Origin of the sequence: Flavobacterium sp. RHBU_24 (assembly GCF_046613695.1) — a bacterium.
Classification (GTDB): Bacteria; Bacteroidota; Bacteroidia; order Flavobacteriales; family Flavobacteriaceae; genus Flavobacterium.
The window spans coordinates 460472-518142 of the sequence record NZ_JBKJHD010000001.1; the positions used below are offsets into that span (position 1 = coordinate 460472).

Annotated in this window: 50 protein-coding genes (2 of these 50 running past the window's edge); 27 read left to right on the top strand and 23 right to left on the bottom strand. The window is 43.0% G+C overall.

Annotation, left to right across the window (positions count from 1 at the left end):
* Positions 1 to 3536, bottom strand: the 5' portion of a protein-coding gene (locus ACLI09_RS02130; RefSeq protein ID WP_411417932.1) for a two-component regulator propeller domain-containing protein. The gene continues 607 nt to the left of window position 1, outside the view; the window shows 3536 of its 4143 coding nt (coding positions 1–3536); its start codon is at positions 3534 to 3536; the stop codon falls past the left edge of the window.
* 355 nt (positions 3537 to 3891) lie between these two features.
* Between ACLI09_RS02130 and ACLI09_RS02135 the strand changes: the two genes are divergently transcribed.
* The 13 genes from ACLI09_RS02135 (at position 3892) to ACLI09_RS02195 (ending at position 19303) form a co-directional block, all read left to right on the top strand.
* Positions 3892 to 4281, top strand: a complete 390-nt coding sequence (locus tag ACLI09_RS02135; RefSeq protein ID WP_411417933.1) for a hypothetical protein — start codon at positions 3892 to 3894, stop codon at positions 4279 to 4281.
* 104 nt (positions 4282 to 4385) lie between these two features.
* Positions 4386 to 6041 carry a peptidase domain-containing ABC transporter gene (locus ACLI09_RS02140; protein ID WP_411417934.1) on the top strand — a complete coding sequence of 552 codons (1656 nt, stop codon included), beginning with the start codon at positions 4386 to 4388 and terminating at the stop codon, positions 6039 to 6041.
* Positions 6042 to 6045: 4 nt separating this feature from the next.
* Positions 6046 to 7398 carry an HlyD family secretion protein gene (locus ACLI09_RS02145; RefSeq protein WP_411417935.1) on the top strand — a complete coding sequence of 451 codons (1353 nt, stop codon included), beginning with the start codon at positions 6046 to 6048 and terminating at the stop codon, positions 7396 to 7398.
* Positions 7370 to 8806, top strand: a complete 1437-nt coding sequence (locus tag ACLI09_RS02150) for a TolC family protein (protein WP_411417936.1) — start codon at positions 7370 to 7372, stop codon at positions 8804 to 8806. Before ACLI09_RS02145 ends, ACLI09_RS02150 begins: the two co-directional genes overlap by 29 nt.
* Before the next feature lie 208 nt (positions 8807 to 9014).
* Positions 9015 to 9884 (top strand): DUF808 domain-containing protein, encoded by an 870-nt coding sequence (locus ACLI09_RS02155; protein ID WP_411417937.1) that lies wholly within the window; start codon positions 9015 to 9017, stop codon positions 9882 to 9884.
* 108 nt (positions 9885 to 9992) lie between these two features.
* A complete protein-coding gene (gene rsgA / locus ACLI09_RS02160; protein WP_411417938.1) occupies positions 9993 to 10961 on the top strand; it encodes a ribosome small subunit-dependent GTPase A in 969 nt (322 codons plus the stop codon).
* Positions 10961 to 11413, top strand: a complete 453-nt coding sequence (dtd, locus tag ACLI09_RS02165) for a D-aminoacyl-tRNA deacylase (RefSeq protein ID WP_411417939.1) — start codon at positions 10961 to 10963, stop codon at positions 11411 to 11413. Before rsgA ends, dtd begins: the two co-directional genes overlap by 1 nt.
* Positions 11414 to 11464: 51 nt before the next feature.
* Positions 11465 to 13357 (top strand): DUF3857 domain-containing protein, encoded by a 1893-nt coding sequence (locus ACLI09_RS02170; protein WP_411417940.1) that lies wholly within the window; start codon positions 11465 to 11467, stop codon positions 13355 to 13357.
* 24 nt (positions 13358 to 13381) lie between these two features.
* Entirely contained in the window at positions 13382 to 15337 is a 1956-nt protein-coding gene (locus tag ACLI09_RS02175; RefSeq protein WP_411417941.1) for a DUF3857 domain-containing protein, read from the top strand.
* Between the two features lie 20 nt (positions 15338 to 15357).
* On the top strand, positions 15358 to 17364 hold the full coding sequence (locus ACLI09_RS02180; RefSeq protein ID WP_411417942.1) for a DUF3857 domain-containing protein: 2007 nt from the start codon (positions 15358 to 15360) through the stop codon (positions 17362 to 17364).
* A gap of 95 nt (positions 17365 to 17459) precedes the next feature.
* Positions 17460 to 17786, top strand: a complete 327-nt coding sequence (locus tag ACLI09_RS02185) for a nucleotide pyrophosphohydrolase (protein ID WP_411417943.1) — start codon at positions 17460 to 17462, stop codon at positions 17784 to 17786.
* A complete protein-coding gene (locus ACLI09_RS02190; protein WP_411417944.1) occupies positions 17786 to 17980 on the top strand; it encodes a hypothetical protein in 195 nt (64 codons plus the stop codon). Before ACLI09_RS02185 ends, ACLI09_RS02190 begins: the two co-directional genes overlap by 1 nt.
* A 12-nt stretch (positions 17981 to 17992) precedes the next feature.
* Complete coding sequence (locus ACLI09_RS02195) at positions 17993 to 19303, top strand: 3-phosphoshikimate 1-carboxyvinyltransferase (RefSeq protein WP_411417945.1); 1311 nt, start codon at positions 17993 to 17995, stop codon at positions 19301 to 19303.
* Between the two features lie 53 nt (positions 19304 to 19356).
* Here ACLI09_RS02195 and ACLI09_RS02200 read toward each other — a convergent pair whose 3' ends face one another.
* Positions 19357 to 19950 (bottom strand): hypothetical protein, encoded by a 594-nt coding sequence (locus tag ACLI09_RS02200; RefSeq protein ID WP_411417946.1) that lies wholly within the window; start codon positions 19948 to 19950, stop codon positions 19357 to 19359.
* 110 nt (positions 19951 to 20060) lie between these two features.
* Positions 20061 to 20228 (bottom strand): hypothetical protein, encoded by a 168-nt coding sequence (locus ACLI09_RS02205; RefSeq protein ID WP_411417947.1) that lies wholly within the window; start codon positions 20226 to 20228, stop codon positions 20061 to 20063.
* Positions 20229 to 20520: 292 nt separating this feature from the next.
* Between ACLI09_RS02205 and queA the strand changes: the two genes are divergently transcribed.
* Positions 20521 to 21570, top strand: a complete 1050-nt coding sequence (queA, locus tag ACLI09_RS02210) for a tRNA preQ1(34) S-adenosylmethionine ribosyltransferase-isomerase QueA (protein ID WP_411417948.1) — start codon at positions 20521 to 20523, stop codon at positions 21568 to 21570.
* Positions 21571 to 21641: 71 nt separating this feature from the next.
* Here queA and ACLI09_RS02215 read toward each other — a convergent pair whose 3' ends face one another.
* A complete protein-coding gene (locus tag ACLI09_RS02215) occupies positions 21642 to 25037 on the bottom strand; it encodes a T9SS type B sorting domain-containing protein (RefSeq protein ID WP_411417949.1) in 3396 nt (1131 codons plus the stop codon).
* Between the two features lie 175 nt (positions 25038 to 25212).
* Between ACLI09_RS02215 and kynU the strand changes: the two genes are divergently transcribed.
* The 4 genes from kynU (at position 25213) to ACLI09_RS02235 (ending at position 31439) form a co-directional block, all read left to right on the top strand.
* Positions 25213 to 26496, top strand: a complete 1284-nt coding sequence (kynU, locus tag ACLI09_RS02220; protein WP_411417950.1) for a kynureninase — start codon at positions 25213 to 25215, stop codon at positions 26494 to 26496.
* Positions 26497 to 26600: 104 nt separating this feature from the next.
* A complete protein-coding gene (locus ACLI09_RS02225) occupies positions 26601 to 29627 on the top strand; it encodes a BspA family leucine-rich repeat surface protein (protein ID WP_411417951.1) in 3027 nt (1008 codons plus the stop codon).
* Between the two features lie 60 nt (positions 29628 to 29687).
* A complete protein-coding gene (locus ACLI09_RS02230) occupies positions 29688 to 30518 on the top strand; it encodes a zinc-dependent peptidase (protein ID WP_411417952.1) in 831 nt (276 codons plus the stop codon).
* A gap of 81 nt (positions 30519 to 30599) precedes the next feature.
* Positions 30600 to 31439 carry a zinc-dependent peptidase gene (locus ACLI09_RS02235; protein ID WP_411417953.1) on the top strand — a complete coding sequence of 280 codons (840 nt, stop codon included), beginning with the start codon at positions 30600 to 30602 and terminating at the stop codon, positions 31437 to 31439.
* 176 nt (positions 31440 to 31615) lie between these two features.
* Here the strand turns inward: ACLI09_RS02235 and ACLI09_RS02240 are convergent, their stop codons facing one another.
* From ACLI09_RS02240 to ACLI09_RS02270, 7 genes are all read right to left on the bottom strand, one after another.
* On the bottom strand, positions 31616 to 32128 hold the full coding sequence (locus ACLI09_RS02240; RefSeq protein ID WP_411417954.1) for a DinB family protein: 513 nt from the start codon (positions 32126 to 32128) through the stop codon (positions 31616 to 31618).
* A 90-nt stretch (positions 32129 to 32218) separates the two neighbouring features.
* A complete protein-coding gene (locus tag ACLI09_RS02245; protein ID WP_411417955.1) occupies positions 32219 to 32677 on the bottom strand; it encodes a VOC family protein in 459 nt (152 codons plus the stop codon).
* A gap of 144 nt (positions 32678 to 32821) precedes the next feature.
* A complete protein-coding gene (locus ACLI09_RS02250) occupies positions 32822 to 33283 on the bottom strand; it encodes an SRPBCC domain-containing protein (protein ID WP_411417956.1) in 462 nt (153 codons plus the stop codon).
* 2 nt (positions 33284 to 33285) lie between these two features.
* A complete protein-coding gene (locus tag ACLI09_RS02255; RefSeq protein ID WP_411417957.1) occupies positions 33286 to 33810 on the bottom strand; it encodes an SRPBCC family protein in 525 nt (174 codons plus the stop codon).
* A 23-nt stretch (positions 33811 to 33833) separates the two neighbouring features.
* Complete coding sequence (locus ACLI09_RS02260; protein ID WP_411417958.1) at positions 33834 to 34394, bottom strand: dihydrofolate reductase family protein; 561 nt, start codon at positions 34392 to 34394, stop codon at positions 33834 to 33836.
* Positions 34395 to 34440: 46 nt separating this feature from the next.
* Positions 34441 to 34902: an SRPBCC family protein gene (locus tag ACLI09_RS02265; RefSeq protein WP_411417959.1), complete on the bottom strand. Its 462-nt coding sequence runs from the start codon at positions 34900 to 34902 to the stop codon at positions 34441 to 34443.
* Between the two features lie 17 nt (positions 34903 to 34919).
* Positions 34920 to 35339: a DoxX family protein gene (locus ACLI09_RS02270; protein WP_411417960.1), complete on the bottom strand. Its 420-nt coding sequence runs from the start codon at positions 35337 to 35339 to the stop codon at positions 34920 to 34922.
* A gap of 163 nt (positions 35340 to 35502) precedes the next feature.
* Between ACLI09_RS02270 and ACLI09_RS02275 the strand changes: the two genes are divergently transcribed.
* Positions 35503 to 36468, top strand: a complete 966-nt coding sequence (locus ACLI09_RS02275; protein ID WP_411417961.1) for a GlxA family transcriptional regulator — start codon at positions 35503 to 35505, stop codon at positions 36466 to 36468.
* A 241-nt stretch (positions 36469 to 36709) separates the two neighbouring features.
* Here ACLI09_RS02275 and ACLI09_RS02280 read toward each other — a convergent pair whose 3' ends face one another.
* From ACLI09_RS02280 to ACLI09_RS02310, 7 genes are all read right to left on the bottom strand, one after another.
* Positions 36710 to 38944: a TonB-dependent receptor gene (locus ACLI09_RS02280; RefSeq protein ID WP_411417962.1), complete on the bottom strand. Its 2235-nt coding sequence runs from the start codon at positions 38942 to 38944 to the stop codon at positions 36710 to 36712.
* A gap of 222 nt (positions 38945 to 39166) precedes the next feature.
* Positions 39167 to 40063: a helix-turn-helix domain-containing protein gene (locus ACLI09_RS02285; RefSeq protein ID WP_411417963.1), complete on the bottom strand. Its 897-nt coding sequence runs from the start codon at positions 40061 to 40063 to the stop codon at positions 39167 to 39169.
* Positions 40064 to 40195: 132 nt separating this feature from the next.
* Entirely contained in the window at positions 40196 to 41017 is an 822-nt protein-coding gene (locus tag ACLI09_RS02290; protein ID WP_411417964.1) for an SDR family NAD(P)-dependent oxidoreductase, read from the bottom strand.
* A 123-nt stretch (positions 41018 to 41140) separates the two neighbouring features.
* Complete coding sequence (locus ACLI09_RS02295; protein ID WP_411417965.1) at positions 41141 to 41494, bottom strand: hypothetical protein; 354 nt, start codon at positions 41492 to 41494, stop codon at positions 41141 to 41143.
* Positions 41491 to 42264 carry a TIR domain-containing protein gene (locus tag ACLI09_RS02300; protein ID WP_411417966.1) on the bottom strand — a complete coding sequence of 258 codons (774 nt, stop codon included), beginning with the start codon at positions 42262 to 42264 and terminating at the stop codon, positions 41491 to 41493. The genes ACLI09_RS02295 and ACLI09_RS02300 overlap by 4 nt, the downstream gene beginning before the upstream one ends.
* Before the next feature lie 67 nt (positions 42265 to 42331).
* Positions 42332 to 43888: an Rne/Rng family ribonuclease gene (locus tag ACLI09_RS02305; RefSeq protein ID WP_411417967.1), complete on the bottom strand. Its 1557-nt coding sequence runs from the start codon at positions 43886 to 43888 to the stop codon at positions 42332 to 42334.
* Between the two features lie 478 nt (positions 43889 to 44366).
* The gene (locus ACLI09_RS02310; protein ID WP_411418008.1) at positions 44367 to 44678 is read right to left on the bottom strand and encodes an HU family DNA-binding protein; all 312 of its coding nucleotides are present in this window, start codon (positions 44676 to 44678) and stop codon (positions 44367 to 44369) included.
* Between the two features lie 116 nt (positions 44679 to 44794).
* Here ACLI09_RS02310 and mutY point away from each other — a divergent pair, with 116 nt between their 5' ends.
* Genes mutY through gldD form a run of 4 tightly spaced genes read left to right on the top strand, consistent with a single transcriptional unit; the run spans position 44795 to position 48198 of the window.
* Positions 44795 to 45835 (top strand): A/G-specific adenine glycosylase, encoded by a 1041-nt coding sequence (gene mutY, locus ACLI09_RS02315; protein ID WP_411417968.1) that lies wholly within the window; start codon positions 44795 to 44797, stop codon positions 45833 to 45835.
* Between the two features lie 44 nt (positions 45836 to 45879).
* Positions 45880 to 46323 carry a single-stranded DNA-binding protein gene (locus ACLI09_RS02320; protein ID WP_411417969.1) on the top strand — a complete coding sequence of 148 codons (444 nt, stop codon included), beginning with the start codon at positions 45880 to 45882 and terminating at the stop codon, positions 46321 to 46323.
* Between the two features lie 23 nt (positions 46324 to 46346).
* On the top strand, positions 46347 to 47645 hold the full coding sequence (gldE, locus tag ACLI09_RS02325) for a gliding motility-associated protein GldE (RefSeq protein ID WP_411417970.1): 1299 nt from the start codon (positions 46347 to 46349) through the stop codon (positions 47643 to 47645).
* Entirely contained in the window at positions 47629 to 48198 is a 570-nt protein-coding gene (gldD, locus tag ACLI09_RS02330; RefSeq protein ID WP_411417971.1) for a gliding motility lipoprotein GldD, read from the top strand. The genes gldE and gldD overlap by 17 nt, the downstream gene beginning before the upstream one ends.
* A 133-nt stretch (positions 48199 to 48331) precedes the next feature.
* On the opposite strand, the gene bioB is transcribed toward gldD, so the two are convergent.
* The 4 genes from bioB to ACLI09_RS02350 all read right to left on the bottom strand — a co-directional run bounded on the left by bioB (position 48332) and on the right by ACLI09_RS02350 (position 52430).
* Complete coding sequence (bioB, locus tag ACLI09_RS02335) at positions 48332 to 49444, bottom strand: biotin synthase BioB (protein ID WP_411417972.1); 1113 nt, start codon at positions 49442 to 49444, stop codon at positions 48332 to 48334.
* A gap of 67 nt (positions 49445 to 49511) precedes the next feature.
* Positions 49512 to 49985 carry a hypothetical protein gene (locus ACLI09_RS02340; RefSeq protein WP_411417973.1) on the bottom strand — a complete coding sequence of 158 codons (474 nt, stop codon included), beginning with the start codon at positions 49983 to 49985 and terminating at the stop codon, positions 49512 to 49514.
* Between the two features lie 184 nt (positions 49986 to 50169).
* Complete coding sequence (locus ACLI09_RS02345) at positions 50170 to 51498, bottom strand: HTTM domain-containing protein (RefSeq protein WP_411417974.1); 1329 nt, start codon at positions 51496 to 51498, stop codon at positions 50170 to 50172.
* Positions 51495 to 52430, bottom strand: coding sequence for a bifunctional riboflavin kinase/FAD synthetase (locus ACLI09_RS02350; RefSeq protein ID WP_411417975.1), 936 nt, complete (start codon positions 52428 to 52430; stop codon positions 51495 to 51497). The genes ACLI09_RS02345 and ACLI09_RS02350 overlap by 4 nt, the downstream gene beginning before the upstream one ends.
* A 214-nt stretch (positions 52431 to 52644) precedes the next feature.
* On the opposite strand from ACLI09_RS02350, the gene ACLI09_RS02355 reads away from it, so the two are divergent.
* Positions 52645 to 55305: a reprolysin-like metallopeptidase gene (locus tag ACLI09_RS02355; protein ID WP_411417976.1), complete on the top strand. Its 2661-nt coding sequence runs from the start codon at positions 52645 to 52647 to the stop codon at positions 55303 to 55305.
* A 73-nt stretch (positions 55306 to 55378) separates the two neighbouring features.
* Here the strand turns inward: ACLI09_RS02355 and pth are convergent, their stop codons facing one another.
* The gene (gene pth / locus ACLI09_RS02360) at positions 55379 to 55999 is read right to left on the bottom strand and encodes an aminoacyl-tRNA hydrolase (RefSeq protein ID WP_411417977.1); all 621 of its coding nucleotides are present in this window, start codon (positions 55997 to 55999) and stop codon (positions 55379 to 55381) included.
* A 429-nt stretch (positions 56000 to 56428) separates the two neighbouring features.
* On the opposite strand from pth, the gene ACLI09_RS02365 reads away from it, so the two are divergent.
* The 3 genes in view from ACLI09_RS02365 to ACLI09_RS02375 are tightly spaced (at most 54 nt apart) and all read left to right on the top strand, a layout consistent with a single transcriptional unit that may run on beyond the window.
* Positions 56429 to 56749: a hypothetical protein gene (locus ACLI09_RS02365; protein ID WP_411417978.1), complete on the top strand. Its 321-nt coding sequence runs from the start codon at positions 56429 to 56431 to the stop codon at positions 56747 to 56749.
* 54 nt (positions 56750 to 56803) lie between these two features.
* On the top strand, positions 56804 to 57571 hold the full coding sequence (locus tag ACLI09_RS02370; RefSeq protein ID WP_411417979.1) for a GLPGLI family protein: 768 nt from the start codon (positions 56804 to 56806) through the stop codon (positions 57569 to 57571).
* Positions 57562 to 57671, top strand: the 5' portion of a protein-coding gene (locus tag ACLI09_RS02375) for a carboxypeptidase-like regulatory domain-containing protein (protein ID WP_411417980.1). The gene runs 2551 nt beyond the window's last position; only the first 110 of its 2661 coding nucleotides appear in the window; it begins with the start codon at positions 57562 to 57564; the stop codon falls past the right edge of the window. The genes ACLI09_RS02370 and ACLI09_RS02375 overlap by 10 nt, the downstream gene beginning before the upstream one ends.

The following is a 57671-nucleotide window of genomic DNA, read 5'->3' on the forward strand; positions in this document are numbered from 1 at the left end:
ATGTCTGGTATTTTTTGCAAAGCCAGTTCTAAACCTACCTGCCCATTTTCGGCCACTAAAACTTTATACTCTTTTTTTAACTCGGTTTTTAAATAATTCCGCAATTCTGCATTGTCTTCAACTATAAGTATGGTGTGGGTGCGTTCCTGTTTTTCGTGTTCGCCCTCTTGTTGCTGTGGCTCTGTGTTTTCAACAACCGGTGTATAACTTATTTTTTTCTCCTTTTTAAATTCTTCCCTCAAAACCTCATTTTCGTTAAAAAAATCATTGCCTATAGGAAAAATCAGCCTGAAAGTGGTTCCTACCCCTAATTCGCTTTCTACCTCAATTTTTCCTTTGTGCAGTTCTATAAATCCACGCACTACCTCTAAGCCTATTCCTGTACTGCCATAGTAGGCCTTGTTTAAATTGTTAACCTGATAAAAGCGGTCAAAAATTCTCCTAATGTCTTTTTTATCCAGGCCGGAACCTGTGTCTTCAACAACGATTTCAAAAAACGGCCGTGCGCCTACGCTACTTATTAAAGGAAAGGTGCCTACCGCATCGCTAACTGCTATCCTTACCTTAATTTTTCCATTATCCGGGGTTACCTTAAACGCATTTGAAATTACATTGAATACAATTTTTTCAAACATTTTAGGGTCTATCCAGTCTTTTAGCACTTCCTTGTCAGACTCAAACACTAACTCTATTTTACGGCTAAGGGCTTCTTCCTCAAAATAGCTAACAATTTCTTTTGTAAAACCTACCACCTCAATTTGCTGTGCCTTCAGGGTCATTTTATCAAACTGCAACTGGTTAAAATCCATTAGCTCATTTATCAGCCGCGAAAGCCTGTCTGAACTTTTTTGAATGGTCTTCAATTTATGCAGCACACCCTCCGGCAATTCTGAACCTTTATTTTTTATTATATCAGCCAGCGGATTTAAGATCAACGTAAGCGGTGTGCGGAATTCATGGGAGATATTTGTAAAAAATTGTAATTTTTTCCGGTTTAACTTTTCAATCTGAATGGCTTTTTCTTTTTCCAGCTGTATTAACTGCTTTACTTTAAACCGGCTCTGGTAATACTGGTTTGAAAAATATACCGCTGCCAGCAGCAATAGCACATAGGCTAAATAAGCAAAGGAGGTTTTATACCAGGGGGGCAAAATTTTAATTTTTAATTCAACAGGGTTTTTACTCCAAACACCGTTTTTTTCCGCTGCTTTAACCTTAAATGTATAGTTGCCGGGGGCTAAGTTTGTGTAGGTAGCAGAGCGCTTATCACCCACATAATTCCATGAATCCTCAAATCCCTCTAAGTAGTAGGCAAATTCATTTTTTGCAGGGAACGAATAATTTATAGCAATAAAATCAATATTAAAAACCGACTGGTCATGTTTTAGGGTTATTTCTTTTGTTGCTGATATTACCTTTGTTAATGGCGAGTTTTTATCGCCCGGCCCTATTGATTTGTTAAACAGTTTAAAGTCGGTTATGTATACAGGCAGTTGTTTATTGCTTTTAACCAAGTTTTTTGGGTTAAAATAATTAAGCCCCTCATAGCTGCCAAAATAAAGCAGCCCATTTTTATCTTTTAAAACAGAATTGTTATTAAAGTCGTTTCCTAATAAACCGTCGTCTGTAGAGTAATTAGCGGTGGTCTTGTTTTTTAAATCAAGTTTAGTAAGGCCCTTTTTTCCGCTTAGCCAGATGGCGCCGTCGGCAGACTGTACTATAGCTGCAATAGATTTTTCCTGAAAGCCTCTATAATCATTATACCAGTGCAGCTTATCATCTTTTTTATTGTAGCTAAACAGGCCGGCACCGTCTGTGCCTATCCATATCTCCTTGTTATCAGCTTCATACAGCGTGTTAATAGTATGGGTGCTTTTGTGCCCCTTAAGCTTTTCAGACATTTTGTCGCGAAAAGAAGTTACAGAAAAGGCAGAGTAATCATTAGTTTTAACCCTGAACAAACCCGTTGTAGACCCCACCCAAATGTCGTCATCAGAATCTGCCAATACTTTCCTTATGTCTAAGTTTGTAAGCCCTGTAACATAAAAAGCCTTGGAATCGCAATGATGAAACTGTCCGTCTGCAGGAGTATAATAATGCAGCCCCGTAGCAAAAGTGCCTATCCACAATACCCCATTAGAGTCTTCATCGATACTCATAATGTGGTCTGAGGTTAAGCCCGGTGTGTTTTTAGTATTATAATTAATAAAATTTCTACTTCCTTTCTTAAGCATGTAAATACCCTCGTTCCAGCTGCACAGCCAGATGTTCTGCTCACGGTCTATAAATACTTTTGTAATATTATCATTTGTTAAGCCTGTGTAAAAGTTAGTATCAAGCCTGGTAATATGTTTAAAAACTTTTGTGGCAGTATCATAAATATCTACGCCTCCGCCTTCCATAGATATCCATAATTTTCCTTCGCTGTCTTTAGCAACACTGGTCACACAGTTTGTCTGTAACGATTGCGGGTTTCCCACAAGGCTTTCAATAATATTTACCTTACTGTTTACTTTATCAAAAACCCCAAGGCCTTTGTTGTAATAACCCAGCCAAATTCTTTTTTCACGGTCTAAAAACAGCGACCATACCGAGTTTGAACTTAAACTGCGGGGGTCAAATTTGCTGCTGATATATTTTTTTTGAACAACACCCTGGTCATTTATAACAATCAACCCGTCATTTTCGGTGGCGCAAAGAATTGTGTTGCTGTCGGTTGCCAGTATCGACATAATTCTTTTACTCGTAATAGGGTACGAATATGCCTGCTTTACTTTAGCCTGCAAATCTAATTTAACCAGGCCTTTATATCCGTTTCCTATCCATAAGTTGTTTTTGCTGTCAAAATGCAAAGACACTATAGTTTCTGAAAGCAGCGTATTGCCGTTACCTAAATTTATTGCCTTAACCTCATTTTTTACAGGGTCTACTGTTTTCAGGCCTAAGCTGGTTCCTAAATAAATACTGCCGTTTTTATCTTTTGCTAAGCAGTTAACAAGATAACCGGACGTTGTACCGCGCTCGCTTAACGTTACCTTGGTTATTTTTCTTGATTTTGTGTCAAACCTGAACAAGCCATTTTTTAGTGTGCCTAAATAAAGATTACCACTGTTATCTTCAATAATGCTCTTTACAGAAATTACATTTTCTTCTTTTAAATATTTTTGAATTTGGATGGTTTCAAAGCTGTCTAAATTTCGGTTATAAAGGCACAATCCCTCATCTGTACCTACCCACAAACGATTGCGTGTATCTACATAAGTAGCATAAATTAAATTGCTGTTTATAAAGTTGCGGTGCTTAGAGCTTGGTTCATAAGCGCTATAGTTAACCCCATCATACTTATACAACCCGGCCCCGTTTGTACCTATCCACATAAAGCCCGACTGGTCTTGCGTAATAGTATAAATACCACTTTTTGAACTTTCCTGTTCAATTAAACGGAACTGATAGTTTTCGAATAAATTTTGTGAAAATAAGCTATTTACGGTAAAAAGTAAAAAGACAATTAATCTAAAACACTTATTTTGAAACATTGTAAAATGATTGATTTAGTAAATAAACTAACAGCTGTACACGAAATTATTACAAGTAAGGAAGGTGATGAATTATGTTTAATAAGTTAAAAAAGAATATTAATGCATGCCAAATATAATAAAAAATCAAGGCCACCCTCAAGTTTGGGGCAAATTACAGACCGGGAAATAGTAATTATGACCTTAAGGGATTTCATTTATATTGTATTTCGCCTACTATCGGCTTACTTTTAGTTTAAGGCAATATGTAAAATAAAGCGTAATGAGGGGTTATCTGCATATATTTTAACAAGATAAGCTCAGATTTTTAACACATATTTACTATATTTGGCGCAATTGTTGATTACAGTGTTGCATGATAAAAAGTTTAAGAAATAACACGTTAAGTAAGGTACTCCAGGTACTCTTAATCGGCTATTTTTTAATCAGCAGCCTTAACCTTGCCAATACCATAAAAACAGTAACCGCTTCGGCGGGTAAAGAGTGCGTAGCATGGGGTGTATTTAAAAAAATGTTTAAATGCAGCAAAACCGCCGAAGAATTTGAAGACGAAAGCGAGTGCACAGGGTGCGGTGGTGAAGGTAAAGTTAAACTTACGGTAGATTACCTTATGCCGGGCCATGCACCTTTTATGCCGGTTATAGATTACAAGGTTTCGGGTAAAAGGATATTTTTAACCGAAACTAATTATAGCGGTATTTTATATAGTAAAATACACCTACCCCCTCCGGAACTTACGGTATAGTACCCCTTTTTTACTTATTTCCTGCATTTGCGTGCACTTATAGTTTTTTATAAGGCCGTAAATGCGGCATACTATTTTTATTATCACCGTACTCATACTGTTTTATGACACCATTTGAAAGATTTTACAACCTGCTTAAACTTGATAAGCGGGATGTGTACCAAATTATATTTTATGCAGCCTTTGCCGGGCTTGTAAACCTCTCGCTGCCACTGGGTGTGCAGGCTATTATAAACTTTATACAAAGCGGGCAGGTAAGCGTATCGTGGATAGTGCTCGTGGTAGTGGTAACCCTGGGCGTAGGCTTTGCGGGGGCGCTTACCATTATGCAGCTGCGTATTATAGAGAACCTGCAACAGCGCATTTTTGTGCGTTCGTCGTTTGAGTTTGCTTACCGCATCCCTTTAATTAAGTTTAAAGAAATGTATCAAAAATATGCCCCTGAGCAGGCAAACCGTTTTTTTGACACCCTTATGGTGCAAAAAGGTGCGGCGAAGCTGTTGCTCGACTTTTCCGCGGCTTTTTTACAAATAGGTTTTGGCATTATCCTGCTGGCTTTTTACCATTCATTCTTTTTAGTAATAGGGCTGTTAATTATAGGCGTATTATACATCATTTTTAAGTTTTCGTATAATGATGGCTTAGAAACCAGCCTTAAGGAGTCTACTTATAAATATAAGGTGGCCGCCTGGCTGCAGGAAATAGCCCGTAGTAGGGAGGCTTTTAGCAAGAAAAAGCAGTTTGACTATGCTCTAAGCAGAAATGATGGTTACGTTAACGAATATATAGGCTACCGCGAAAAGCACTTTAACGTGCTAAAAAAGCAGTACATACAGCTAGTACTGTTTAAGGTGGTTATTACAGCGGCGCTATTATCTGTAGGCGGGTTTTTAGTGATAGGAAACCAAATGAATATAGGGCAGTTTATAGCATCGGAAATTATCATTGTATTGCTTATAAACTCGGTAGAGAAAATTATTTTCGGCCTTGAGTCTTTTTATGATGTGCTTACATCGGTAGAAAAGATAGGGCAGGTTACAGATATGGAGATAGCAGCCTTGCCTGCCTACGCAGATACAGGCAAACCTGGTATTAATATAGAAACCGAGGGCATTAACTACAGCTACCCGTTTTCCGACAAAAAGTCGCTTAAAAACATCTGCCTTAAAATATCGCAGGGCGAAAGGATTGTGGTAACCGGGCAAAATGGCGCCGGAAAAAGTACATTGTTAAGGCTGCTTGCCGGTGTGGTAGAGCCGGAACATGGCGCGGTATATATTACGGATAATTTTATGAATCGCCTGAGCGAAGATACCTTTAAGGCAAAGGTGGGTACATTGCTGCATGGCGAGTCGCTTTTTGACGGTACCATACGCGATAACATACTGTATGGCAACAATAACATTGACAATGAAGACCTTAAGTGGGCGCTTGACAGCGTATGCCTTACTCCTTACATTAAAACCTTCCCTAACGGGCTTGAAACCCACATACACCCGGGCGGGCGGCAGCTATCGGCATCTGATGTACAAAAAATACTGCTGGCGCGCAGCATAGTGCACCGGCCTGAAGTATTGATATTAGAGGAGCCCACGGGTAAAATGGATGCGGTGACATCGGCTAAAATTATTGATTTCCTGCTTATGGAAGAGCATAAGTGGACTATTATCGTAGCCTCTAAAAGCTCCCGATGGAAAGAGAAAAGCACCCGTATGATTACCGTAAACAATGGCGAAATTACTAACGATATAATGCTTTAACCCCATGCTTAATATATCTAAAGACAAAGAGATACTGCTTACCCCGGGGGCGTATGCCTCTATAACAAGGGTAGCAACCGTACCCCATTATAAGTTGCTTAATAAAATAATTATAGGCTTTATGCTGTTTTTAGTAGCCTGCCTGTTCCTGCCCTGGACGCAAAATATATCAGGAAACGGAGCCGTTACCACGCTAAAGCCAGACCACAGGCCGCAAACCGTGCACAGCGCCATAGCCGGGAGGATAGAAAAATGGTTTGTGCAGGAGGGCGACTATGTGCACCCGGGCGATACCATACTTTTTATTTCGGAAATTAAAGAAGATTACTTAGACCCAAACCTTGTGGCTAACACCTTACAACAGGTAGATGCCAAGAAAATGGCGGCAGAGTCGTATGGAAGTAAGGTGAATTCACTCGAAGTACAGGCGCAGTCGCTTAACCAGGAAAGGGAACTTAAGCTGCAGCAGGCCATGAACAAGATAAAACAGGCGCATCTTAAAATTAAGAGCGACAGTATGGACCTTGAAGCTATTAAAACGCAGCTGCGCATTGCCCAAACCCAGTTTAACCGCAGCACAGCGCTTAATAAAGAGGGGTTAAAACCCATGACCGATGTAGAACAAAAAAGGCTTAAACTACAGGAAGCCGAGGCATATATTATTACCCAGGAAAATAAGCTGCTGAGCAGCAAAAACGAACTTATAAACGCCAGGGTAGAAATAAACCGCATTACGGCAGAATATGCCGAGAAGATATCAAAGTCCCAAAGCGATAAGTTTACGGCGCTAAGCACGCAGTATGATACCGAAGCGCAGGTAAACAAACTGCAAAACCAGTATGTAAACTACAGTTTAAGAAACGGCCTCTACTATATAACCGCCCCGCAGGAGGGCTATATAAACCGTGCACTGCTGGCCGGTATAGGCGAGACCATTAAAGAAGGTACACCCATAGTTAGCATAATGCCTGCCGGGTATGATATAGCCATAGAAACGTATGTTAACCCTATAGACCTGCCGCTGGTGCACCGGGGCGCTAAGGTAAGGGTGTGGTTTGACGGCTGGCCCCGCATAGTGTTTTCGGGTTGGCCCGGCCTTTCGTACGGTACCTATGGTGGCCGTGTGGTGGCAATAGAAAACTTTATAAGCCCCAACGGTAAATACAGGATACTGATATCGCCGGACAGCGAGGCCGAAAAATGGCCGAAGGAACTTAGCATAGGCGCGGGAGCGCAAAGTATAGCACTGCTCGATACCGTATCAGTATGGTATGAAATATGGCGAAACCTTAACGGCTTTCCGCCTAATTATTATAAGCCCGATGTAAATGATACTAAAAGTAAGGACAAAAAATAATATGGAGCATTTTTTTAAGCTGTGCTTCCTGCTGTTTTTAACGTTTGCGCCAACTGTATACGGGCAGGAAGCCCAAAAATTTAATGAGGAAGAATTAAGCTATAATGAGTTTTTAGGGTATGTAAAAAAATACCATCCCCTGGTACGGCAGGCAAACCTGGAGGTTACCGGAGCCCAGGCAGAGCTTATGGCCGCGCGCGGGGGCTTTGACCCTAAGATAGAGGTAGACTATGACAAGAAGCGGTTTAACGGCACCGAATACTACTCGCTGCTCAACAGCAGTTTTAAAATACCTACCTGGTATGGCATAGAAATAAAGGCCGGTTTTAACGAAACAGACGGCCAGTATTATAACCCTATGGACCGCACACCACAGGCCGGGCTTACCACTTTAGGTATAAGTGTGCCCCTGGGCCAGGGGCTAATCATCAACAGCCGTATGGCCGATGTAAGGGAGGGCAGGCTGCTGCTTCAGCTGGGTGAGGCCGAGCGTAAGCTAAGGGCTATAGAAGTGCTGTATAATGCCAGCGAAGCCTATTTCGACTGGAAGCGTGCATATACCGAAGCCGAGCTTTATAAAAATTACCTTGGGTTTGCCAGCACGCGGTATGAAGGTGTAAAAAAGCTGATAGAGCTGGGAGATTCGCCCCAGATAGATATGGTAGAAGCCGGCATAACCGTGCGCAACAGGCAGCTTAATTTAGAAAACGCCACCCTCAAGCTTACTAAGGCAAAACTAAAGCTGGCTAACTATTTATGGATACAGGAAGTGCCTGTAGAACTGGGCGAAAACGTACGTCCGGAAGAAAACCTGGTACAGACGCTGCCCGAAACGCTGCGTACCAATGAGCTATTGGTAAATGTAAACCAGCTCGACGCACACCCAAAAATACAGTCGCTGGAAACAAAGCTGTCTATACTGGAAATAAACCGGCAGTTAAAGGCCAATATGCTGCTGCCAAAAGCTAATGTGGGCTACAACTATATATCTGACCCTAATAATTTTAATAACTTCAGGACCGAGGACTATAAGTTTAATATAAATTTTAGCGTGCCGATTTTCTTGCGCAAAGAGCGCGGAAACTTAAGGCTTGCCAAAATAAAGATACAGGACACCCAATATGAGCTGGGGCAGCAGCGCCTGGAGCTGCAAAATAAAATACTGGCGCAGCAAACCGAAATACAGTCGCTGCAAAGCCAGAAAGCCATAATAGATGCGCTGGTGGAAGACTATGCTACCATGCTGAGTGCTGAAGAGCAGCTTTTTTCCTTTGGCGAAAGCTCTATGTTTTTAATCAATTCGCGCGAAAATAACCTGGTAAATGCCCGCCTGTCGCAAATAGGCATCGAGAACCAGTATTTTATATCGAACGCGCAGCTGTTCAGGACACTGGCTAACCCGGATTAACGCATACTGATTAAGTTGAAGCCCATAGTAGGATGGGGGGCAGGCTACAGGGTAGTTTAAAAATGGCGCAAAGGCGTATAACCGTTATATTTTTACCGCATTTATGAAACGTTGTGCTACTTAGTTAAATTAATCCTATAGTCTGATGTGGCTTTCCGGGCATCCGGCAGAATTTTATATTTTTACAATTCACTATAAACATACCTAAATGGCCTCAGGTTTTTTTGCAATATTAGACGATATAGCTGCTCTGATGGACGACGTAGCCATAACGGCAAAACTTGCAACCCGCAAAACAGCCGGCATACTGGGAGATGACCTGGCTGTTAACGCCGAAAAGGCCACCGGTTTTTTAGCCTCGCGTGAGTTGCCCGTGCTATGGGACATTACAAAGGGGTCGTTTGTAAACAAACTTATAATTGTGCCTATAGCGCTGCTGCTGGATGCCTACTTTCCTATAGCCATTACGGTAATTTTGCTATTGGGCGGGTTTTTCCTGGCGTATGAGGGTGCCGAAAAAATCGTGGAATTTGTTTTTCACCGCCCCAAGGCCGCCCATGAGGTTATCGCTGAAAAAGAAGAAAGCGGCGCGGATATTGAAAAAGCTAAAATAAAGTCGGCTGTAACCACTGATTTTATCCTTTCGGTAGAAATAGTGATTATAGCCCTGAGCACTGTTTTAGAGGAAAGCCTTACATTACGCATTATAACAGTTTCTATAGTAGCGCTTTTAGCAACCGTGGGAGTTTACGGCATCGTGGCCCTTATAGTGCGTATGGACGATGCTGGTTTTAAGCTTATAAAACGCGCTGATGGCAAGGGGTTTTTAGCAGCACTGGGTAATATGCTGGTAAAGGCGCTGCCCATTATTATTAAAGGATTAGCCATAGTAGGTACCATTGCGTTACTATTGGTCTCGGGAGGGATATTTGTTCATAATATCGATTACCTGCACCATTTCCTTCCAAACATCCCTTCTACATTAAAAGAACTGGGTTTTGGACTTGTTGCAGGGCTGCTTGTTGTGGGGGTAGTGGCATTGGTCAAAAAAGTAGTCTTTGCCGTAAGGGGCAGGTAATTTATTTATTATGCACAAATCCATGCACAACTGTAATACGTTTTAAGGAATAACTATTTAGGCATTTAGCCAAAGGGTTATTTGCAGGCAGATTACTATCTTTGCGGCATGACAGGACTTGTGTATAAATCTACGGGCAGCTGGTATTCGGTAAAAACTGAAGAAGGCACCGTATACGAATGCCGTATAAAAGGTAAATTCCGTATAAAAGGTATCAAAAGTACTAATCCTGTTGCGGTGGGCGATGTGGTAGATATAGAGCTTGATGAAACCGTGGATGCCGTTACGGGCACAATCAACAAAATTCACGACCGAAAAAATTACATCGTCCGTAAATCGGTAAACCTTAGCCACCAGGTACATATTATCGCATCAAATATCGATACCCTTTTGCTTCTGGTTACTATAAACAACCCGCCCACTACTACCAGTTTTATAGACCGTTTCCTGGTTACTGCCGAAGCATACGACATACAGGCCATCCTTGTTTTTAATAAAACCGATACTTATGATGAGGGCATGAGAGATGAGCAGCTGTACATGCAGTATGTGTATGGCAAAATAGGCTACAAATGCCTCACTGTATCATCGGTTACCGGTGAGGGAATTGATGAATTACGGGCCGAAATGAAAGATAAAGTAAGCATGTTCTCGGGCCATTCCGGTGTGGGCAAGAGTACGCTTATCAACACACTACAGCCCGGACTGGAACTAAAAACCAAGCAGATAAGTGAGCAGCACAGCCAAGGGCAGCACACCACAACCTTTGCCGAAATGTTTGACCTTGATTTTGGCGCCAAAATTATTGATACACCCGGTATACGCGGTTTTGGCGTGGTTGATATGGAAAAGGACGAGCTTGGCGATTACTTCCCTGAGTTTTTTGCCCTTAAAGATAAATGCAAGTTTAACAACTGCCTGCATAAAGACGAGCCCCACTGCGCCGTTAAAGATGCCCTTGATAACGATGAAATAGCCTTTAGCCGTTACCGCAGCTACCTGCAAATGCTTGATGGCGAAGACGAGCATTACCGTACCGATATTTATGGCGAAGAACGAAATAAAGACGAGGAATAATGCGCGTAGTACTGCAACGGGTAAGCCATGCCTCGGTAACTATAGAGGGTGAAAAAGTTTCCGATATAGGGCAGGGGTTGTTACTGCTTGTGGGCATAGAAGCTGCGGACACGGCTGAAGATATTGAGTGGCTTTGTGCGAAGATTGTAAAGCTGCGTGTCTTTGCAGACGAAGCCGGTATAATGAACCTTTCAATACAGGACATTGACGGCGATATTATCGTGGTAAGCCAGTTTACGCTGCACGCGCTTACTAAAAAAGGCAACCGCCCCAGCTATATCAAGGCGGCCCGGCCTGAGGTAGCGATACCACTGTATGAAGCTTTTGTTGCCAAACTGCAAAGCGATTTAGTAAAGCCCGTACAAACCGGCCGCTTTGGTGCCGATATGAAAGTACTTTTGCTAAACGACGGCCCCGTTACCATAATTTTTGATACGAAAAATAAGGAGTAAGGTTTTGTTTATTACCAAAATAAACTACTTTTGGGGCAAACCAACTTTAACATGATTTTAAGAATCACCATACTGCTGCTTGCCTTATTTGGGGCGCAGGCTTTTGCCCAGGAAAATTATAATTCGTTTACAATTCCTAAAGAGCTTACCGAAAACGCCAATGCTGTGGTGCGCTACGAGCGTATAGACATCAACCTGCCATCACGCAGGCAGATGGATTATGCTATTAAAAGGGTGGTAACCGTTTTAAACGAGCACGGCAACGGTTATATAGGGGCGGAAACATCGTATGATAAGTCAACTACTGTGCGTAGCATAGAGGCCATTATCTACGATAAGAACGGATTACAGCTTAAAAAACTAAAGCGCAAAGATTTTAAGGACCAGTCGTTGTCTGGCAGTGATGTAACTGATAACAGGGTGCTTTTTTTAGATTATACTCCCGTATCTTACCCGTATACCGTAATGTTTACCTGTGAGACAACAACTGATAATACCGCGTTTATACCGCAATGGTCGCCGGTGGAAGGTGTTTTTTGCAGCACTGAAAAAGAAGAGATGAGTATTACGGCAGAGCCATCACTGGGTTTAAAATTCAAAGAGTATAATTTTGGCGAAGTAGTATTACAAAAAAGCCAGGGAGCGGGGGCGTATATTTTTAGCGCTGAAAATATCCCTGCTTACAGGGCTGAAGATTATTCACCATCGTTAAGCAGCATCCGTCCGTATATTATTTTTGGCCTTGAAAAATTCCACCTTGAAGGGGTAGACGGCGAAGCCAAAACCTGGGAAGCCTTTGGCGCATGGATGTACAATAACCTTTTACAGGGTACCGATGAGCTTCCGGCAGAAACCGTAGCAAAAGTTAAAGCATTGGTGGGTACTGAGACTGACCCGCTTAAAAAAGCAAAGATAATTTATAAATATGTGCAGGGCAAAACCCGCTATGTAAGCATACAGCTGGGCATAGGTGGGTGGAAACCCATGCCGGCGAAGGATGTTGACCGCCTGGGTTATGGTGACTGTAAGGCACTTAGCAACTATACCCGTGCACTGCTAAAGGCGGTAGACGTACCGGCCTATTACACCGTTATATATGGGCAGTACAAGAGGGATATTAACCCTGATTTTGTGTCGATGCAGGGCAACCATATTATATTGGCTATACCGCATAATAACGAGTTTGTATGGCTGGAGTGCACTAACCAGTCGATACCCTTTGGGTTTCAGGGCGACTTTACCGATGACCGTATGGCCTTGCTTGTAAAGCCGGATAAAGGCGAAATAGTACGCACCCATGTATATGATGCGCAGGGCAATGCCCAGGTGTGTACCGCTACGTGTACCATAACTCCCGATGGTGCACTAAAGGGCGCGCTTAAGCGGGTGAGCAGCGGCCTGCAGTATGACGACAAATACAGCTGGGCGAGTGCAGGCAAGGAAGACCTTGACAAGAAGTATAAAAATATTTTCAGCAATATTAATAACCTTAAATTCAGCAAGACAGAACTTACCAATAGTTATGATGATAAGCTGCTTACCGAAGATATAGCTTTTGAAGCACCCGGCTATGCAAGCACTACCGGCGGTAGGCTCATGTTTGCCGTAAATGCGTTAAACCAGTCGTCTACGGTGCCGCAGCGGTACCGTAGCCGTAAGCTGCCGCTCAATATTGCCACCGGTTTTTATGATGAAGATGTGGTAACCATAGCCCTCCCCGCCGGTTTTGCCATGGAGGCCCTGCCATCAAACGTAACCATTACCGATACCTATGGCGAGTATAAAGCCGAATACAGCCTGGTCAGCCCCTCAGAAATACGCTTCAAGCGCACATTGCTTATAAAACCAGGCACGTATCCTAAAGAAGAGTATGACAAGTACAGGGAGTTCAGGGAAAAAATTGCCCGTAATGATAATGCCAAAGTGGTTTTGGTAAAGCAATAAGCCATGTGTAGAAAAACAGTTTTTTTGTGCCTTCTCCTTTTTATGGTATGTAAGGCTTTTAGCCAGCTTACACCGTCAAGGCACGTACTTCCGGTTACCGTAAAAGACCTGGAGGAAAAAGTACACCCGCAGGACAGCAGCGCCGCGGCGGCCTATATTTACCGTTATGGCAACACCTGGTTTGATATTGTAGACGGCTACTGGGTTATGAATACCGAAATTTACAGCCGTGTAAAAATATATAAAAAAGATGGGTACGATTATGCTAATCCCTCAATACGTTTTTATACCGGAAGCCGCAAGGGTAAAGGCACGTTTAGCAATGCGGTTACCTATAACTTAAAGGACGGCAAGGTGGTTAAAACACCCTTGGAAAAAACAAGTATGTTTGAAGAAGAGGTTGATGAAGATTATACCGTTATACGTGTAAAAATGCCCGATGTGCACGAGGGCAGCATTATAGAATATAAGTACACCATACGCACGCCGCACTTTGGTTATTTCAGGGATTTTTATTTTCAGTTTGATGTTCCCGCAAATGAGGTAGCTTATGATGTGGCCATACCGGTATACTTTTTTTATAACATATACACAGTAGGCTATGTAGGAATTAAAGTGGCCGAAACCACCATGCGGCCAAACAACCCGCTTACGGTAACCTCAAATTCCAGGTATGTTATTACCGAAAAGGTGTCATCTTATTCTGCCAGCAACGTAAAAGCCCTTAAGGATGAGCCTTATGTAACTAATCTTGATAATTATACAGGCATGGTGAAGCACGAACTTTCGGCGGTTAGCTTCCCGGAAAGAAGTATGCAAAAGTATGCCACCGACTGGGAATCGGTAGCGAGGGAAATTTACAAGGCCGATGGTTTTGGCCGGGAGGTAAAGCTCGATTCGTATTTTGAAAAAGACATCGACCCTTTGATTGCTGCGGCAACAACAGATAAAGAAAAAACAGACCTTATTTTTGAGTATGTACAAAACTACATGTCCTGGGATAAGGAAAAGTCATACCTGTGCGAAAAAGGAGTGAAAAAAGCCTATTTGTCACACACCGGCAACGCCGCCGAAATAAACCTTATGCTAACCGCCATGCTGCGCCATGCAGGCCTGGATGCTCACCCTGTGCTGGTAAGCACACGCGATAACGGTATAGCTGTGTACCCCACACGCTATGCCTATAATTATGTAATAGCGGCGGTAAAAACAGAAGGTAAAACGGTATTGCTCGACGCTACCAGCAAGTATAGCCGCCCTGGCATACTGCCCATAAGGGCGCTAAACTGGGAAGGCCGCCTTATAGAAAAGAACGGTGATAACGAAGAGATAAACCTTGCACCCATGCTGTTAAGCAAAGAAAGTATAAGCCTTTCGGCTGATCTTAACGCAGATGGATCGGTTAGCGGCAAGGCGCGCGACCAGTATAGCGACTATGATGCCTACACATTTAGGGAGCGTTATGCCGAGGTTAACGAGCAAAGCTATATTGAAAATCTGGAAAAACAGCTGCGCGGTGTGCAGGTAACCGATTATAAGGTTATCAACCAGAAAGAACTGGATAAGCCCGTGCTGGAAGAGTACAGTTTTAAGCACAATGCTGTGGCAGACGTTATAGGCGATAAAATGTATATAAGCCCAATGCTTTTCTTTACCCGTGAAAACAACCCGTTTAAGCAGGAAACGAGGGAGTTTCCGGTTGATTTTGTTTATCCGTACCAAATGCGTTATGTAATAAGCCTGCACATCCCCGAAGGGTATGCCATAGAATCGTATCCTGAAAAAATGGAGTTTGCCATGGAAAAAAACCTGGCACAGTACCAGTATACAATACAGCCCAATGGTAAAAACCTGCAGCTTTTAGTTATTGCACAGGTAAATTCGCCCATAATGGACCAGGAATATTATAAGGATATTAAACAATTTTTCCAGAAAATGCTGGATAAGGAAAACGAAAAAATAGTTTTGAAAAGAATATAAACCCAACACATACCAAAATTATGAAACTACTTAAAATTACAGCAATGCTTTTGCTTTTTACAGCCAGCGTATTTGCCCAAAAGTATAAGCTTGGCGAGGTTACGGTAGCTGAACTTGAGGAAAAAGCACACCCTAAAGACGCCGCTGCGCCTGCCGCGGTGCTGTTTAGTAAGTGTACTAATTATATGGAATACTCGCAGGGCAAAGGATTTACGTTATATACTGAGGTTGAAACCAAAATAAAGATCTATACTAAAGACGGTTATGATTATGGAAATAAGGTAATTTCGTACTATAACCAGGGATCTAGTTATGAAAAAGTAAATGTATCAAAGGCATTTACATATAACCTGGTAGACGGTAAGGCCGAAAAAACCAAGTTAAGCAGTGACGGCGAGTTTGATGAGGTGGTGAATGAAAACTGGCGGACCAAAAAGATAATGATGCCCAATGTAAAAGAAGGCAGCATTGTAGAGTACCGGTATATTATAGAGTCGCCGTTTGAATCAGTTATGCCCGACTGGAAATTTCAGTCAGGCATCCCTGTAAACCACAGCGAGCTTACCACAAAAATCCCCGAATATTATGTGTTTAGCCCTAACTACAGGGGTTATTATGCACCCAAAATAACTCAGGAAAAAAATTCACGCAATATCATACTTACAAGCAAGGAGAGGTCGGGCAACCGTGTGGTTTCTACAACCTTCACCACAGATAAAGTAGTCTACACCGAAAACGTAACCACGTATGTGCTTGAAGAGCTTCCTGGTATGCGCAACGAGCGGTTTATAAACAATATAGACAATTATACGGCAGGCATAGAGCATGAAATTAGCGCGGTAAAGTGGCCTAACGAGCCCGTAAAAAGTTTTTCGACCACGTGGGAAGACCTGGTAAAAACAATTTATGATTATGACGATTTTGGCGGCGAGGTTAAAAAAACAGGCTATTTTGAAGAGGATATAAAAGCACTTATTGCCCCGCTAAAAACGCCTGAAGAGAAAACCGCGGCCATTTTTACGTATGTAAGAAACCAGATGAGCTGGAATGAGAGATATGGCTACCGCTGTAATGCAGGCGTAAAAAAAGCATACAAAGAAAAGACCGGCAACGTTGCCGAAATAAACCTGATGCTTACCGCTATGCTACGCTATGCGGGTTTAGACGCAAACCCGGTACTGGTAACCTCACGTTCGCAAAAAATAGCACTTTTCCCCAGCTACAGTGCTTATAATTATGTAATAGCATCGGTAAAGGTAGACGGCAAATATATACTGCTTGATGCCACGTCAAAATCGGCCATGCCTAATATTTTACCCATAAGGGCTATTAACTGGGCAGGCAGGCTTATAAAAAAAGACGGCACAAGCGAATCTATAGACCTTGCCCCGCAGGCGCTTTCTAAAGAAGTAATAACCCTTACGGCAAAGATGGATAATACCGGAAACCTGAGCGGTAAGGCACGCGACCAGTACCAGAGCCATAATGCGTACCTTTTTAGGGAAAACTATGCAGGCGTGAGCAAGGAAAGCTATCTTGAAAAACTGGAAAAGAGATATAAGGGCCTTGAAATAGGCGAATATAAGGTAAGCAACGACAAAGACCTTGACAAGCCTGTTATAGAAGAGTATGATTTTACATATAAAAATGCTTCGGATGTTATAGGCGATAAAATATACTTTAGCCCCATGCTGTTCTTTATGGAAGATGAAAACCCGTTTAAGGCCGAAAAGCGCGAGTATCCTATTGACTTTATATTTCCATCGGAGGATAAGTACATGATAAACATTACCGTTCCTGAGGGCTATGTGGTAGAGTCGGTGCCGGCTTCAGGCGCTGTAGCGATGGAAGATAACCTGGGCAGTTTCCGCTATACTTTACAACAGCAAGGCAATACGATACAAATGATGGTGGTTAGCAGCATAACCTATGGTATGGTGGCGGCCGATTATTATGAAACCCTGAAAGGTTTTTACCAGAAAATGATAGACAAGCAAGGGGAGAAAGTGGTACTTAAAAAGGGGTAATGTTAGTAGAGTTACAAGCTCTGCACTTTTTAGGATAGCTACAGATTGAAGCTAACTTTGTAACTTTGCCACTTTGTAACCCTGATACTAAACCGATGAACATAAAGAATGCTCAGATTGACGTAGACAACTGGATTAAAACCCACGGTGTACGCTATTTTAACGAACTTACCAATATGGCCCAGCTTACCGAGGAGGTAGGGGAGGTGGCCCGCATCATTGCCCGCCGATACGGCGAGCAGAGCGAAAAGGAAAGCGATAAAAATAAAGATTTGGGCGAAGAGCTGGCCGATGTGGTGTTTGTAGTACTGTGCCTGGCCAACCAGACCGGGGTAGACCTACAGGCGGCGTTTGACAAAAAAATGGACCTGAAAACAAAACGCGACCACGACCGCCACCACAATAACGAAAAGCTGAAGTAATGAACAACAAGCTGAAGCATGTGGTTATAGCATTCCTTGTTTACTTTAGCATAGCATCTATTATAGAGCTGACTATAGGCTGGGGCATGAAGAGCCCGTGGGTGTTTCTACCGCTGTGGGCACTGTGCCTGTCGCTGGCCAATGTATTCCTGTTTAAAAACGCCGGCAGGCCAAAATCCGGCATTAAAAAGTAAGCCGCATCCCTTATGGATATAAAAATAAGCATCAATAAGCCGGTACGTTCATCGGCTATAAAAATTACGGGCAGCAAAAGCGAGACTAACAGGCTGTTGCTGTTGCAGGCGCTGTACCCGGGTATCAAGATAGAAAACATATCAGAGAGTGACGACAGCGCCGCCATGCAGGCGGCATTGGCAAGTAAAAATGATGTGGTAGACATTCACCATGCGGGTACGGCCATGCGTTTCCTAACGGCATATTTTGCGCAAAAAGAGGGTAGGAGTGTACTGCTTACTGGCAGCCAGCGTATGAAAGAAAGACCTATAGGCGTACTGGTAGATGCCTTGCGCAGCCTGGGTGCGGATATTGAATATGCCGAAAATGAGAGTTATCCACCCCTTAAGATAAACGGCAAAAAACTGGCAGGCGGCAGCGCCTCAATAAAAGCAGACGTAAGCAGCCAGTACATTACCGCGCTATTGCTTATAGCATCAAAGCTTGAAAACGGCATTGAGCTGACGCTTGAAGGAGAACTTACCTCTATTCCCTACATAAAAATGACGCTTGGCCTATTGGACGAAGTAGGCATTGAAAATAGTTTTGAAGGAAGTGTGATAAGAGTGAAATCGCAAATCACAAATCGCAAATCACAAACCGGGGGGGAATCTGCAATCTTAAATCTTAAATCTGCAATTACTGTTGAGAGCGACTGGAGTTCGGCATCCTACTTTTACAGTATAGTAGCATTGAGCCCGGTGGGCACTGCTATTACGCTATCATCGTACAAACAAAACAGCCTACAGGGAGACAGTGCCCTGGCGGATATTTATAAAGAATTTGGCGTAGCAACTACATTCTTGGGCAACTTTATTACACTCACGAAGCTGGGCCAACAACCAACAACCATCAACCGACAGCTAAACGATACGCCGGACATAGCACAAACCATAGCCGTAACCTGTTTTGGCCTGGGTATTGGCTGCCACTTAACCGGCCTGCATACCCTAAAAATTAAGGAAACCGACAGGCTCGAAGCCCTTAAGGCAGAGTTGGGTAAATTTGGCGCAGAGGTAACGGTTACTAAGGATAGCCTTACGTTGGCACCCCATTCTCTTTTTCTGGGCATGAGTGAAGCTGGCTCCCCTCCTTTGGAAGGGGTGGGGGAGGCTCCTGAAGTTGAAGTCGCTACCTACAACGACCACCGAATGGCTATGGCCTTTGCGCCGCTCACCACTAAAACGCCATTTGTTATAAATAATGCCGAGGTTGTAAGCAAGTCGTTCCCCACGTTTTGGGAGGATATGCAGGCTTTGGGGTTTGAGGTGGAAAAGATGTAAAAATTTTCACATTTAAAATTTTCTCTACTAATAGATTAATAGCCCTTTGTGGGCTATTTCTTTTTAATTTCATAAATGCCTTTTTCGCTATTCCATTCAAGGCTGTTTTTGTTTTCGTTCCAAAATTTTTGCCACCATTTTGCGTCCTTGGTTTCGTCCTGCTTGTCATCGCCAAAAAGCATCCCTAAATACCCGTATGTGTATGTGTCAGGGTTACAATAACTCGCCGAAGAACCTTTTTCTTTAGGCATCTCGTCTAAATTATACACACTTTTTAAGCACTTTTTGGTTATCTCATTTTTTGCATTGTTTTCCTTTAGCGAAACAATCAGCGCCTCAACCGCCGTTAACGAACTTATTTCGGGTATTTTTGCATTTTGGTATGCTTTGGGCGTAACCTCCGCAATCGGCTTCTCTGATAAAAAATCCAGCCATTTATTTTTTAATGATTCAAGTTCTTTATCTGTTGCATGCAGGGTTACAACGCCAAAGTTTTTCTTTGTGAGCGATTGAAGTATCTGGTTTGCCCTGCCCGCAACTGTAAATAAATCATTGTCCATAACCAGGCCCTTTCCTTCAAATATAATATCGCCCGTAGTTATCCTTTCCCAGATAATTAGCCTGCTTGTTCCCTTTAATTTTGTCACTTTTTTGTTTGTTATCTGACTGGCGAGCCCTTTCTTGAATGCAGTATCTTTCGAATAATTGTTAATCGAGGCATTCAGGGTTAAAAAAACTTCGCTCCAGTATTCGTCTGCTATGTTTTTTTAAGGAGTGCTTCAGGGGTCAGTTTTTGAGCCTCATTATACATTTCTAATGTGTAGTTTTCTATATTTTGCTGGCTCCATGAAGTTAACAGCTTTTGGGAGAATGTAGTGCTGCAGCACAATGACAGGGCAATAAGCAGTACGGCTTTTTTTGTCATAAAGGTTATAATTGGTTGATGGCTAAATGTAATGATTTTTATCTCAACAAGTAGTTTGGCAGTGTTTTTTTTCGGTTTTGAAGTAGTTTAAGATTTTTGATTTCAAATTGAAGATTGACTATCGATTATACTGGTTAGAATTGTTGAAAAAATCAGTATAAATCTGCCAAATCTGCGTCATCTGTATTGTTTGTAACTCATTGGTAATGAGTGCTTGTTGCAAATAAACGCTAAAACACTTGACAACGCCTATCGCACAGTAGTATATTTGCAGTGAATTTAAAATTTATAAATGAAATTATCCAACTTCAATTTCAATCTGCCTAAAGAACTTCTGGCAGAATTTCCCGCTGAAAACAGGGACGAATCAAGGCTAATGGTAATAGACCGCAAAACCAAAACCATAGAGCACAGGCAGTTTAAGGATATTATTGAGTATTTTGACGAAGGAGATGTAATGGTACTTAACAATACCAAAGTGTTTCCGGCACGCCTGTATGGCAATAAAGAAAAAACAGGCGCACGTATTGAGGTTTTCCTGTTAAGGGAACTTAACAGCGAGCAGCGCCTTTGGGATGTACTGGTAGATCCCGCACGTAAAATACGTATAGGCAACAAACTATACTTTGGCGATGATGACAGCCTTGTGGCTGAGGTTATAGATAACACAACTTCACGCGGGCGTACCCTTCGCTTTTTGTATGACGGTTCTTATGAAGAGTTCCGCAGCAAGCTTACTGAGCTGGGCGAAACCCCCATACCAAAATATATAGGCCGCGATGTGGTGCCTGAAGACGCAGAGCGTTACCAAACCATTTATGCCAAAGAAGAAGGTGCCGTAGCGGCGCCAACTGCAGGGCTTCACTTTAGCAAGCACTTGCTTAAAAGGCTGGAAATAAAAGGTGTTGACTTTGCTGAGGTTACATTGCATGTGGGCCTTGGTACCTTTAACCCGGTAGAGGTTGAAGACCTTAGTAAACACAAAATGGACAGCGAAGAGCTTATCATTACACAGGAAGCCTGCGATATTGTAAATAAGGCAAAAGTTAAGAAAGCAAAAGTATGTGCGGTGGGCACTACCACCATGCGTGCCATGGAAAGTTCGGTTTCATCGTCTAAAACGCTTAACCCTTATGTGGGCTGGACAAACAAGTTCATATTCCCACCTTATGACTTTAGCGTGGCAGACTGTATGGTTACAAACTTCCATACGCCAAAAAGCACACTGCTTATGATGATATCTGCCTTTATGGGCCATGACCTTATGCGCAAAGCCTATGATGAGGCCATTAAAGAAGGTTACCATTTTTATACTTATGGCGATGCTATGCTTATACTGTAATATGACATACATAAAATTTGAAGCGGCTTACAGGCCGCTTTTTTTATAAAACCAGCATTATAACAGTACTTTTATCTAATAAGTGAAAAGTGGCCCCCGAATTTCCTTCCATTATTCCGGGTAACTAAAAACCAGTAATCATCCGCTGGCAATTCATTACCGTTGTAAGTGCCATCCCATGACTCTTTTTTGCTTAATTGTTTGATGAGTTTTCCGTAACGGTCAAAGATAGAAATAATAAGCCCAGGCTCAAAATATGAAAATTTAATATCCCACGTATCGTTATTATTATCCCCGTTAGGTGTAAAAAAATTGGGGGCAGTAAGTAAAAAAACATCATGGTTGATAATACCGCAATCATTTTTGTCGCGCACATAGGCGGTGTATATACCACTAGCTAATCCTGTAAATACATTACTTTGCTGGTATAGGATCCCGTCTAACGAATATTCATAATCTCCGCTTCCTTCTGCAATTATTTCAATTACATTACTGTTGTTTTCCTTAAAGTCTTCAGTTATTATATCGGTTATAGTTGCAGGGTTAGATAAAATCACCTCAAAACTTTTGGTAACCTCACATATCGCAGTTCCATAATCTGTTGCCACGGTAACATAGTAACTGCCGGGTTCGGTTAAAACTACAGTATTTGAAGTGGCGCCGCTAGACCATAAATAGCTGCTGTAGCCGTTTCCGGCACTAACAGTTACGGTGCTATTTTCGCATAAAATAATATTGTCCTCAACAGGCGGTGCTGCCGGCGATGGCAATAGCGAGAAGGTAAGGGCGGCTACACTATGGCACCCGCCGGGCAACACCACCGCGGTATAAAGCACTGTACCATCGGAGACCGGATAGTTGGCAGTATTAGAAATTTGGTTAGCGAGGTTTAGGTTTTGCGCATCAGTAGCAGCAACAAAAAAATAAAAGGTAAAATTAGTATAGTCTGCAGCAAGGAACGGGTTATAATCTGCAAGCAATGCTGTTTCATTTCCATCATTAGAGATATCACACAGGTAAGCGGTATAGTTGTTTACTGCGGGTCCGGGTGTAAAATAGGAATCAAAATATATTGTAGCGGCCTGCGTAGCGCAGTTATTGATGTTTTTTGCTATTATATTAAAAACATAGCTCCCGGATAAATTAGTTATTGAATTATTTGCCTGCCACGTCGCGCCATTGTCAAAGCTGTACAAATCGGCAATGGTAGTAACACTGATGCTTCCGTATGTGTTACAGCCGGCATTTACCATTTGTACGTTAGGTGCTATGTTATTAAAGTCCTGAAGGTATGCAAATGATGTAGCTGATTCACAATTTACGCCGTTCCTGATTTTGAGGTAATAATAATTTTCCGCTAAATTTAAAAATACGGGACTCGCCTGCCAGGTACTGCCATCGTCTATACTGTATTCAAGAGCGGAAGTGTTAAAAGTAATACTGCCATTATTTGCGCAGCTGGGATTAACAGCAGTAAAGGCTGGATTAGTATCCAGAAAATATTCCTGTAAGTATACCACTTCTTCCAAAGAAGTACAGCCCTGGCTGTTTTTTATAATTACCGAGTAATAACCATGTTGTAAATTTGAGGCCGTATTATTTGTAGACCATGTATTGCCATTGTCAAAACTGTACTCTGAAGCTAAGGTAGTTACGATAATGCTCCCTAAGGTTCCGCATTCTGCCTGGGTATACAAAACATCCGGCTTTGGTAGGTAATCTTTTGTAATACCAACATAAGTTCCTTGCGATACACATCCCAAATCATTTTTAATCAGTATGGTGTAACTCCCTTCGGCAAGGTTAGTAAACACGGGGTTTGCAGACCATGTAGCGCCGTAATTTATGCTATACAACGCTGCGGGTGTTGTTATGGTTATGGTACCGTCTGTGCCGCAGCCTGCACTTGTAGACGTTACTTCTGGTTCGGGCAGGAAGTATTCACTAAGCCATATATATCTCGAGCCTGTAGTACAGCCTAATGGAGTCTTTATTTTTACCTTATAGGTAATGTTAGGGTTAGGGGGCAAATTTGATAATGTGGGGTTTGTTGTCCAGGTTATGCCATCATCGAAACTATACGATGTAGCCGGTGACGTTACGGTAATTGATCCGCCAACGTGGCATCCCGGCTGTACTATCTCGACTTCCGGCGCTTGTATAGTTTCCAGTGGCGGGTATGTTAAGACTATATTTCTGGTGGACGAAACGCATCCGTTTTTTTTAATAGCTATTAGTATGATATCGAATGAAGTATAATTGCCGTCAGAGGGATTTAAAGACCATGTTAACCCACCGTCAAAGCTATACTGGTCTGCCGGAGTAGTAATGGTAATGGTCGTATTACCCGGAAAGCATGGCGATTGGTCTATTATATATTCGGGCTGGTCTATAACTTTATTTACATTGTAAAAAGGACTTATTTTGCACCCTCCCGCATTAATAATCATTACCGTGTAGTTGCCTGTGTTACTTTCTGAAAAACTAACTGGGAGCACACTGTTTATTGCTCCGGCTATTGCTATCCCATCTTTATACCACTGATAAGTATTGCCGCTGCCGGAATCGCCGCTTGCGTTAAGTACAAGCGAGTTGTCGCAAAAGCTGCCAGTACTGTTTATTTTTATGCCAAGGTTTGCGGCTGTATTTAAAATAAGATTATCAAAATAAAAATATGGGAAACATAAATGGTAGTCATATTCATTCACATAGCTGTCGGGTAATTCCTCAGGTGCCCCAAGCATAATAGAACTAATATTTTGTGTAGGTGTAAACATCACAGATAACTGCGACCAGTTTTTTGTAGGCAGATAGCTGGCGGTTCCTAATACTACCCATCCCTCAGGAGTATTGTGTGTGTCTTCAGGAGTAGTGTTGCAGGATGACTTTCCGTATAAGGTCATCTTAATGTTTCCGGCATTTAAGTAGCCTTCATTACATACCAAGCCTGTATTAGGATCGTCAAATAAAGGTATCCTGCCAGAGGTAGAAGCCGCTATATCAAAATTTAGCTGGTAAACAGTGCCTGCAATTAATGGGTTATTAAGACATGTCGCGATATATTCTTTATAATCCTGAGATACTAAAATGCCTGAAACGCCGGTTCCGTTTGCTTCGGGGAGTGGATACACCCCGGCATCTGTGGCAGATACGGGCACAAAACCGCAGGAATTTATATAGTCACTTGTAGCATTATTTGGTAAAAACCAGGAAGTAGCTGCATCAAACAACGCAAAATTATTTGGGCAATAACTCATTTGCTCAAAATTGTAATTGTTTATAAAGCTGGTTGCGGTGGTACCACCACAAGCGCAGTCAGGGTCAATCAGGTCAATCTTGCCATCGCCGTCATCATCAATGCCGTTATTACAGTTTTCCTGCGCGTAAGAGGCGACAGATAACAGCAGGCAAGTTGCACATAGCTGTACTAAACCTTTAAAATGGTGCAGGGTATAGATTAATTTCATGTTGGTGGTTGTTGGGTACAAATATATAGTAATTGAAGGGTTTTTAAAAAGCACTTAACAGTATAGTTTAAGTTTTTATACCCACAAGTTTATAATGCTGTAAAATTCTGGCCGCGCACAATGCGTATTGCCAAAATATATTTATCTATTTTTGCAGGTAAACAAACACAACAACATGGAGTTTTTAAATACGCGCGAATTTGCACAGCAGCTTGATGCTAAAGACAAGCTGGCTAAATACAGGGATGAGTTTCACTTTCCGCATGTAAACGGCAAGCAGGTTATCTATTTTACGGGTAACTCACTGGGATTACAGCCAAAGCGTACTAAAGCATACATAGATGAGGTAATGGACGACTGGGCAAAACTGGCTGTAGAAGGCCATTTTTATGCCGATAAGCCCTGGTGGGACTACCAGGAGCGCTTTGCCGCGCCGCTCAGCAAAATTGTGGGTACGCTGCCCTCTGAAGTTACGGTAATGAATACCCTTACGATAAACCTTCACCTGCTTATGGTAAGCTTTTATACGCCTACCCCTAAGCGGTTTAAGATACTTTGCGAAGAAAAAGCCTTCCCAAGCGACCAGTACATGATACAAAGCCAGGTGCGCCTGCATGGTTTTGAACCCGAAGATGCCATTGTTGAAATTAAACGCAGGCCGGGCGAGCACAACATCCGCCTGGAAGATGTACTGGCTAAAATAGATGAAGTGGGTAGCGAACTTGCGCTCGTGCTTATAGGCGGGGTAAACTACTATACCGGGCAGGTTTTTGATATCGAAACTATTACAAAAGCAGGACAGGATGCCGGAGCCTATGTAGGCTGGGACCTTGCCCACGCCGCCGGTAACATAGCCATGGAACTGCACAACTGGAATGTAGACTTTGCCGCGTGGTGCAGCTATAAATATATGAACAGCGGCCCGGGTAACGCATCTGGGGTGTTTGTGCACGAAATGCACCATAACGACCTCGACCTGCCGCGCCTTTCCGGATGGTGGGGCCACAACAAGGAGCGCCGCTTTTTAATGGAGCCTAAGTTTGACCCGGTACGCGGTGCCGAAGGCTGGCAGGTAAGCAACCTGCCCATACTGTCGCTGGCGCCTTACCTTGCATCGGTAGAAATGTTTGATGAGGTGGGCATGCCCGCCCTGATACAAAAGCGCGATTGCATTACATCGTACCTTGAATTTATATTGCACGAAATTGATAAAGAAGTTAAAGGCCACTTTGAGATAATTACCCCAACCGAACCTAAGGAACGTGCCTGCCAGCTGTCGGTATTCCTGCATGGCGAGGGCCGCTCGTTGTTCGACTATCTTATGAAGGCCGGTGTAATTACCGACTGGCGCGAGCCTAATGTGATACGCCTGGCACCCGTGCCGCTGTACTGCTCTTATGAAGATATGTACAACTTTGGGCAAATACTTAAAGAGGGTATCTTATCACATAAAAAATAGAATCCATTTTATAATTTACAAAAGCGGGAACATTTTATGTTTCCGTTTTTTTGCAATCCCTGTGATAAGAATTGCTACTTTTGTAGCATTAAAATCAACCACTTATGAAAAAGTTTTACTTACTATTCGCTTTTGCGTTTATTACTTTTTTTGCCAGTGCCCAGGCACCGTTTATAACTACATGGGAGGTCCCGCCCGGAGGCTATGGAGTTCAAGCGATATCGGTTCCTATAACATATAATGTAAACAATAACTATTCAATAGATTTTGGAGACGGAACCATACTGTCTAACCAACAGTCTGGCGGCTTCCATAATTATGCCGCTCCGGGCACCTATACGGTAACGGTATCGGGCACATTTAACAGGATAAAATTTTCAGCAAGCGGAGGTAATCAAACAAAAATAAGGACAATTGAGCAGTGGGGCGACACACAGTGGGCAAGTAATATGACTGATGCTTTTAAAGATTGTGCAAGTTTGACAATAAATGCTACAGATACTCCTGATTTAAGCCATGTTACCAATATGACAAACTTTTTTTATGGCGCGGTGATGATGAATCAGTCTATTGATAATTGGGATGTTTCTAATGTTAAGAATATGAGTTATATGTTTTCTGGTGCAGACTCTTTTAACCAGCCGCTAAACAGCTGGAATGTATCAAACGTTACTGATATGAGTTATATGTTTTATAGTGCCGACTCTTTTAACCAGCCGCTCAATAACTGGGATGTATCATCTGCAACTATGGTAGGTATGTTTTCTGGTGCCGACTCTTTTAACCAGCCGCTCAATAACTGGGATGTATCATCTGTAACAACTATGGTAGGTATGTTTTCTGGTGCCGACTCTTTTAACCAGCCGCTAAACAGCTGGAATGTATCAAACGTTACTGATATGAGTTATATGTTTTATAGTGCCGACTCTTTTAACCAGCCGCTCAATAACTGGGATGTATCATCTGTAACAACTATGGTAGGTATGTTTTCTGGTTCCGACTCTTTTAACCAGCCGCTAAACAGTTGGGATACTTCAAGTGTTGTAACCCTTACCGAGATGTTTGAAAATGCCACTTCCTTTAATCAGTCATTAGATGACTGGGATGTTTCAAATGTTACTGATATGACCTACTTGTTTTCAAATTCAGTATATAACCAGCCGCTAAACAGCTGGGACGTATCATCTGTAACAATTATGGGCGGTATGTTTGGTGGTAATCAGGTTTTTAACCAGCCGCTCAATAACTGGGATGTATCAAATGTTACCAGTTTCGTAGGTATGTTTGCTAACGCAACCTCGTTTAACCAGTCTCTTGATAACTGGGATGTATCAAATGCTACATCTACAGATCGTATGTTTAAAAATGCGACCTCTTTTAACCAACCACTTAACAGTTGGAATACTTCAAATATTTTTAACCTTACTGAAATGTTTTTCAATGCTACTTCGTTTAACCAGCCCTTAGATAACTGGGATGTTTCAAACGTGCAGTCCATGTATGGAACGTTTTATAACGCTGTGAATTTTAACCAGGATATTTCTGCGTGGAATTTTAACCCGGAAGTAGGACTGTCTGCGGGTGCTGATGTGGAAAATTCATTTTTAAGCTATTCGGGTATGTCTACAGATAATTATGATGCCCTTTTAGTAAAGTTTGCTCAATTGCAATTATATAATAAAGATTTTGTTGCCGAAGGTTTAAAATTCTGTAACATCGTTAGGTTCTATCTTATGACTGAACTTTTATGGTGGATTCTGGATGATGGATTCGACGACGATTGTTCAGGAAACACAATCTTTGTTAATGTGCGTTTTGACCAAAATGCAAACGGCTGTGATAGCGCAGACCCTGAAATACATGACCTATTGGTAACTGCCGATAATGGTACCTACTCTTATGGTACCTATCCTTTTTTTGAAGAAGAATACGGTTTAAATGTACAAGAAGGCGCCTATACTGTGAGCCTTCAAAACCTGCCGTCTTACTTTACTGTAGCACCCGATACGGCATCGGTTAACTTTACTGGCTCCGGTAATACCGAGCCGCTTGATTTTTGCCTTACCGCAAACCAGGCTGTTCAGGATCTTAACGTTACAATACTGCCGCTAAGCGATGCGCGCCCCGGTTTTGAGGCAAGCTACCAGCTGGTGGCGCAAAATATAGGCACACAAACCATAACCAATGCTTCGCTTAGCCTGGTTTATGATGCCGGGGCGCAGAGCTTTGTAAGTGCCAGTGAGGTGCCGGTTTCAAATACAGCCGGGGCGCTTAATTTTGCCATTGGCACCATACAGCCCTTTGAGAGTAAAACCATAAACCTGCTGCTGCAAACGTACACGCCACCCACGGTAAATGGCGGTGATACCCTTAACCTTACGGCTGAAATAACACCTGCTGCAAACGATTTTACCCCTGATGACAACACCTTTGCCCTTAAACAAACCGTTGTAAACTCGTATGACCCTAACGATAAAACGGTACTACAGGGAGCGCAGATTACAATTGACCAGATAGATGGGTACCTTGATTATGTAGTCCGTTTCCAGAACACGGGTACCGCCAGCGCTATTAACGTGCGTATTGATGATGTGCTTGATGCAAACCTCGACTGGACAACATTACGCCCGGTAAACGCCAGCCACAGCTATCGGGTAAAAATTAAAGAGGGTAATAAGGTGAGTTTTATATTTGACAATATCAACCTGCCTACTGAGTCTACCGATGAAGCCGACAACAATGGTTTTATAGCGTTTAAAATCAAGCCGCTGCAAACCCTGCAGATAGGCGACGTGATTACCGGAAGCGCGGGCATTTATTTTGATTATAACGCGCCAATTATTACCAATACAGTAAGTACAACAGTGGTAGCTGAATTAGGCGTAAGCCAAAATCAGTTGAATAAAGGTATTTCTATATATCCTAATCCGGTAACGGATGTGTTGTACCTTAAACCTCAGGAGGGCATAGCACCCGAAGAAGTAAAGGTATACAACATGCAGGGCAGGGAATTGCTTGATTTTAAACAAAACCTTGATGCCGTTAACCTGCAAAGTTTAAGTTCAGGGTTGTATATGGTAACGGTAAAAACCAATGTGGGCCAGCTCAATTACCGGGTGGTAAAAAAATAAATATACTAACGGGGCAAATGCCCCGTTTTTTATTACATTACAACCCACCAATTATTATTTATGGACGGTATCGGGCTGGCTTTTATGGTTATCGTGTGCCTAATGTTTATAGGGCTGTTTTTCTATCTGTTTTTTTACCTTGCGCTAAATGTTTTAGAATCAATTTGGGTAAAGCTGTTTGGCGTACCTGTTTATGTACATTTTTATCCCGTAAAAAAGGAAATTAGCATTAACGCTAAAAGGGTATTAGAAGAGCATTTTGGCTTTTATAACCGGCTTTCGGCAAGGCGGCAAAGTTACTTTAGGCACCGGGTGTACCACTTCATAAAAAAGTACGAATTCCACGGCAGGGAAGGGATGCAGGTTACAGATGAGATGCGGGTTAAAATAGCCGCTACCTGGGTAATGCTCACGTTTGGAATGCGGAACTACCTGCCCAATGTGTTTAAGTACATTATCATTTCGCCCGATGTATACGAGTCGGTTACCGGTAACCGCCATAAGGGCGAGTTTAACCATCCGGCGGAGGCTGTTATTTTTAGCTGGCGCCATTTTGAGGAAGGGATGAAATATGGTACCGATAATATCAACCTGGGCCTGCACGAGTTTGCCCATGTGTTGCACGTGCACGCCACGGGTACCGATGAGGCCGGGGCATCGGGCGTAATTTATGCCACTATGTTTGATACCATTATTGAGTACATTAACCATGGCGAAAACCTCAGGGTATTATCTCAAATGGGCTACCTGCGTGATTATGCCTTTACAAACCGCCACGAGTTTATGGCCGTAACGCTGGAATGCTTTTTTGAAACCCCGGATGAGTTTAGGCAAAAACTGCCCGTGCTCTACGGCATGGCCGCCAAAATGATAAATTACCGCCACGGGTAATTTTTTACTGCCGCCTTGCGTTTGTTATTGATGGATATGTGGTTTTAAATCACTATTTTGCAATAACTAAAAACACCGGCAGTGCACGAACAGGATAAGATTTCACCCTTAGGTACCGTACTTCTCATAATAGTAGCCCTGCTGGTTATACTGCTCATATTTTATATGCTTGCCAAGTTTCTGGAGTCAGCCTATATGCTGCGGTTTAAAAAGCCCCCTCTGGTGCATTTTTATCCCTTTCCTAAAAAATTGGCGCCCTATGGAGTATATATACTTGACGATGAATTCCGCTTTTACCGCGAACTTGATGCCCGGCACAAGCAATATTTTCAGCACCGCATACACCAGTTTTTAAAGCGGTATACGTTTGCGGCCAGGGAGGGACTGGAAATTACTGACGAAATGAAGCTAAAAGTGGCTGCTACCTGGGTGATGCTTACCTTTGGGTTGCGAAAATACCTGACTGATATGTTTGAGGTAATAATACTATATCCTGATGTGTATACGTCGGCAGCATCGGATAATTACCATTATGCCGAGTATAACCCAATGGTTAAAGCGGTCGTATTTTCGTGGCGTCATTTTGAGGCCGGGCTCGACTTTAAGGCAAATAACGTAAACCTGGGCCTGCATGAGTTTGCCCACGTAGTGCATACCGGTTCTAAGCGGCAGGGTTTTGGCGCGGCGGGCGCATTGTATGTAGATACGTTTGATAAGATCATGGCCTACGCCAATGAACCCGATAATATGAAGCAGATTGTTTCGGCAAATTACTTCAGGCACTATGCCTTTAAAAACCCCCATGAGTTTATAGCCGTGGTACTCGAATACTATTTTGAAACCCCCAAAGAATTCCGCGAAAAGCTGCCGCAGCTCTACGCCATGGTAGGCACGCTGATAAACTACAGGCAGGCGGCGTAGTGCGTTCAGTGTTCAATGTTCAGTGTTCAGTGTTCAATGTTCAGTGTTCAGTGTTCAGTGTTCAGTGTTCAGTGTTCAGTGTTCAGTGTTCAGTGTTCAGTGTTCAGTGTTCAGTGTTCAGTGTTCAGTCGCAACTATAAATACAGTTCCGTGCGAAGGAAGCCCCTGCCAATTGATCACTGAACACTGCCCACTAAAGCGCTTATCTTCTCTATCTGCCGGTTGTGCCTTATGGTATGGTAGGCCATAAAGTGCATAATCTCAAGCTTGGTGCTTCCGGCAAAGGGATGCCCTTCCGGCAATGGTGCGGTCTCATTAAGGTTTGTGCTTTTTGCAGCCGGTAGTATCGCATCCTTCACTTCTTCAAGCGATGAAACAAGCTCCCCCTTGTCGTATTTCTTATCTTCCGGGACAATATAGTCGGGCGACTTCATTTTGGTTTCAAAGTTCAGGAAGATATCGGCAAACCGCTGCACTCCTGTAGCCGGATCGCGGTCGGGCACCTGTGTGGGTGTTTTAAGGAGGTTATCGGTACCAGTTTCCGATTTAAATAAATGGCGGCCTACCTGCGCAGCCGTCCAGCTTCCCTCAAACGGAACGGTATTAAGCTGCTCCTCGCTAAGCGACCCTAAAAGGCTAATGGTGTGCTCTAATGCATTTTCTAACTGTGGTATGATTTCCTGGCTCATAAAAAATATTGTTTACAATTAAAAATAACCTCCACCTATTTCCGGAGGAGGCTACTTCTTCTTTTTGATTGATGAACTGAATTACTGTTATTATTCCCTTGGCGGCTGGTGCCCCTGGCTGTAGTTTACCATCCACTGTATATCATATTTATCTTTTAACATGCCAAAGTAATCGCCCCAAAACATAATGTCCATAGGCATCATGGCATCACCCCCTTCGGCAAGAGCGGCATACACCCTATCTGCCTCTTCTTTGCTTTCAACGTTTATGCTCAGTGTTATGCTGTTACCGCTAACGGCAGCGGGCATATGGCCGGGCACGTCGCTGCCCATAAGTACATTGTTGCCTATCGGCAGGGCAACGTGCATAATAAGGTTGCTCTCGTCTTTGTCGGGTTCACCGTCTACGCAGCCGTCCATTTGAACATCAGACGGTACATCTTTAAAGCGCATCAGCATGGCAAACTCGCCGCCGAAAATGCTCTTGTAAAAAGTAAAAACTTCTTCGGTTTTGCCGTTAAAGTTTAGATACGGGTTAAGTGCTTTCATAATTGTTTTATAGTATTTGTTTGTTTATGTTTTGTCCGAAGTCTGAGGTCGGAAGTCGAATGCAGGGCCTCACCCCCGGCCCCTCTCCAATTGGAGAGGGGAGTAGCTTCACTCTTATGTTATGCGAGGTAAGTTACCTAATTCCTAATTCGTAATTATTCTCAATTCCCCCTCAAGCCTGTCGATATTTTCCTCATTCTTTTCAAGGCAAAAAGCGCGCAGAGCGGCGGCGGCTTCAGCGGTTTCAAACACCTGGGTAAAGGTAAACCGGGTTTTGCCTGACGAAACTTCCTCCATCTGTATCACCACCTGGAATTCCGGCGGCGAAATGTGGTTAAATACCAAGAGGTTCGGAGCTTCAATTTTAAGGAATGTACATTCGTTATGATAATCCCGCCCGTCCGGGCCATGCATTATAAAATCCCATTTGCCGCCCGGGCGCAGGTCATATTCGCTAAATGTATTGGTAAACCCTTCAGGCCCCCACCACTGTTGCAGGTGCTGCGGTTCTGTAACAGCGCGGAATACAGTAGCAATATCTGCGTTCAGTTCGCGCCGGTTTTGTATTATGTGGCTCTCCGGGGTAGGTAACAGTACGTTTTCCATACTTAGCGTTTTTCTAATAAGTTTTTAAGGTTGTTGAGGCTTACATCAATATCCTTGGTCAGCCCACCTTTCATCAGGGCCGTCATTGCATTAAGCGGATAGGGCATTTTACCTGTCATGCCCCAGGTTACTTTAGTACTTTCCGGCGAATGCGCTTCGGTTTCCATCCAGCTGTGGGCCAAGTTTTTAAACGGGCGTGTAAACCGTAGCTCGGTGGTTATACGTTCGCCCTCAACAATGTCCGTTATTTCCTGTTCGCCTGCGCCTGCTTTTTTGGCGCTGTCCCAGGCATTTATAAACCCTACGGTGCCGTCTGTCCCTGTCATTGTTATTTTCTGTTCCGGGTCGGCCATGGCCCATTTGCTGTAGCGCTCCTGGTTCCGTACATATTTTATGAAATCAAATACCTCATGCTTTGGCGCGTTTATTACAATGCTGAGTGCTATACTATATTCCTTCGGCAGGAATAAAGCGATAATAAATGGCAGTGCAATAATTGCAATTATAATGATGAGTAGTGTATACATAAGTTACTGTTTCAGGTTATGTTTTAAGGTTTTGTATAATGCAGTGCGGTGATGCCGCAATCAAACGCCTTACTTTCAATGAGCTTAAGCGGTTTTTTCTCAGTTACTTCTTCAAAAACAGGCATTCCCTTACCAATGATAGTTGGGTTAACCAAAAGATAATATTCATCAATAAGCCCTGCTTTTATAAGCGACGATACAAAAGTGCCGCCACCGTAGGCAATTATATCGCCGCCCTCCTCAGCCTTAAGTTTTGCAATTTCGTCCTCTAACGGGCCTTTCGCCAGGATGGTATTTTCCCACGGATTACTTTCCAGGGTTTTTGTAAAAACCACTTTGGGTGTCGCGTTCAATTTTTCGGCACCCTTTATGGGTTCGTCTTTTTCGGCAGCGTCCTTCCAGTAGGGAATAAAACCTTCGGCCAGCTTTCGCCCAATGATTATCGTGCTGACCGGCTCGGTTATGGCGCCCACATAAGCATTAATATCGTCACCCCAGTTCCATTCCACCCAATCCATTTCGCCGTTTGGGCCGGCTACAAAGCTATCTATAGATACCTGCATCTGCAGTTTTACTTTTCTCATTTTGTATCTTACTACTTTGTACTTAATCTTGCTACTCCCTATCAAGCTATAATGATTCGGCTAATTCTTTAATTTTTTCCTTTGCGGCATCCCAGGATGCGCTTGTTTGCTCATAGTACTCTTCGTCTATATCCGCCGACGTTTGCAGGGTTGTTTTTCCATCTTTTTCGGTAAGCAGATAGTGCTCGCTTGCCTGCAGCGTGTTCTTAGCTGCGGGGCTGTCATAATCTTCCACGCCATTTTGCAATATGCCCGTCATTTCTATTAGCAGCTCCTCATTGGGCCTGTACACGGCAATTTTGCCTATAAGCCCCATACCACCGGCAGCAAAAATAATTTTTGAGCCCTCTTTCCAGTCGGTTATAGCGGTAGTGCCTTCGCAAAAGAGTGCATACCATTGCAGGTAATATTTTTCATTGGTTAGCACCTGCCACACTTTTTCTTTTGGCGCATTAATCTCAATGGTGTTTTTAATTGCTTTCATAGCGGTGTTTTTTATCTCTTCCATGGTAACGTTTTTATGGTTTATACATCGGCTGTTTTATTTTTGAATAGCAGCGCATCTAACGAATATTTGCCCCCTCCCAATAAAAATACCGGGAGCGATAACACAAGGTAAGTAAAGGCGGGTATCTTATCTGCAAAGGCATCTGCGCTGTGTGCTACAAAATAGGCCACCACCATGGTAATAAATGAGGGTACAACCGCAAAGCGGGTAAAAAGGCCCAGCGCTATAAAAATACCGCAGAAGAACTCGCCGAATATTACCAGGTTAAACGACAGCTTAGCGCCTATGCCTATAATATCTGTAAATTGCGCGGCGTAGGCATCATAATTTGCCAGCTTGCCGTAGCCGAAATAAATAAACATACCGCCAAAAAAGAGCCTTAGCAATAGCGTAGCTACATCGGTGTCTAACGATAAAGGGCTTACTAATTTTTTCATGATTCTATTTGTTTTGGTTAAAATTTTTATGAAAGTAATAATTTTAACGGTACTATACAAAAGTATGCGCAATATGTGGTTTGGCTGCTGTGCTAAAAAGTCAATCAAAGGGGGTATACAGGACAAAAAGTGTATATTTGTGTTGTACCAGAAATTTTTACCAATGCAAATAGGTGTAGTATTACTTAAAGGCCACCGGTTGCTTAGTGCCGCCGCCCTGATAGATGTATTTGAATCGGCTAACCGTTTTTATGAGGAAGCAGGCGAAGCCGGGCACTTTACCATCGAACTCCTTTATCTTAACGGGCATGAAACCCCGGCTTATGATGGCCATATCCCGAAAGTTATAGATGGTGCCTCGCGCTATGATTTATTATTGATACCCTCGTTTAAAAATGATGCCATAGGCGAAGTATTAAAAGAAAACGGCCCCTGGTTTCCCTGGCTGAATGCACAGCATAAAGCCGGTACAGCAATAGCCAGTTTTTGTACAGGCGCTTTTTTACTTGCCGCTGCCGGGTTGCTTAATGGCCGGCCCGCTACCACACATATTAATGCCGGGGCAGTATTTAGCCGGATGTTTCCTTTAGTACAATTGCATGCAGAAGCCGTGGTTACCGAAAAAGATAACATATATACCAGCGGCGGGGCTACCAATACCTTTCACCTGTTGATGCTGCTGCTCGAAATTTATGCGGGGAGGGAAATTGCCGTTCGTGCCGCGAAAATGTTCAGCATTGACCTTGACCGTAACCGGCAAACCTATTTTGGCTCGTTTACACCTGTAGAAAACCATGGCGACGACCTTGTAAAGCAGGCGCAGGACGAGATAAAAAAGAACTATGGCAAGGGCAATACTATTGAAGAACTGATTACCGGCGTACCTGCCAGCCGCCGCAACCTGGTGCGGCGCTTTAAGCAGGTAACAGGCATAACGCCTATAGAATACCTGCAAAAAACCCGTATAGAGGCGGCAAAGCAACTGTTGGAGCAATCACGCTACAGCATACTTGAAGTAATGCTGGAAAGCGGTTATAATGACCTGAAAACCTTCAGAACGCTGTTTAAAAAGACAGTAGGCATGACGCCAAAAATGTACAGGGATAAATTCAGCGGGCAGATGGTTTAATTTTAAGTTGAAAGTTTTTCAGTTGAAGGTCATAAAGCCAGAAGCCCGATCTAATAGGGGACACTGATGACACAGATGCTGCGCAAACAAAGATTTAGATTTACACTGATTTTCCGGCGTGAGTGAGCTATTCCCGTCCGTCGGAAGGGTGCCCAAAGGGCGGGGTGGCCTATAGGTATTTCTCATGTCATTAAAAAAATCTGTGCTAATCCGTTTAATCTATCATCAAGTGTTCCGAATATTACATAAAACTGTACCGCACCCCTAAAAACATCCTGCGCCCCTGTAACGACGCGTAGTTATAAGCAGTGTCAAATGTATAGCCGTTTGGGTTGGTAACCGGGTCATCGGCAGTTTTGTTAAACGGGTCAAACGGGCGGATAAGGGAGTACTTCGGTACAAAGTCGAAAATGTTCTTGATACCAGCATAGAGTTCCAGCCCATAGTCAAACTTTTTAGTAAACTGGATATTAGCCGTACAAAACCACGGAGAATATTCCGGGCGAAAGTCATTGGGTAATATGGGCAGGCGCATGGGGCCGTACCAGTTTCCGGTAATATCGGTGCTGTAGCTTTTATTAAAAGTATAAGTGGCTATAAAGTTGCCGCTCCACTTAGGGGCATGCAGCTGCCGGGTCTTTTCGCTGCCCTGCGGCGTATTATCTATCCGGAATACATCGGTATACGATATCCCCGCCATCAGTTTAAACGGAAAGTTAAACTGCCAGTCGGTATTCAGGCTTACCCCCTGCGATATGGCATGCCCGTTAAGGTTGGTATAGAAAATCTTGGTAGGGTCGGTATCAAAATCGCCCACTATCTTATTGGTAAAATAGGAGTAAAACGCCGTTACATCCATGTTAAATATAAACGGGCGGGCAGGCACCTTAAGCACATAATTAAGGTTGCCGTTATAGCTGCGTTCGGGTTTTAATGCCTCGGCAATCACTACGTCACGGGCACCGGTAAGCGCGGCATGGTCTTCGGTAAATAAATTTACCACCCTAAAACCGCTGCCAAAACTCGCCCGGAAGGTATTGGTGTGGTTGGGTGAAAATTTATACGCTACCCTTGGTGAATGCACCCCGCCGTGGCTTTTATCATAATCAAACCTGTAACCGCCTAACAATTTATTTTTTTCATCAAGCGTCCATTCATCCTGAATGAAAAGGCCCGGCAGGGGTGTGTTTTGGGCGCTGTTATCCAACCCATCCGCGCTTGCCGTCGCCGGGGTGTTGTCGTCATAATGGGTATAACGCATGGCGCCGCCTAACAGGAAAGTATGGCTGGCGCCAAATTGCTTATCCCAATAGGCCTGTAAAAACGCTACCTGCTGCGTGGCCATATAAGGCGTGGTGCCGTAGTATGAATTTTGGTCGTGCCAGTTATATGAGAACTGCGTAAAAATGCGCTCGCTAACCGGCAGTTGGTACATGCCGATAACTTCGGCGCGGCGGGTGTAAATACTTTCGCCATAAATGCTGTCGCTGCCACGGAATTTTTTCTCCCACTGCATCTCCCCGCCCCAGCGGTCTTCATACACATAGCGTGCGGCAAGGCTGGCTACACGGTTATCATTACGGTTAAAACTCCATTTGTTGAATATCGAAATACGGTTTTGCTGGGTAAGGTCGGTAAAGTTATCGTGGTTCTTATCTGCCTTTACGTTGTAATTAAAGTAGTTAATGCCCAGTAGGGAAGTAGCTTTTCCGGTTTTCATTTTCACGGCGGCATCGGTACTGATTTCGCCCCAACTGGTTAAAAAATAGTCGGCGCTTACCAGAGGGGCTTTGTCGGGCGATTTTGTAATTACATTGATAATCCCCCCCATAGCCTCACTGCCGTATAAAGATGATGCGGGCCCTTTAACCACCTCTATACGTTCTACGATACTGTTAGGTATACCGCTAAGGCCATACACCGTACTCAGCGCGCTGACTATGGGCATGCCGTCTATCAGTATCATGGTATAGGGGCCTTCCATCCCGTTTATGTGTATGTCGCCAGTGTTGCATACGTTACAATTAAGTTGCGGCATTACACCGTTTATCATACCCACGGCTTCAAAGAGGCTGGCTGTAGGATTCTTTTTAAATAGTTTTGATGTTATAATTTCTACCGGAATAGGGCTGTCTGCACGGCTAACCTCTTTCATGGTACCTGTTATCACTACCTCGTTCAGGGCTTCGCCATCTTCTTTCAGTTCAAAGTTTAGCGTTATATCTTTCGTACCTATTACCTGGTCTTTTGCCTGTGTGCGAAAACCGATATAACTTGCGGTGATATTATAATTTCCTGCCGAAACATTTTCAAACATATATACACCATTGCCGTCAGTGGCAGTAATAACACCGTTGCTAAGCTGCACGGTGGCTCCTGCTATGGATTGGTTGCCATCAGTTACTTTTCCGGTAACGGTTTGCTGCGCAAAAACATGGCTTGCTACAAATAGCAAAATCAGAAAAAAATGTCTCATGGCTAAATTTATAATTCTGTATGTAAAATTATAAATTTAGATTAGACTAAAAATTTATTTTAAATTTATTTTAAATTTATTTTTTGCAAACGGCTATTTTGCGGATAAATAAGGAAGTGCCGTAGTTCCAGGAGAACTATGGCACTTCTTTTCCAAATATAATGTGCTAATACGTTTCAAGGCACTGCATATACTTTGCAACGCTATGTTATAGTTATGTAATTAGTTCAAAAACTGCTTTCGGTATTCCACGGGAGTAAAACCGGTTTCTTTTTTAAAAAGGCGGCTAAAGTAGGGCGGGTTTTCAAAGCCCAAAAGATATGCAGTTTCAGAGATGCTTTTTTCAGGTGCCTGTAGCAGGTTTTTAGCTTCCCCTACCAGGAAGATGTGGATGAGTTCCAGTGCGGTTTTTCCGGTTTCCTGACGTAGTAAGTCGGTAAGGTAGCGTGCAGAGGTATTGAGCGTATCGGCCATAGCCTTAACGGTAGGCAGCCCTGCGGTTTGCAGCAGGCCTTTTTCAAGGTAAGAAGACAGCAGGCTGTTGAACTTAGATACCGTAACACCCGAAAGCTCGGCACGGTTGATGAACTGCCTTTTGTAAAACCGCTGCGAATATTTTAATATTGAGTCGATATGCGTAAGGATAATCTCGCGGCTGTATTCATCTTCGTTATTACTGTATTCGCCTTCTATTTTAAAATAAAGGTCCCAGATTATTTCCTCTTCGCGGGGCGACAGGTGCAATGCCTCATTAGCCTCATAATCAAAAAAGCCGTACTTTTTTATATCGTTGTGCAGGTTGTGCCCGTTAAAATAATCTTCGTGCATGTAAATGATAAAGCCCTTTTCCTCAAGCTCTACATCCTTTATCTCGATAATCTGCCGTGGTTTAATAAACGAAAGAGAGCCATTTTCATGGTCGTATTTTGTGCGCCCGTAGTTGATAACACCCGTTTTCATCTTCTTGAACATAATGGCATAAAAGTCAGACGTAAACGCACCCTGGGTAATATCGCAGGCATTTAGCCTTTCGCAAAGTACCAGGCCCAGCAGCGGGTTTTGGGGCAGGGGGAAGCCTACGTGTTTACTAAGCTGGGTGATGCTTGTATAATGTTTCATAACTATAAATTATTTAGGCAGCCGTACTGTCATATTTCTTCACTTTTGTCGACCCGAGGGCTATGCACGAACAGGCGAAGCAAACAGAACACGGTACGGCTGCCATAAAATTACTAAAAAATTAGCTGCAAATTAATTACCGTGAGCTGCAACGGCAACATCATCCCATGCCTCCCATTCGGCAATACGGTCGGCATACACCTGTTTTGCCCATGGCAACGTGTGTTTACCCAGGAATAGGCGCAGCGGTGGGTTCTCGGCGTCTACCAGCTTCAGCACTGCTTCTGATGTAGCTTCCGGGTCGCCCCAAAATCCTTCCTGGCTTCCTGACTCGGCAAAGGCGGTACGCAGGCCATTATATATTTCCAAAGGCTGGCTTTGGGTAGCGCTTGCGCCGCTCCAGTCGGTACTGTAGCCGTTTGGCTCAATAAGCGACACGTTGATGCCAAACTGCTTCACTTCGGCTGCAAGTGTTTCGCTTATGCCCTCAACCGCAAATTTAGAGGCATTATATACCCCCAGTAACGGTAATGTAACCACACCCAGCACGCTGCTTACCTGTATGATGTGGCCGTGGCCCTGCTCCCTGAAAATAGGCAGTGCAGCCTGTGTAACCCATAGTAAACCGAATACATTGGTTTCAAACTGGCTGCGGGCTTCGGCTTCGGTGGTTTCTTCAATGGTGCCAAAAAGGCCATAACCGGCGTTGTTTATTACCACATCAAGGCTGCCAAAATACTCTTTTGCTTTCGCCACGGCGGCAAAGCTTTCGTCGCGGTTGTTTACGTCAAGTTTAATGGGTAGGATGGCATCTCCATAGGTGGCTATAAGGTCGGCAAGCGCCTCTGTGTTACGGGCAGTTGCTGCCACTTTATCGCCACGTTTTAAAAAGGCCTCGGCCCACAGCTTCCCAAATCCGCGTGAAGCACCTGTTATAAGAATTGTTTTAGACATTGTTTTGTATCTTTAAGATTATGATACAAAGTTATGCCAGTGGTGCGCGACGCGGCTTATACAGAAATACAGAATGCTGATACAAAAGTGCGGGGATGATTATTTCAAATTATTATGATAGTTTTAGTCAATATCATCAAAATCAAGTGATTCTTTAACTTCAAGATTTTCATACCCCCCATAATTACTAAAAATTACAACATTGAATCTTTTGAAGAGATCAAAAAATTCATCTTTATTCAGTTCAAAATTTATATTTACAAGAAATTTATCTACGCTATTTGATCGCTCATTATCTATACAAATAATTGAAGTTAAAAAGGAATCACTATAACCTGAATAAAATTCAACTCCTATAGGGTTAAAGCGGTCGGTGTCAACACCTTTTAGACCGATAAAATCCTCTAATGAAGTGTGGTCGCTAATGTCTGCGGCAGCTGTTCCGACAAAATCATTATATTGTACTTCTGCTTTCATAATTTAAATTCTCTTTTAATTGTTGCTAACACCTCTCCAAAAGTTTCTTTAATATTATTTTTCGAAAAACGAATTTGTTGTATCCCATAAAGATTACTAAATTCTTCCGTTCCCTCTTCTAATAAAACTATAGCTTTTGCAAATCCTAATCTTCCCTGAAACAAACCTACCTCATGAATCACATTTGGTCTTGCAGTAAATGTACCATCAGATTTCATATCTTCTGCGGTCATAACTAAAAAAGCTAAAGAACTTTTAACCGCCATATCGTCTAGTATATCTCTAATAGTGTGACCAGCACGTGAACCCGTTTCATAAGATTCTATTTTATAGTCATGTTTATCAACTAAATGATCTTTTAATTCTTTCCATTGTTGACTAAGGCCATGTCCTATAAATATAAATGGTGAAATTTCATTTTCGATAGTTCTCTGTATAGAAGAAGGTAAATTGTTTTCAAAAATTTCAAATACCTCTTCTATATCTCCCCTAGATTCCGCTTCAACCGATATGTTAGTATGCTTACCTTTGATAAGTTCTATACTTAAAGATCGTTTATTATTCTTGTCATAAATAGTAATATTAGCAACATCCGGATCTTTCCTATAATCTGCAAAAAATTCTCTATCATCATCAAATTTTAAGGTTTCATCACCCTTGACAATTTTGAAAATACTTTTTTGCCCTTTTTCTAAAATTAATTTACCAATAGCAGTTTTCAAAACTTCAACTGGAAAATAAGAATGAGAATAACGCTTTATTTTCTGCATCTAATGAATATTATATCGATCAAAAATAAACAAAAAAACCGCCCATACATCAGCAGGGCGGTTTTTGTTACTCTGAAACAGCGTTTCCTTTGCTGTCATAAAAGTGGTATTCTAAAAACGTGTAAGCGTCACGTGGTATTATTTTTACCCATTTTTTATGCTCTAAATACCATTTAGCGCGTATAGATGGGAAACCTTTAGTAAGGTATGCCGCCACAAACGGGTGCGTGTTAAGCACTACTTTTTTGTGGTTGCGGATAATTCTTTCAAGGTCAGACTGTATGCGGTCTATCACAAGGATTGGGGCTTCTATCTCGCCACCCCCACTATCGGGGTTTTCCTCCCTGGTTTTAATATTAACCTCAGGCCTGACTCTTTGCCGCGTAATCTGGATTAACCCAAACTTACTCGGTGGCAGGATCTTGTGTTTTGCTTTATCGTCGCTCATTTCTTCCCTAAGGAAGTCGAATAGTTTTTTCCTGTTATCGGGGTGCCCCATATCAATGAAATCTATTACAATAATCCCTCCCATATCCCGTAGCCTTAGCTGCCTTGCAATTTCGGCGGCGGCTATCATGTTTACTTCAAGGGCGGTATCTTCCTGGCTGTGCGACTTATTAGAGCGGTTGCCACTGTTTACGTCTATAACGTGCAGCGCTTCTGTATGCTCTATAATAAGGTAGGCACCTTTGCTCATCGATACCGTTTTGCCAAAACTCGTTTTAATCTGCCGTTCTATGTTATACTTTTCAAACAGCGGCAGGTCACGGTTTTGGTACAGCTTTACGATATTCGCTTTTTGAGGGGCTATCTCCTGCAGATAGTCCTTCGTTTGGTAATAAAGGTCTTCGTCATCGGCATAAATCCCGGTGAATGTGTCGTTAAACACATCGCGGAGTATGGATGATACTTTATTAACCTCGCCCAAGATTTTGCTTGGGTGGTGCGCACTCGGCAGGCGTTTGCACATGCCGGTCCACTTGTCGAGCAGGTTCTGGAGGTCTTTGTCCAGCTCTGCTACTTTTTTCCCTTCGGCTACCGTGCGGACGATAACGCCGAAACCTTTTGGCCTGATGGATTGCACCAGCCGCTTAAGGCGGTCTTTTTCTTCTTTACTCTCAATTTTCTGGGAGATAGAAATACGGTCGCTAAACGGCACCAGTACCACATAGCGCCCTGCCAGCGAAAGTTCGCTGCTTATGCGGGGACCTTTAGTACTTATGGGCTCTTTAACAACCTGGACAAGAACACTCTGATTAGCACTAAGCACATCGGCTATGGCCCCGTTCTTGTCTATTTCCGGTTCGAAAGCAAAGTTTTTAAGGGAATAATCTTTTAATTTACCTGCGCTTACAAGTTTAATGAATTTTTGCACGGAAAGAAGGTTAGGCCCAAGGTCGTGGTAGTGTAAAAAGGCATCTTTTTCAAAACCCACATTTACAAACGCGGCGTTAAGGCCGGCTACCGGTTTGCGAATCTTTGCGATAAAGATGTCGCCCACGTTAAACTTGCTTGTGTCTTCTCTTTCCTTGTGTAATTCAATTAGTTTTCCATCTTTTAATAATGCAAAATCTACGGCTTCAGAACCAGACCGAATAATCAGTTCTTTGTTCACACTGTACATTTATATCCGCTTTAGTTTACCGTTTACAGTATACCGTTTACAGTGGTGGGACGTTCCCCAAAACTGTTAACCGTTAACTGTTAGCTGTTAACTGTAAAGCCGATGGATTAAACAATTATTTTTACAGGCATTGTTGTACCCGGTGTTTCAGCGGTTAGCTTTCAGCAATCAGCAATTAGCCTGAGTGAAGCTAAAATCTGAATTCTGAAACCTACAAACCTGAAATCTTTTTCAATGAACGTTTTTCTTAAGACGTTAAGATGAAAGATAAAAGATAAAAGACTTCTTTAATTTTCTATCATCTATTATCTCACGTCTTTTCAGTCTTAAAAAAGAAAAAGTAGTATTAAACTACTTTTTCTTTTTGTGACGGTTAGCTCTCGCGCGTTTTTTACGTTTGTGGGTCGCTACCTTATGTCTTTTTCTTTTTTTACCACTTGGCATAATTGTCAGAGGGTGTTTGTGGTTAATAAATTAATTAGTTTGCTTTTACTTCAGTATTCGTTTTAACACCGTCTACAAATATCTTGGCAGGTTTAAATGCAGGGATATTGTGTGCAGGTATCTTAATAGTAGTATTTTTGGAAATGTTCCTTCCTGTTTTTTCAGCACGGGTTTTGATGATAAAACTGCCAAAACCTCTCAAGTAAACGTTATCTCCGGTTTCAAGCGAGGTTTTTACTTCCTCCATGAAAGACTCAACTGTTGCCTGAACATCTCCTTTTTCAAGTCCAAGTTTTTCCGAAATTTTCGCTACGATGTCTGCTTTCGTCATTTTTTCTAAATTTATTATTGTATGTATTTTTTTTGAGTGTGCAAATATAACAATTAAAAAAACAATAATTCAAGGTAAACTATTAAAATTTAATAACATAAACTTTTAATTTTGCAAACTATCCCGTAACAATGAGCTTTTCTAAACCGCTTATACAATGGTATTTGCAAAACAAGCGCGACCTGCCCTGGCGCAATAATACACACCCCTACCCGGTGTGGCTTTCTGAAATTATGCTGCAGCAAACGCGTGTAGCACAGGGTTTGCCCTACTTTTTGCGTTTTATAAATGCATTTCCCACCGTAAACGATCTTGCAAATGCGCCCGAAGAAAAAGTGCTGCACCTGTGGCAGGGGCTGGGCTATTACAGCCGCGCACGCAACCTGCACGCAACCGCAAAACAGGTGGCTTTAGAGCTTGGCGGAAACTTCCCGAACAGCTATGCCGGGCTGCTGAAGCTTAAAGGCGTGGGCGAATATACCGCCGCTGCGGTAGCCTCTATAAGTTATGGAGAGGCCGTACCCGTGGTAGATGGCAACGTATACCGGGTACTGGCGCGTTACTTTGGCATCACTACCGATATCTCATCTTCCGGGGCTAAAAAGGAATTTACAGCGCTGGCGGCAACCCTATTGCCTGATAATGATCCGGCAACGTTTAACCAGGCCATTATGGAGTTTGGCGCACTGCAATGTGTGCCTAAAAGCCCGGATTGTGTTGTATGTATATTTAATACTACCTGTGTGGCCTACAATACCGGCCGTGTAAACGAGCTGCCCGTAAAACTTAAAAAGCAAAAAGTAACTGACCGTTACTTTAACTACATAGTGGTAAGCGATGCTGCCGGACATACACTTATAAACCGCCGCGGTGATAAGGGCATATGGAACGGGCTCTATGAATTCCCGCTACTGGAAACAGATACTAACCTAACGGAAACTGAGGTTAACACGCTTATACAATCGTATACCGGGCTTGGCTTTATGCCGGAAACCATTACGCTTATAAATGCTGAACCGGTTATCCACAAGCTATCGCACCAAAAGCTGCATATACGCTTCTGGGCGGTTAGCACGTCTAAGACGTTGCCGGAAGCCGTTGATACACAACATTTAAAAACCATACCGCTGCCCATAGTACTGCACAATTTTGCAGAGAGGCATTGGCTGTAATAGTATTTTTTAGTATATTTGGTTAAACACAAATTTGTAACACCATGAACGGTACATTAAACAAAGTAATGCTTATCGGGCACCTGGGAGACGATGTAAAGCTGCACTATTTTGAGGGTGGCAATTGCATAGGCCGCTTTCCTTTGGCCACTAACGAGGTGTATATAAATAAGCAGACTAACGAGCGCATAGCGAGTACCGAGTGGCACAACCTGGTGGTGCGCAACAAGGCTGCCGAAATTTGCGAAAAATACCTTACTAAAGGCGACAAGATATATGCCGAAGGCCGCATAAAATCGCGCCAGTGGCAGGGTGAAGATGGTACCACCAAGTATACCACCGAGATACAGGTAACAGAATTTACCTTCCTTACTACCAAAAAAGAATATGATGCCACTAAGGCACCCCAACAGGGAAATACTGAGGCCGCCCGCAATACGCCCACGTATGAAACGGAGCTGCCTGCCAATGACGACCTGCCGTTTTAACCTATTAACTAAAATTTGTTGTTTTGGACGACCCCGGCCCCACGAGCATAGTATCTATAGACTACAGCCTTATTGCAGGTTTTGCAGGCATCGTTTTCCTGCTTTTTTGTTCTGCGGTAATTTCCGGGACCGAGGTAGCGCTGTTTTCACTTAATGCGGAAGACCTGGGCAAAATAAACAGTACTGCCCCAAAAAAAGGTAACATACTCATAACCCTGCTCGAAAAACCAAAAAAGCTGCTGGCCACCATAGTTATTACAAATACCTTTATTAACCTCGCCATCATACTGTTTTTTTTCCGGATGCACTGTTTCTCAGGCATACCCCTGCTGTGGTTACGCTTTAGTATAGAAGTTGCCATGGTTACCTTCCTTATATTATTATTTGGCGAGGTAATACCTAAGGTCTATGCCACACGCAACCACCGCATGCTGGCGCAGCGTGTGGCGTGGCCGCTGTACATATTAAGTAAGATACTGTCGCCCGTAAGCATCCCCATGCGTGAAATTACCCTCTGGATAAATAAAAAATTTGAAGTACAGCGCCCTGATTTTTCTATAAACAGGCTCTCACAGGCGCTGGAACTCACTGATTATGGCCATGCCGACGAAGAGGAGCAGAAGATACTGGAGGGCATTGTAACCTTTGGTAATACCGAAGCCCGCCAGGTAATGAGCCCGCGCATTGATATGTTTTCTATAGACATTGCCGAAACTTTTGAGGAAATAATGCCTAAGATAATAGGGGCGGGCTTTAGCCGTATTCCCGTTTATAAGGAAAGTATTGATGCTATACAGGGGGTACTGTTTGTAAAAGACCTTATTCCCCACATAGGTACAACTGCTTTTGCGTGGCAGGAAATACTGCGCGAACCCTTTTTTATTCCTGAAAATAAAAAGCTTGACGATTTGCTTAAGGAATTCCAGGGAATGAAAAACCACCTTGCCATAGTGGTAGACGAGTATGGCGGCACTTCGGGAATTATATCCCTGGAAGATATACTTGAGGAAATAGTGGGCGATATAAGCGACGAATTTGATGATGACAATATTAAGTATAGCCAGATAGATAATTATAACTACCTGTTTGACGGCAAAATAGGGCTAAAAGATTTTTACCGCATAACCGGTGTTGACGAAACGGCTTTTATCCAAACAAGTAGTGAAGCCGAAACACTTGCGGGATTTTTGCTGGAGATAAATGGCAATTTTCCTGAAAAGGGCCAAAAAATTAATTTTAATGGCAATATCTTTACCGTCGAATCTGTTGATAAAAGAAGGATTAAACAAATTAAGGTAACCCTGCATGAAACTGAAGCATAATTTTATTACCACTATAGTAGCACTGGGCATCTGCCTGCTGCTAACATCCTGCGGGGATGAGCCCAAGCCCAAGCCCGAAGCTTTTTTAAGGCTTGATTATAACATGGGAGACTATGCCACCTACAACAATAACTGTCCTTATATATTTGATTACAACACCCTGGCAGCCGTTAAAGATAAGGGCAACTGTAACTTTACCATACAATACCCTAAAATGAAGGCCACTATATTCCTTACCTATAAGCCGGTAAATAATAATATCAACCTGCTGCTGCGCGATGCCGAAAAACTTACGTACGACCACGTAATTAAAGCCGATGATATAAGTTCGCAGCCCTTTCTTAACCCCGCTAATAAGGTATACGGAATGTTCAGCCAGGTGGGGGGCGATGCGGCTACCAATGCCCAGTTTTATGTAACGGACAGTACCCGTCATTTTCTTACCGGCTCCATGTACTTTTATGCCAAGCCAAATTTTGATTCGGTTATGCCGGCAGCGGCTTATATTAAGGAAGACATGCGCACCATAATGGAATCGCTACGGTGGAAATAGTCAATTGGGAATTATCAATTACAAATTTTTTGGAAAGCGAAAATAATACAAACATTAGCCCGTAAGATAAGGTTATAAACCAAAATACCCCTGCCATGCAAGGGTATTTTTATATTATGGCATATATGCTGTGTTATTCTTCTGTCAGGGTAACTGTAGCCGGAATCTCTTTTCCGCTCGCCTTAAGGTTACGTTCTATGGTATGCCCGGGGCGTGTCCATCGTGGTTTCTCACCCAGTGGCTGGTATTGTGAATCGGCTGCTTCCACTGTTTTAGGCTGCGAAACCTTTGTAAAAGGTTTTTGCGGTACGAGGCGCAGCATTTCAAACATCTTCATGTCTTCGTTTACATCCGGGTTTGGCGTGGTAAGCAGTTTATCTCCTGCAAATATCGAGTTAGCCCCTGCAAAAAAGCACATCGCCTGGCCTTCACGGCTCATTTGTGTGCGCCCTGCGCTTAGCCTTACCTGGGTTTCGGGCATTACTATACGCGTAGTGGCTACCATGCGTATCATTTCCCAGATTTCCACCGGCTTTTCATCTGCCATTGGCGTACCCTCAACCGCAACCAGCGCATTTATCGGCACCGATTCCGGCTGTGGGTTTAGCGATGCAAGCGCTACCAGCATACCGGCGCGGTCTTCTACGCTTTCGCCCATACCTATAATGCCGCCGCTGCATACGGTAACATTGGTTTTGCGTACATTTTCTATGGTTTGCAGACGGTCTTCAAACCCACGGGTACTAATAACCTCCTTATAGTATTCTTCAGATGTATCGAGGTTGTGGTTGTAGGCATACAGCCCGGCCTCTGCAAGGCGCTTTGCCTGATTTTCGGTAATCATGCCCAGTGTGCAGCACACCTCCATATCCAGCTTGTTTATGGTACGTACCATTTCCAGCACCTGGTCAAACTCCGGCCCGTCTTTAACGTTACGCCACGCTGCACCCATGCATACACGGCTCGATCCGCTGCTTTTTGCACGTAGTGCCTGCGCTTTTACCGTTTGTACGCTCATAAGGTCATTGCCTTCTACCTTAGTATGGTAGCGCGCCGCCTGGGGGCAGTAGCCACAATCTTCTGGGCAGCCGCCGGTTTTTATACTCAGCAGGGTGCTTACCTGTACTACATTAGGGTCGTGGTGCTCACGGTGTATAGTGGCTGCTTCAAACAGCAGGTCCATCATTGGCTTGTTATACAGGGCTATAATTTCTTCCCTGGTCCAGTCAAATCTTTTTATGCTCATTACAAACGGTATTAAGCCCCAAAAGTAACTATTTTCTGTATAACTACGCCGGTGGGCAGGTTAAAGATTAGTGTGGGTTATGTGCCCTGTCGTCTACCGTGTTGATTTTCTCTACTTTATCTTTCCAGTATTGCATCAGCGCGAATGAGGTTACTACTATTCCGGCAAGCCCTTCTATAAACAACCCGATGCTAAACTGCTGTGGGCTGGGGTTGCTGCCGCCAAAAATGTACGTATCGGCAAAATTTTGAAGGTAGGCCTCGCCGCCTTTATATTCTGCATACAGCATAAAGGAAAAAATACTTAGCACAAGGCTTATTAAACCGGTAAGCAGCGCGGCGCCGATGTTAGTAAAATAGCCATGTATATTGTTTTCAAAATTAGATTTTATGGTGCGGTTGATACCGTATATAACAAACACAAAGTTAACAAGCCTTAAATAAATATTATCTGAAAGGCCCGCCATTTCCATAATAAGGAAAAATACACCTATAGCTATAAAAATGAGGATACCGTTAATGATGATTCTTGAAGCTTTCATAATTCTTTTTTTTGGATTCTGTATATTCAGTTATTTTTATTATCAAGTGCAGCGCGCCTTTATAACACAAGGTGTTTCGGCTCAAACGCTTACCCGAATTTAGCCAATATATGGCACAACCTAATATGAATTAGTAAAACTTTAATACTACTAATATGATTAAATTAAAGAAATTGTAAAATTGTTATTTTACCGGATTATTGTTTGTATCATATAGCAAAATCCATTCGTTGTGGAAAAAATAATCCCACTTAGCGGTGGCAAGGTCGGTTTCAGGATTTATTAAGGTACGATAAGGCCCGTGGTTTATAGAAATATGAGAGTCGGCATATACTGCTACGTCTTTGCCCTGCGTGGCAAAGTATTTTTTTATCCGCTGTGCGGTTTGCCATATCATATCGGGGCGGGTAACCATCACATTTTGCTGCTTGGCGGTCATTTCTCTATCGGGCGAATAGTATACAGGGTTGCCGGTTTTTTTATCTATTATATTAAACTGTGTGTGCCCGTTGCGCGTGCGCAGCATCATACGCCAGCTCAGGCGGTGGCCTTCTTCGGTCCACAGTACATCGCCCTTAATAAAGTAATGCCGCAGTGGCAGCGCTAATTGCACGATGAGGTAGGGGATAAAAAAATACCGCATAAGGGTTTGGCCCTCAAAAGTTGCTGAAGGCGCGATTATAACCCTGGGCTTCCTCTGTAAAAACAGGCTGCGTATGGTTTCGGGGGGATACAAAAATACCGCAAAGCTCAGCGCGAAGAATGGAAAGATGCCTATTTGCAGTGTGATACTGTTAAAAATATGAAATATGATAGAAGCTATAAAGGCTAATGTGCGTGTGCGCTTAAAAAGCATAAGGGGTACCACGAGCAGGTCAAACGCTATACCGGCATACGCTATAAACAGGGCAAACGGCCTCGTTACAATTACATTCCTGAAGCCATTTATGGTTACACTCTGGTCTAACAGTCCGTATACAAAGGTACCGTTTAGCCAGCCGGGGTAAAACTTTGCCACGCTGGCAAAAAGGTATACAATACTTACCTGGGCTATCATTATAAGCGAGCACCAGGCGGGCATGTTGTAGCGCTTTATCGCGGGGTTTAGCTTTACATCCACTGATGCAAAGCGGTTAGCCGGCAAAAAACACATAATTAGCGCTATAAGCAGCAGCAGGTAATAGTGGTTGTTGTATGATGTTTTTTGCATAAAATATACCCCTGCCCACAGTACGGTAAAAGCAATAATGCTAAAGCGGTACTTGTACCCCGCCATAACCATAAGGCCTAAGATGCCCATAACCACAAACCAGATGTACATACCCATGCCGGGCAGCGGCTGCAGCCAGTCCATACCAATGTGCGAAAAGGTAAAGGAGGGTTCTATAAAATTATCTCTCACCCAGCCGGTAATAATGGCGCCTATGGTTTCGCAGGCCAGTAAAAAGCCAAAAAATATGCGAAACACCACAAGCGGCGCGTTATCTATCTGCCGGTACAGGTAGCGCTTCATACTTGGTGGCTTTTAAAGTACAGGGCTGTGGCTTCCCTGTCTTTTTGCAGTTGCGCCTTAAGTGCCTCAAGACCCTCAAATTTTTGCTCCCCGCGCAGGCGGTGGTGCAGGCTTACCTTAAGTTGGGCGTCGTAAATATCGACATCAAAATCAAGGAAATTCACTTCTATGGTTTCATAAGTGCCATTTACGGTAGGGCGTGTGCCTATGTTCATCATCCCAAATACGGTTTTACCCTCTATAATCGCTGATACCGCATATACTCCCTGCGCCGGTATAAGCTTGTAACTTTCAGGCACTACAATATTTGCGGTGGGGAAGCCTATGGTACGCCCCAGCTGTTTGCCTTTACCCACAGTACCCGTAATAAAGTAGGGGTAGCCAAGGTAATTGTTTGCCAGGGCAATATCGCCTGCAATAAGGGCATTGCGCACCTTTGTAGAACTTACGGGCGTATCGTGTACTTCGAGTGCCGAGAGCTGTATTACCTCAAAACCGTACTCCTTTCCCATGGTTACCAGGTCGGCAGTACTGGCGGTGCGGTTTCGCCCAAAGCGATGGTCGTGGCCTATAATCATTTTGGCAATATTAAGCCGGCCTACCAGTATGTCTTTTACAAACTCTTCTGCGGTGAGGCGCGAAAACTCTATGCTAAACGGGTGTACAATAAGGCTGCCTACGCCGCAGGCTTCCAGTAGGGCGGCCTTTTCATCAATAGTATTAAGCAGCTTAACATCAGATGCCTGCTGCAGCACCATACGCGGATGCGGGAAAAAGGTTAGCACTACGCTTTCGCCGCCGCTGTACGCTGCCTCACGATGCAGTTGCGCCAGTAATATTTTGTGCCCTTTATGAACGCCGTCAAATGTGCCTAAGGTTAGTACAGTTTTTCCGGATGCAATATAGGCGTCCAGCGATTGGTATATTTTCAAAGCCAACTAATTTATTTGCAGCAAATTTACTGCATTGTGTTAAATTTTGAGCGAAAAACGCTCCTAAAACCGTACAACAGCAAGTTTTAACACATTTTGTAGGTAAACACCATGAAAAAAGCTGCTAAAATAGTAAAATGATAACGTATATTTGCCCCCTATCTATTTACCTAATCTACTCTAAGACATGAGAAAAACGTGTTTACTCTTTGTTATGCTGTTTACTGTTGCACTTGGGTTTTCCCAATCGGGAAAATACTGGAGTGTGGTTTCGCAGGAGCAGGCAGCCCGGATGGGCGATGTTAAAGAAGACTTTGCAGATGCAAGGCCGGGAATAACCTTTGTTACTCTAAATACAAGCGAACTTAAAGCTGTACTTGCCACCGCCCCGCAGCGCTGGAGCGGAGCACAGGGCATAGTGGTGAGCATACCTAATGTTGCGGGCGGTACCGAACGTTTCAGGATATTTGAGGCGTCAAACTTTTCTCCGGAGCTACAGGCGCAGTTTCCTGATATCCGTTCGTACGCGGGCAGCGGTATTGATGACCCTACCGCCCATTTAAGGATAAGCTTTGCGCCAAACGGCATACAGAGCATGGTACTTAGGGCTAACAGGGAATCAGAATTTATAGAACCTTATACCCGCAACCATGCGGTATATGCGGTATTTAATTCGGCCGATAAAAGGGCTAACGGCGCGTTACCGTTTACCTGTACTACCAAAGAAGACCACAGCCTTGAAAGAAAGGCGGCTTCTGCGGCTAAATCGGCACTGGCAAGCGACCAGAAATTCAGGACGCTAAGGCTTGCCCTGTCGTGCACGGGCGAATATGGCCAGTTTCACGGAGGTACCGTAGCCGGTGCCCTCGCCGGGATGAATGCCACCATGACCCGCGTTAACGGCGTGTATGAAATAGACCTTGCGCTTAACCTTATTTTAATTGCAAACGAATCGACTATTATATACACTAACCCAAGTACCGACCCTTATTCTAATGCTAACAACATGGATAACTGGAACAACGAGCTACAGGCCAATCTTACTGCTGTAATAGGCTCGCCTAACTATGATATTGGGCACCTTTTTGGAGCATCGGGCGGTGGCGGCGATGCAGGCTGTATAGGCTGCGTGTGCGGTACAGGTAAAGGCAGCGGTATTACATCTCCAAGCAATAACTCTCCGCAGGGCGATACTTTTGATATTGATTTTGTAGCACACGAAATGGGCCACCAACTGGGGGCTTTCCACACGTTTACACACAATTATGAAGGTAATGGATCTCAAACCGAACCGGGTAGCGGTACTACCATTATGGCCTATGCCGGTGTTACGGGCAGCTATGATGTACAGCAGCATTCTGACGATTATTTTACCTATACCAGCATTCGCGATATTCAGGACAACCTTGCTACTAAAAGCTGCCCTGTGGTTACAGACCTTACAAACCCTGCTTTTACCATAAATGCAGGCCCTAACTACACCATACCTAAAGGTACAGCCTTTAAGCTCACGGCTGTAGGCACAGAGGAAAACCCTGCCAATATAACTTATGTATGGGAGCAGAATGACCTTTCTACAAACGGTACCAGTGGCGATAACAGTTTAGCGATACCTACTAAATCGTCTGGCCCACTTTTCCGTTCTTTCCCACCTTCATCATCAACGGTAAGATATTTCCCAAAATTCAGGTCAGTGTTAAATAATGAGCTTGAAAGCGACTGGGAGTCGGTATATAATGCAAATACTTCAAGGACATTGCATTTTATGCTTACAGGAAGGGATAACCTTGCCGATGGCGGGCAAACCAGTAGTGATGAGGTAAGTGTAATTGTGAGGAGCACTTCAGGCCCGTTTGTTGTTACGTCGCAAAACGCAGATGTGGCTCCATGGGCGGTAGGCAGCACGCAAACCATTACATGGGATGTGGCAAATACTACTGCAAACAATATTAATACAAGCCAGGTAAATATACTGCTTTCTATAGATGGCGGCGAAACCTTCCCTATAACGCTGGCAGCAGCTACCGCTAACGATGGCAGCGAGAATATTGTGGTGCCAGCCGGTTCAGAAAGTGTGCATTGCCGTATACTTATAGAGGCTGTGGACAATATTTTTTACGCGGTTAACGCGACCGAATTCCTTATAGGCTACTCTCTGGAAACGACCTGCCAAACGTATACCAACAGTACGGGTTTTTCTATTCCGGATAATGTGAGTACCTATACAACACAGAACCTTTCTATAACTGATGCCCCTACAAACATTACTGATATTAATGTAACGGTTAACGCTACACACCCTTATGTGGGCAACCTTACCATAAGTGTACAGGGGCAAAACAACCAGATTAAAACACTGTGGAGCCAGCAATGCTCTACAAACGACAATATTAATGTTACCTTTAGCGATGGTGCACCTGCGGTAACTTGTGCAAGCCCTACTACAGGAACGTATAAGGCGGTGGGGAACATTAATGAACTTATAAGTACTGACAATAATGGTAATTGGAGGCTGCGCGTGCGCGATACAGCGGCAGGTAATGTGGGCAGTATCAACTCCTGGTCTGTAGAGCTTTGCGGGCAAACCGCGGTTCCGCTTCCTCCGCTGGGTATTGATAATTTTGGTCTTAGCAATTTCATGGTTTATCCTAATCCTAACAATGGCTCGTTTACAGTTTCTTTTAATTCTGAAACCAATAGCAAGATACAGGTTATGGTGTATGACCTTAGGGGCAGGCAGGTATATGATAATGCGTTTACTAATACCGGTGTATTCTCCGGCAATGTAAACCTTAACAGTGTGCAAAAAGGTGTTTACCTTTTAAACGTACAGGATGGTAACCGCAAGGAAACCCGTAAAATTGTAGTAGAGTAATCAGTACTCATACTATATAAAAAATGGCGCCCACCGGGCGCCATTTTTTATATAGTATATTTTTCTACAAAAGCTATTTACCGTTAAACGTACTCATGGTATTGGCAAGGCCGCTCAGGGTAAATTCCCGTATGGCATCTGCCGATTTATCCAGCCTTTCAGGGAGCTTTGCTTTTTCGTCGTCGCCCCATTCGCCCAGCACATAGCTTACCTGCTGGCCTTTTTTAAATTCGTCGCTAATGCCAAACCTAAAGCGGGGATACTCCGAGCTGTTTAGCAGCAGCTGGGTGTTCTTAAGCCCGTTGTGCCCGCCATCGGTACCTTTTGCCTTAATGCGTATGGTGCCAAAGGGTATGTTGAGGTCATCGGTTACCACCAGCAAATTTTCTTTGGGGATATTTTCTTTATCCAGCCAGTATTTTATAGCCTTGCCGCTAAGGTTCATATAAGTGTTAGGCTTTAGCAGTATCAGGGTACGGCCCTTTAGCTTATATTCGGCTACCATGCCCAGCTTTGCCACCTGCCAGCTCAGGCCTTCCTGCTGCACTATACGGTCCAGTATCTTAAAGCCTATATTGTGGCGCGTGTTTACATATTCGGCGCCGGGATTGCCCAGCCCCGCGATAAGGAATTTTTTCATTGGGTCAAGAGGTTCTTGTTCTTTTTTAGCAAAAAGGTTGGTAAGCCATTTCATGAGGCAAAGATAAAATTTTAGATGGTTAGTGTATTGGTATTTTAGAATTTTAGATTGTTCGGTTGCATGATTACTACTGTAAAACAATTGAAATATGACTTAAACGTTTAGAATTAATTGCCGGCAAGGTCGTCATAGTTACAAATTACATTTTTAGTTGCAATATTTATAAAAGTGTTAATTTTAAGGAAATTGTTGTTTTTAACAAGTTTTTAACTTTTTTTTATTTATTAAATTATTAACATTGTTTTAATCAACAACCAAGTTAAATTATTCAATTCTTTAAGGGATCGCCAACATCCTGTCTCAAAACTTAGTATTAGTTTAATAGCACTGTAATTTATAGTGCCGGGTTTTTATACCCTTTTTTAAAATCAGGACAAGCTTGTTCAATTATATTTTTTTACAAACCTTTTAATTATTATTTTTATGAAAAAAGTTTTATTTAGTGTATTGGCTCTGATAGCCATGAGCAGTGGGATGAAAGCCGCGTCGCTAAAATTGTCAACCTCTGTAGAAACCAAAAGTATTATTGTTGATTACGTTGCCAAAACAAATAACATTGTCTTGCATAGTATGGATACAGCTGATGTTTTTGGATGTAGATATTGGTATATAATTTACGATAGAGACAGAAATATTGTTGACGCAGGTGTTTGGACATCTTCAAGTTCAGGCTGTGTTCAAGAATTTACAAAATTTCTTTGGGAAAGCACGCCAGAAGGAGGTTCATCTAGTTCTGGAATTTAATAAGTAACATAGAACGAAAGGAGCAAATCCTTCCGTCATTTTAAAATTAATTTTATGATTTTACGATTATTACTGCTTTTTTTTCTATTTGTTCATCCTTTTTATATTTCAGCCCAGACTGATAAAGAGTTCAGTGTAGAGTACAAAAGATATAATGATAGCAGTATGCCAAATATCTATATGAATACATTATGGATTAAAGGGGATTGCTCTATTTTTCAAAGTAAACTTTATACCCAGGTTGACTGGGAAGAAAAGATGGTTAAAGATACCACTGGGGTAACGGTTAGGAAAAAGCCGATGACATTTGACCCGCTATTAAAGATTGATATTTCTAAAAAACAAATGTTTTTTTATGACAAAATAGGTAATAACATGATGCTTGTAAGTGATACTTATTATGATTTTAAATGGATTATCACTGAAGATAGAAAAAAAATAGCAGGATTTACTTGCAGTAAAGCTACCACTAGTTATCGTGGACGCAACTGGGTTGCCTGGTTTACAACTGATATCCCAATCTCTTTTGGTCCCTGGAAACTGCACGGCTTGCCGGGCCTAATTCTTGAAGCGTATGATGCAGACCATCTAACAACATTTGTCGCAGAAAAAATTGAACAAAAAAAAGGCTCATTATTCGAAAAGGATTTTGGCAGTATATATGAGCATACTAATGCTAAGCCTATTTCTAACCAGCAGTTTATGGCAGATACAGATGAGTATTATTATAATATCAAAAAACAATATGCTGTTGACGGGGTATCTATTGAAAAAACCAAGTATCCCAGAACTGGGCCGGAACTCAAATATGAATGGGAGTAATACTAGTGTTTCGAAACAACTTTATTTTACTTTTTCTCTTTTTCACCTTATCCGCTTTTTCGCAAACCGAAATTAGCGGCAGGGTAACTAGTGTATCGGG

Coding starts and splice junctions, on each gene's coding strand:
- ACLI09_RS02135 (WP_411417933.1), top strand. CDS start 3,892: ATGATAAAAAGTTTAAGAAATAACACGTTAAGTAAGGTACTCCAGGTA.
- ACLI09_RS02140 (WP_411417934.1), top strand. CDS start 4,386: ATGACACCATTTGAAAGATTTTACAACCTGCTTAAACTTGATAAGCGG.
- ACLI09_RS02145 (WP_411417935.1), top strand. CDS start 6,046: ATGCTTAATATATCTAAAGACAAAGAGATACTGCTTACCCCGGGGGCG.
- ACLI09_RS02150 (WP_411417936.1), top strand. CDS start 7,370: ATGATACTAAAAGTAAGGACAAAAAATAATATGGAGCATTTTTTTAAG.
- ACLI09_RS02155 (WP_411417937.1), top strand. CDS start 9,015: ATGGCCTCAGGTTTTTTTGCAATATTAGACGATATAGCTGCTCTGATG.
- rsgA (WP_411417938.1), top strand. CDS start 9,993: ATGACAGGACTTGTGTATAAATCTACGGGCAGCTGGTATTCGGTAAAA.
- dtd (WP_411417939.1), top strand. CDS start 10,961: ATGCGCGTAGTACTGCAACGGGTAAGCCATGCCTCGGTAACTATAGAG.
- ACLI09_RS02170 (WP_411417940.1), top strand. CDS start 11,465: ATGATTTTAAGAATCACCATACTGCTGCTTGCCTTATTTGGGGCGCAG.
- ACLI09_RS02180 (WP_411417942.1), top strand. CDS start 15,358: ATGAAACTACTTAAAATTACAGCAATGCTTTTGCTTTTTACAGCCAGC.
- ACLI09_RS02185 (WP_411417943.1), top strand. CDS start 17,460: ATGAACATAAAGAATGCTCAGATTGACGTAGACAACTGGATTAAAACC.
- ACLI09_RS02190 (WP_411417944.1), top strand. CDS start 17,786: ATGAACAACAAGCTGAAGCATGTGGTTATAGCATTCCTTGTTTACTTT.
- ACLI09_RS02195 (WP_411417945.1), top strand. CDS start 17,993: ATGGATATAAAAATAAGCATCAATAAGCCGGTACGTTCATCGGCTATA.
- ACLI09_RS02205 (WP_411417947.1), bottom strand. CDS start 20,228: ATGACAAAAAAAGCCGTACTGCTTATTGCCCTGTCATTGTGCTGCAGC.
- queA (WP_411417948.1), top strand. CDS start 20,521: ATGAAATTATCCAACTTCAATTTCAATCTGCCTAAAGAACTTCTGGCA.
- ACLI09_RS02215 (WP_411417949.1), bottom strand. CDS start 25,037: ATGAAATTAATCTATACCCTGCACCATTTTAAAGGTTTAGTACAGCTA.
- kynU (WP_411417950.1), top strand. CDS start 25,213: ATGGAGTTTTTAAATACGCGCGAATTTGCACAGCAGCTTGATGCTAAA.
- ACLI09_RS02225 (WP_411417951.1), top strand. CDS start 26,601: ATGAAAAAGTTTTACTTACTATTCGCTTTTGCGTTTATTACTTTTTTT.
- ACLI09_RS02230 (WP_411417952.1), top strand. CDS start 29,688: ATGGACGGTATCGGGCTGGCTTTTATGGTTATCGTGTGCCTAATGTTT.
- ACLI09_RS02240 (WP_411417954.1), bottom strand. CDS start 32,128: ATGAGCCAGGAAATCATACCACAGTTAGAAAATGCATTAGAGCACACC.
- ACLI09_RS02245 (WP_411417955.1), bottom strand. CDS start 32,677: ATGAAAGCACTTAACCCGTATCTAAACTTTAACGGCAAAACCGAAGAA.
- ACLI09_RS02250 (WP_411417956.1), bottom strand. CDS start 33,283: ATGGAAAACGTACTGTTACCTACCCCGGAGAGCCACATAATACAAAAC.
- ACLI09_RS02255 (WP_411417957.1), bottom strand. CDS start 33,810: ATGTATACACTACTCATCATTATAATTGCAATTATTGCACTGCCATTT.
- ACLI09_RS02260 (WP_411417958.1), bottom strand. CDS start 34,394: ATGAGAAAAGTAAAACTGCAGATGCAGGTATCTATAGATAGCTTTGTA.
- ACLI09_RS02265 (WP_411417959.1), bottom strand. CDS start 34,902: ATGGAAGAGATAAAAAACACCGCTATGAAAGCAATTAAAAACACCATT.
- ACLI09_RS02270 (WP_411417960.1), bottom strand. CDS start 35,339: ATGAAAAAATTAGTAAGCCCTTTATCGTTAGACACCGATGTAGCTACG.
- ACLI09_RS02275 (WP_411417961.1), top strand. CDS start 35,503: ATGCAAATAGGTGTAGTATTACTTAAAGGCCACCGGTTGCTTAGTGCC.
- ACLI09_RS02280 (WP_411417962.1), bottom strand. CDS start 38,944: ATGAGACATTTTTTTCTGATTTTGCTATTTGTAGCAAGCCATGTTTTT.
- ACLI09_RS02285 (WP_411417963.1), bottom strand. CDS start 40,063: ATGAAACATTATACAAGCATCACCCAGCTTAGTAAACACGTAGGCTTC.
- ACLI09_RS02290 (WP_411417964.1), bottom strand. CDS start 41,017: ATGTCTAAAACAATTCTTATAACAGGTGCTTCACGCGGATTTGGGAAG.
- ACLI09_RS02295 (WP_411417965.1), bottom strand. CDS start 41,494: ATGAAAGCAGAAGTACAATATAATGATTTTGTCGGAACAGCTGCCGCA.
- ACLI09_RS02300 (WP_411417966.1), bottom strand. CDS start 42,264: ATGCAGAAAATAAAGCGTTATTCTCATTCTTATTTTCCAGTTGAAGTT.
- ACLI09_RS02305 (WP_411417967.1), bottom strand. CDS start 43,888: ATGTACAGTGTGAACAAAGAACTGATTATTCGGTCTGGTTCTGAAGCC.
- mutY (WP_411417968.1), top strand. CDS start 44,795: ATGAGCTTTTCTAAACCGCTTATACAATGGTATTTGCAAAACAAGCGC.
- ACLI09_RS02320 (WP_411417969.1), top strand. CDS start 45,880: ATGAACGGTACATTAAACAAAGTAATGCTTATCGGGCACCTGGGAGAC.
- gldD (WP_411417971.1), top strand. CDS start 47,629: ATGAAACTGAAGCATAATTTTATTACCACTATAGTAGCACTGGGCATC.
- bioB (WP_411417972.1), bottom strand. CDS start 49,444: ATGAGCATAAAAAGATTTGACTGGACCAGGGAAGAAATTATAGCCCTG.
- ACLI09_RS02340 (WP_411417973.1), bottom strand. CDS start 49,985: ATGAAAGCTTCAAGAATCATCATTAACGGTATCCTCATTTTTATAGCT.
- ACLI09_RS02345 (WP_411417974.1), bottom strand. CDS start 51,498: ATGAAGCGCTACCTGTACCGGCAGATAGATAACGCGCCGCTTGTGGTG.
- ACLI09_RS02355 (WP_411417976.1), top strand. CDS start 52,645: ATGCTGTTTACTGTTGCACTTGGGTTTTCCCAATCGGGAAAATACTGG.
- pth (WP_411417977.1), bottom strand. CDS start 55,999: ATGAAATGGCTTACCAACCTTTTTGCTAAAAAAGAACAAGAACCTCTT.
- ACLI09_RS02365 (WP_411417978.1), top strand. CDS start 56,429: ATGAAAAAAGTTTTATTTAGTGTATTGGCTCTGATAGCCATGAGCAGT.
- ACLI09_RS02370 (WP_411417979.1), top strand. CDS start 56,804: ATGATTTTACGATTATTACTGCTTTTTTTTCTATTTGTTCATCCTTTT.